Source organism: Spirillospora albida, from assembly GCF_000718255.1.
Classification (GTDB): domain Bacteria; phylum Actinomycetota; class Actinomycetes; order Streptosporangiales; family Streptosporangiaceae; genus Spirillospora; species Spirillospora albida.
The window spans coordinates 167,504-225,174 of sequence record NZ_JOFJ01000006.1 but is presented as its reverse complement, the minus strand read 5'-3'; the positions used below and the strand labels follow the sequence as shown (position 1 = coordinate 225,174).

The 57,671-nt window shown below is 72.5% G+C and carries 50 protein-coding genes (2 of these 50 running past the window's edge); 12 read left to right on the top strand and 38 right to left on the bottom strand.

Annotated elements, in window-relative coordinates; all coding sequences use genetic code 11:
- From IE99_RS0111295 to IE99_RS0111280, 4 genes are all read right to left on the bottom strand, one after another.
- Nucleotides 1–125: the 5' portion of a hypothetical protein gene (locus IE99_RS0111295; RefSeq protein WP_030167911.1), read on the bottom strand. Its footprint begins 64 nt before the window's first position; the window shows 125 of its 189 coding nt (coding positions 1–125); the start codon lies at nucleotides 123–125; its stop codon lies off the left edge, out of view.
- A 120-nt stretch (nucleotides 126–245) separates the two neighbouring features.
- Nucleotides 246–536: a DUF2470 domain-containing protein gene (locus tag IE99_RS0111290; protein WP_030167909.1), complete on the bottom strand. Its 291-nt coding sequence runs from the start codon at nucleotides 534–536 to the stop codon at nucleotides 246–248.
- Nucleotides 533–1,159 carry a TetR/AcrR family transcriptional regulator gene (locus IE99_RS0111285; protein ID WP_037559117.1) on the bottom strand — a complete coding sequence of 209 codons (627 nt, stop codon included), beginning with the start codon at nucleotides 1,157–1,159 and terminating at the stop codon, nucleotides 533–535. Before IE99_RS0111285 ends, IE99_RS0111290 begins: the two co-directional genes overlap by 4 nt.
- A 20-nt stretch (nucleotides 1,160–1,179) precedes the next feature.
- A complete protein-coding gene (locus tag IE99_RS0111280) occupies nucleotides 1,180–2,571 on the bottom strand; it encodes an MFS transporter (protein WP_245623161.1) in 1,392 nt (463 codons plus the stop codon).
- Nucleotides 2,572–2,783: 212 nt separating this feature from the next.
- On the opposite strand from IE99_RS0111280, the gene IE99_RS0111275 reads away from it, so the two are divergent.
- Nucleotides 2,784–4,850: a molybdopterin oxidoreductase family protein gene (locus IE99_RS0111275; RefSeq protein WP_030167904.1), complete on the top strand. Its 2,067-nt coding sequence runs from the start codon at nucleotides 2,784–2,786 to the stop codon at nucleotides 4,848–4,850.
- Between the two features lie 130 nt (nucleotides 4,851–4,980).
- On the opposite strand, the gene IE99_RS0111270 is transcribed toward IE99_RS0111275, so the two are convergent.
- Entirely contained in the window at nucleotides 4,981–6,435 is a 1,455-nt protein-coding gene (locus IE99_RS0111270) for an FAD-dependent oxidoreductase (protein ID WP_084219430.1), read from the bottom strand.
- Complete coding sequence (nirB, locus tag IE99_RS0111265) at nucleotides 6,432–8,945, bottom strand: nitrite reductase large subunit NirB (RefSeq protein ID WP_030167901.1); 2,514 nt, start codon at nucleotides 8,943–8,945, stop codon at nucleotides 6,432–6,434. Before nirB ends, IE99_RS0111270 begins: the two co-directional genes overlap by 4 nt.
- A gap of 231 nt (nucleotides 8,946–9,176) precedes the next feature.
- Between nirB and IE99_RS30205 the strand changes: the two genes are divergently transcribed.
- Both IE99_RS30205 and pgfA read left to right on the top strand, forming a co-directional pair.
- Nucleotides 9,177–9,560 (top strand): STAS domain-containing protein, encoded by a 384-nt coding sequence (locus IE99_RS30205; protein WP_051712384.1) that lies wholly within the window; start codon nucleotides 9,177–9,179, stop codon nucleotides 9,558–9,560.
- A gap of 129 nt (nucleotides 9,561–9,689) precedes the next feature.
- Entirely contained in the window at nucleotides 9,690–10,646 is a 957-nt protein-coding gene (pgfA, locus tag IE99_RS0111255; protein WP_030167899.1) for a cell envelope lipid trafficking protein PgfA, read from the top strand.
- Between the two features lie 18 nt (nucleotides 10,647–10,664).
- On the opposite strand, the gene IE99_RS0111250 is transcribed toward pgfA, so the two are convergent.
- Nucleotides 10,665–11,924: a beta-ketoacyl-[acyl-carrier-protein] synthase family protein gene (locus tag IE99_RS0111250; RefSeq protein ID WP_030167897.1), complete on the bottom strand. Its 1,260-nt coding sequence runs from the start codon at nucleotides 11,922–11,924 to the stop codon at nucleotides 10,665–10,667.
- Nucleotides 11,925–12,073: 149 nt separating this feature from the next.
- Nucleotides 12,074–12,760 (bottom strand): DUF4142 domain-containing protein, encoded by a 687-nt coding sequence (locus IE99_RS0111245; protein ID WP_051712383.1) that lies wholly within the window; start codon nucleotides 12,758–12,760, stop codon nucleotides 12,074–12,076.
- A 172-nt stretch (nucleotides 12,761–12,932) separates the two neighbouring features.
- Here IE99_RS0111245 and IE99_RS0111240 point away from each other — a divergent pair, with 172 nt between their 5' ends.
- Nucleotides 12,933–14,720 carry a thiamine pyrophosphate-requiring protein gene (locus IE99_RS0111240; protein WP_030167892.1) on the top strand — a complete coding sequence of 596 codons (1,788 nt, stop codon included), beginning with the start codon at nucleotides 12,933–12,935 and terminating at the stop codon, nucleotides 14,718–14,720.
- Nucleotides 14,721–14,842: 122 nt separating this feature from the next.
- The gene (locus IE99_RS0111235; protein WP_030167889.1) at nucleotides 14,843–16,015 is read left to right on the top strand and encodes an RNA-guided endonuclease InsQ/TnpB family protein; all 1,173 of its coding nucleotides are present in this window, start codon (nucleotides 14,843–14,845) and stop codon (nucleotides 16,013–16,015) included.
- Between the two features lie 139 nt (nucleotides 16,016–16,154).
- Here IE99_RS0111235 and IE99_RS0111230 read toward each other — a convergent pair whose 3' ends face one another.
- The 9 genes from IE99_RS0111230 to IE99_RS0111190 form a co-directional block, all read right to left on the bottom strand.
- Nucleotides 16,155–16,991 carry an ABC transporter permease gene (locus tag IE99_RS0111230; protein ID WP_030167886.1) on the bottom strand — a complete coding sequence of 279 codons (837 nt, stop codon included), beginning with the start codon at nucleotides 16,989–16,991 and terminating at the stop codon, nucleotides 16,155–16,157.
- Complete coding sequence (locus IE99_RS0111225; protein WP_030167883.1) at nucleotides 16,988–17,926, bottom strand: ABC transporter ATP-binding protein; 939 nt, start codon at nucleotides 17,924–17,926, stop codon at nucleotides 16,988–16,990. The genes IE99_RS0111230 and IE99_RS0111225 overlap by 4 nt, the downstream gene beginning before the upstream one ends.
- Before the next feature lie 90 nt (nucleotides 17,927–18,016).
- Nucleotides 18,017–18,376, bottom strand: a complete 360-nt coding sequence (locus IE99_RS0111220; RefSeq protein WP_030167880.1) for a PH domain-containing protein — start codon at nucleotides 18,374–18,376, stop codon at nucleotides 18,017–18,019.
- A gap of 110 nt (nucleotides 18,377–18,486) precedes the next feature.
- A complete protein-coding gene (locus IE99_RS0111215; protein WP_030167877.1) occupies nucleotides 18,487–21,246 on the bottom strand; it encodes a DEAD/DEAH box helicase in 2,760 nt (919 codons plus the stop codon).
- Between the two features lie 51 nt (nucleotides 21,247–21,297).
- Complete coding sequence (tatC, locus tag IE99_RS0111210; RefSeq protein WP_051712399.1) at nucleotides 21,298–22,170, bottom strand: twin-arginine translocase subunit TatC; 873 nt, start codon at nucleotides 22,168–22,170, stop codon at nucleotides 21,298–21,300.
- 55 nt (nucleotides 22,171–22,225) lie between these two features.
- The gene (gene tatA, locus IE99_RS0111205) at nucleotides 22,226–22,591 is read right to left on the bottom strand and encodes a Sec-independent protein translocase subunit TatA (protein ID WP_030167871.1); all 366 of its coding nucleotides are present in this window, start codon (nucleotides 22,589–22,591) and stop codon (nucleotides 22,226–22,228) included.
- 28 nt (nucleotides 22,592–22,619) lie between these two features.
- Entirely contained in the window at nucleotides 22,620–22,841 is a 222-nt protein-coding gene (locus IE99_RS0111200; RefSeq protein WP_245623160.1) for a hypothetical protein, read from the bottom strand.
- Between the two features lie 34 nt (nucleotides 22,842–22,875).
- Nucleotides 22,876–23,904 (bottom strand): helix-turn-helix transcriptional regulator, encoded by a 1,029-nt coding sequence (locus IE99_RS0111195; RefSeq protein WP_051712382.1) that lies wholly within the window; start codon nucleotides 23,902–23,904, stop codon nucleotides 22,876–22,878.
- The gene (locus IE99_RS0111190) at nucleotides 23,901–24,890 is read right to left on the bottom strand and encodes a helix-turn-helix transcriptional regulator (protein WP_030167863.1); all 990 of its coding nucleotides are present in this window, start codon (nucleotides 24,888–24,890) and stop codon (nucleotides 23,901–23,903) included. Before IE99_RS0111190 ends, IE99_RS0111195 begins: the two co-directional genes overlap by 4 nt.
- A gap of 69 nt (nucleotides 24,891–24,959) precedes the next feature.
- Here IE99_RS0111190 and IE99_RS0111185 point away from each other — a divergent pair, with 69 nt between their 5' ends.
- Entirely contained in the window at nucleotides 24,960–26,039 is a 1,080-nt protein-coding gene (locus IE99_RS0111185; protein WP_030167860.1) for a DUF3866 family protein, read from the top strand.
- Between the two features lies 1 nt (nucleotide 26,040).
- Here the strand turns inward: IE99_RS0111185 and IE99_RS0111180 are convergent, their stop codons facing one another.
- The 12 genes from IE99_RS0111180 to IE99_RS0111125 all read right to left on the bottom strand — a co-directional run bounded on the left by IE99_RS0111180 (nucleotide 26,041) and on the right by IE99_RS0111125 (nucleotide 39,332).
- Complete coding sequence (locus tag IE99_RS0111180) at nucleotides 26,041–26,517, bottom strand: DUF3291 domain-containing protein (protein ID WP_030167858.1); 477 nt, start codon at nucleotides 26,515–26,517, stop codon at nucleotides 26,041–26,043.
- 33 nt (nucleotides 26,518–26,550) lie between these two features.
- Entirely contained in the window at nucleotides 26,551–27,204 is a 654-nt protein-coding gene (locus IE99_RS0111175) for a helix-turn-helix transcriptional regulator (protein ID WP_030167856.1), read from the bottom strand.
- 59 nt (nucleotides 27,205–27,263) lie between these two features.
- Nucleotides 27,264–28,226 carry an FKBP-type peptidyl-prolyl cis-trans isomerase gene (locus IE99_RS0111170; RefSeq protein ID WP_051712381.1) on the bottom strand — a complete coding sequence of 321 codons (963 nt, stop codon included), beginning with the start codon at nucleotides 28,224–28,226 and terminating at the stop codon, nucleotides 27,264–27,266.
- Between the two features lie 70 nt (nucleotides 28,227–28,296).
- Nucleotides 28,297–29,655 (bottom strand): Pup--protein ligase, encoded by a 1,359-nt coding sequence (gene pafA, locus IE99_RS0111165; RefSeq protein ID WP_030167852.1) that lies wholly within the window; start codon nucleotides 29,653–29,655, stop codon nucleotides 28,297–28,299.
- 101 nt (nucleotides 29,656–29,756) lie between these two features.
- Entirely contained in the window at nucleotides 29,757–30,494 is a 738-nt protein-coding gene (prcA, locus tag IE99_RS0111160; protein ID WP_030167850.1) for a proteasome subunit alpha, read from the bottom strand.
- A 21-nt stretch (nucleotides 30,495–30,515) separates the two neighbouring features.
- The gene (gene prcB / locus IE99_RS0111155) at nucleotides 30,516–31,361 is read right to left on the bottom strand and encodes a proteasome subunit beta (RefSeq protein ID WP_030167848.1); all 846 of its coding nucleotides are present in this window, start codon (nucleotides 31,359–31,361) and stop codon (nucleotides 30,516–30,518) included.
- A 421-nt stretch (nucleotides 31,362–31,782) separates the two neighbouring features.
- Nucleotides 31,783–31,992: a ubiquitin-like protein Pup gene (locus IE99_RS0111150; RefSeq protein WP_030167845.1), complete on the bottom strand. Its 210-nt coding sequence runs from the start codon at nucleotides 31,990–31,992 to the stop codon at nucleotides 31,783–31,785.
- A gap of 126 nt (nucleotides 31,993–32,118) precedes the next feature.
- The gene (gene dop / locus IE99_RS0111145) at nucleotides 32,119–33,639 is read right to left on the bottom strand and encodes a depupylase/deamidase Dop (protein WP_030167842.1); all 1,521 of its coding nucleotides are present in this window, start codon (nucleotides 33,637–33,639) and stop codon (nucleotides 32,119–32,121) included.
- Entirely contained in the window at nucleotides 33,636–34,898 is a 1,263-nt protein-coding gene (locus IE99_RS0111140) for an acyltransferase family protein (protein ID WP_051712380.1), read from the bottom strand. The genes dop and IE99_RS0111140 overlap by 4 nt, the downstream gene beginning before the upstream one ends.
- A gap of 187 nt (nucleotides 34,899–35,085) precedes the next feature.
- The gene (gene arc, locus IE99_RS0111135; protein ID WP_030167836.1) at nucleotides 35,086–36,849 is read right to left on the bottom strand and encodes a proteasome ATPase; all 1,764 of its coding nucleotides are present in this window, start codon (nucleotides 36,847–36,849) and stop codon (nucleotides 35,086–35,088) included.
- Nucleotides 36,850–37,158: 309 nt separating this feature from the next.
- The gene (locus IE99_RS0111130) at nucleotides 37,159–38,133 is read right to left on the bottom strand and encodes a tRNA (adenine-N1)-methyltransferase (protein WP_051712379.1); all 975 of its coding nucleotides are present in this window, start codon (nucleotides 38,131–38,133) and stop codon (nucleotides 37,159–37,161) included.
- Nucleotides 38,134–38,165: 32 nt separating this feature from the next.
- Entirely contained in the window at nucleotides 38,166–39,332 is a 1,167-nt protein-coding gene (locus IE99_RS0111125) for a site-2 protease family protein (RefSeq protein WP_084219427.1), read from the bottom strand.
- A 125-nt stretch (nucleotides 39,333–39,457) separates the two neighbouring features.
- Between IE99_RS0111125 and IE99_RS0111120 the strand changes: the two genes are divergently transcribed.
- The 5 genes from IE99_RS0111120 (at nucleotide 39,458) to IE99_RS0111100 (ending at nucleotide 45,968) form a co-directional block, all read left to right on the top strand.
- A complete protein-coding gene (locus IE99_RS0111120) occupies nucleotides 39,458–40,372 on the top strand; it encodes a RecB family exonuclease (protein ID WP_030167825.1) in 915 nt (304 codons plus the stop codon).
- Between the two features lie 96 nt (nucleotides 40,373–40,468).
- Complete coding sequence (locus IE99_RS0111115) at nucleotides 40,469–41,692, top strand: sensor histidine kinase (RefSeq protein WP_030167823.1); 1,224 nt, start codon at nucleotides 40,469–40,471, stop codon at nucleotides 41,690–41,692.
- Between the two features lie 42 nt (nucleotides 41,693–41,734).
- Complete coding sequence (locus tag IE99_RS0111110) at nucleotides 41,735–42,415, top strand: response regulator (RefSeq protein ID WP_030167819.1); 681 nt, start codon at nucleotides 41,735–41,737, stop codon at nucleotides 42,413–42,415.
- Nucleotides 42,416–42,678: 263 nt separating this feature from the next.
- Nucleotides 42,679–43,470, top strand: a complete 792-nt coding sequence (locus IE99_RS0111105) for an ABC transporter ATP-binding protein (protein WP_030167816.1) — start codon at nucleotides 42,679–42,681, stop codon at nucleotides 43,468–43,470.
- Entirely contained in the window at nucleotides 43,467–45,968 is a 2,502-nt protein-coding gene (locus IE99_RS0111100; RefSeq protein ID WP_245623159.1) for an ABC transporter permease, read from the top strand. The genes IE99_RS0111105 and IE99_RS0111100 overlap by 4 nt, the downstream gene beginning before the upstream one ends.
- A gap of 81 nt (nucleotides 45,969–46,049) precedes the next feature.
- Here the strand turns inward: IE99_RS0111100 and IE99_RS31805 are convergent, their stop codons facing one another.
- Nucleotides 46,050–46,187 carry a hypothetical protein gene (locus IE99_RS31805; protein ID WP_157610198.1) on the bottom strand — a complete coding sequence of 46 codons (138 nt, stop codon included), beginning with the start codon at nucleotides 46,185–46,187 and terminating at the stop codon, nucleotides 46,050–46,052.
- A gap of 350 nt (nucleotides 46,188–46,537) precedes the next feature.
- Between IE99_RS31805 and IE99_RS29045 the strand changes: the two genes are divergently transcribed.
- Nucleotides 46,538–47,209, top strand: a complete 672-nt coding sequence (locus tag IE99_RS29045) for a DUF5937 family protein (RefSeq protein WP_211258778.1) — start codon at nucleotides 46,538–46,540, stop codon at nucleotides 47,207–47,209.
- Between the two features lie 51 nt (nucleotides 47,210–47,260).
- Here IE99_RS29045 and IE99_RS0111085 read toward each other — a convergent pair whose 3' ends face one another.
- From IE99_RS0111085 to metH, 8 genes are all read right to left on the bottom strand, one after another.
- The gene (locus IE99_RS0111085; protein ID WP_157610204.1) at nucleotides 47,261–48,355 is read right to left on the bottom strand and encodes an ABC transporter ATP-binding protein; all 1,095 of its coding nucleotides are present in this window, start codon (nucleotides 48,353–48,355) and stop codon (nucleotides 47,261–47,263) included.
- A gap of 92 nt (nucleotides 48,356–48,447) precedes the next feature.
- The gene (locus tag IE99_RS0111080; protein ID WP_245623158.1) at nucleotides 48,448–49,548 is read right to left on the bottom strand and encodes an ABC transporter ATP-binding protein; all 1,101 of its coding nucleotides are present in this window, start codon (nucleotides 49,546–49,548) and stop codon (nucleotides 48,448–48,450) included.
- Nucleotides 49,548–50,546 carry an ABC transporter permease gene (locus tag IE99_RS0111075; protein ID WP_030167804.1) on the bottom strand — a complete coding sequence of 333 codons (999 nt, stop codon included), beginning with the start codon at nucleotides 50,544–50,546 and terminating at the stop codon, nucleotides 49,548–49,550. The genes IE99_RS0111080 and IE99_RS0111075 overlap by 1 nt, the downstream gene beginning before the upstream one ends.
- 92 nt (nucleotides 50,547–50,638) lie before the next feature.
- Nucleotides 50,639–52,396, bottom strand: a complete 1,758-nt coding sequence (locus IE99_RS0111070) for an ABC transporter substrate-binding protein (protein WP_030167801.1) — start codon at nucleotides 52,394–52,396, stop codon at nucleotides 50,639–50,641.
- Nucleotides 52,397–52,430: 34 nt separating this feature from the next.
- Entirely contained in the window at nucleotides 52,431–53,435 is a 1,005-nt protein-coding gene (locus IE99_RS0111065; RefSeq protein ID WP_030167797.1) for an ABC transporter permease, read from the bottom strand.
- A 436-nt stretch (nucleotides 53,436–53,871) separates the two neighbouring features.
- Nucleotides 53,872–54,291, bottom strand: coding sequence for a hypothetical protein (locus tag IE99_RS0111060; RefSeq protein ID WP_030167794.1), 420 nt, complete (start codon nucleotides 54,289–54,291; stop codon nucleotides 53,872–53,874).
- Between the two features lie 189 nt (nucleotides 54,292–54,480).
- A complete protein-coding gene (locus IE99_RS0111055; protein WP_030167791.1) occupies nucleotides 54,481–55,146 on the bottom strand; it encodes an HAD-IA family hydrolase in 666 nt (221 codons plus the stop codon).
- Nucleotides 55,143–57,671, bottom strand: the 3' portion of a protein-coding gene (gene metH / locus IE99_RS0111050; RefSeq protein WP_030167788.1) for a methionine synthase. Its footprint extends 948 nt past the window's final position; only the last 2,529 of its 3,477 coding nucleotides appear in the window; its start codon lies off the right edge, out of view — the gene reads right to left on this strand; it ends in the stop codon at nucleotides 55,143–55,145. The genes IE99_RS0111055 and metH overlap by 4 nt, the downstream gene beginning before the upstream one ends.

Genomic DNA, 57,671 nt, shown 5'->3' with positions numbered 1-57,671 from the left:
TGAAGGGCGAGCAGGAGCAGGCCGAGAACGGTCATGGTGCCGTTGTTGAAGGCGTCCGAGTAGACGTCCGCCAGGTCGAAGAGCAGGGCGATGGCGAAAACGATCGCCGCGACGATCGCGAGCATGTCGGCCTCCGGTCAAGGGAACGGGGGCCGCTTTCGGCCCCCGGGTCACCCCGCAGATGTCCGCACCCCCGCACGTCAAACGGCGGGTCAATTACGGACGTGCCCGGGACCTCAATTCGGTCAAGATCGATTGGCGAGCGCGGCGCGCGATTCGCGCGTCATTCGGACGACTTCGCGGCGGACCTGGTCGCGTTCGGTCGGCCTCTCACCCCACGGAATTCGGATCGCCGTCTCGCCGCCCTTCTCCGTGACGGCGAAATCGATGCCGTCGGCGTCGAGGCCGGTCATGCGGGCGGCGGTGGCGGCGGGGCGGCCGCCGAGCGCGCGGCAGATCGTGAGGCAGTCGGCGGCGTGGTCGTCGTTCATGTGCCGCGCGATCTGCTGGACGACGTCCTCGGTGAAGGCGGTCACGGTTCCTCCGGTTCGGGGCCGCGCAGGGCGCCCAGGATCGTGCCGGTCAGGACGCCGGCGGCGCGGTCGGCGGACAGCCGGCCCTCGTCGGCCTCCTGGGCGGCGGCGTGCATCAGCGTGTAGACGGTCGTGGCGAGCCATGCCGGCGGGGCGTCCGCAGTGAAGACGCCCTCGTCCTGGCCGCGGCGGACGAGGCCCTCGACGCGGGCGAGGACCGCGCCGTGCCGGTCGCGGACGCCGCCCGGCCCGAGGACCTCCAGCGCGACGGACAGCAGCGTCCGGTGCCGGTCCAGCACCCGCCAGGACGAGCGGACGAGGCGCTCGAGCGCCTCGTCCGCCGCGCCGGTGTCGATGTCGACGACGTCCAGGACGTCGTCGGCGGCGTCCAGGGACCGCTGGAACAGCGTCTCGACCAGCGCCTCCCGGGACGGGAAGTGCCCGTAGAGGGTGACCCGGCCCACCCCGGCGGCCTTCGCGATCTCGGTCATGCCCGCCGACGGGTTGCGGGACAGGCGGCGCAGGGCGGCGTCGAGGATGGCCTCGATGTTGCGCTCGGCGTCCGCGCGGCGCCGCGGGGGATCCGGCGCACGGCGCCGTACGGGATCCGGAGTGGGGCTGGGCATGCGTTCAGCGTAGAGGGCCGTCAGTGGGCGAAGACGGGGCCGTCTCCGGGTTCGGGGCGGCCGGCGGGGACGAGCAGCACCGCGAACGCGGCGACGGCCGCCGCCACGCCCGCGAACACGGTGAACGCGTCCTGGAAGCCGTCCACGGACGCGCCGCCGAGGCTCGCGCCGGCGAAGGCGGCGGCGAGCGCGACGCCGAGGGCGCCGCCGATCTCGTGGCCGGTGCTGACGATGCCGGACGCGACGCCGGCCTCGTCGTGCCCGATCCCGCTCATGGCGGTGGTGGTGGCGCACACGAATCCGGCGCCCGTCCCGGCGGCGAGCAGCACGAAGCCGGGCAGGACGTCGGTGAGGACGTGGCCGCCGGCCGGGACGCGCGCGAGCAGCAGCGCGCCCGCGGCGGCGAGGGCGAATCCCGTCGCGGCGACGGGGCGCGGCCCGATCCGTCCCACCAGGCCCGACGCCAGGTGGGCGCCGGCGATGGTGGCGAGGGCGGCGGGCAGGAACGCCAGGCCGGTCCGCACCGCGGAGAGCCCGAGGACGTGCTGCAGGTACAGCGAGCAGAGGAAGAACGCCGACAGCATCATGACCGACGCGGCCACCATGATCAGCCCGCCGGTCGCGATCGTCCGGCGGGCGAGGAAGGGCAGCGGCACGAGCGGGCTCCGGACGCCCCGTTCCACCAGCACGAACGCGATCGCGAGGACGGCGGACGCGGCGAGGGCGCCGAGAGCCGGGGCGCTACCCCAGCCGTCCTCCCCGGCCCGGACGAGGCCGAAAATGAGCGCGCCCGCGGCGAGCGTGCCGGTGAGCGCGCCGGCCGGGTCGAGGGGGCGGCGGACGGGGGGCACGGCGGCGACGGCGGACGGCAGCAGCGCCAGCACGGCGAGGCCGACGGGGACGTTCACGAAGAACACCCATTCCCAGCCGGGACCGCCGGCGAGCAGCCCGCCCAGCAGGACGCCGGCGGCGGCGCCGGTGCCGCCGATCGCGGCCCAGACGCCGAGGGCGCGGTGCCGTTCGGGGCCGTGGAAGGCCGTCGTGATGATCGCGAGGGCGGCCGGGGACAGCAGCGCGGCGCCGGCGCCCTGGACGGCGCGCCCGGCGATCAGGACGGTGCCGTCCGGCGCGAGCCCGCAGGCGAGGGAGGCGGCGCTGAACAGGGCGAGGCCGAGCAGGACGGCGCGGCGGCGGCCGAGGGCGTCGGCGAGCCGCCCGCCGAGCAGCAGCAGTCCGCCGAAGCAGAGGGCGTAGGCGGTGACGACCCAGGTCGCCTCGGTGCCGTCGAGGCCGAGGTCGGCGCCGATGGTGGGCAGCGCGACGTTCACGACGGTGATGTCGACGACGAGCATGAACTGGGCGAGGCACAGCAGGACGAGGGCGCGCCACCGCGCGGCGGGAGGGGAATGCACCGAGATCTCCTAACTCGAACAGACATGTTCAAGTTAGACTAGCCGGAGATCGAGGTGAATTGAACATCACTGTTCGGGTTATCGGTCTGACATCGCCCGTGTGTCGGATGTGAGGGCGACGTTGCGCAGGCGACACAGTGCGCACCCGGCCGCGTAACGGGGCCTGACTAGCGTCCGGACCGACAGGTGACGGTACGGACGGAGGACGGCGGATGGCGGGCAGCACGCCCACGCACTGCCCCTACTGCGCGCTGCAGTGCGGGATGACGCTCACGGGGGACGGGGTGGTCGCGCCGCGCGACGACGTGCCCGCCAACCAGGGCGGTCTGTGCCAGAAGGGCTGGTCGGCGGCGTCACTGCTGACCGTCCCGGACCGGCTGACCACGCCGCTCGTCCGGCGCGCGCCCGGCGGCCCGCAGGAACCCTGCACCTGGGACGAGGCCCTCGACCTGATCACCGCGCGGATCCGCGCGCTCCAGGGCGCGCACGGGCCGGACGCCGTCGCCGTGTTCGGCGGCGGCGGGCTGACGAACGAGAAGGCGTACCAGCTCGGCAAGTTCGCGCGGATCGCCCTGCGCACCTCGCAGATCGACTACAACGGCCGGTTCTGCATGTCGTCGGCCGCGGCCGCGTCGGGCCGCGCGTTCGGGATGGACCGCGGCCTGCCCGGCCCGATCACGGACGTCGCGGAGGCCGACGTGATCCTCATGGCGGGCGGCAACGTCGCCGAGACCATGCCGCCGTTCATGCGGCACATCGCGAGGCAGAAGGAGGCGGGCGGGGCGCTCATCGTCATCGACCCGCGCCGCACGGCGACCGCCCGCCAGGCCGACCTGCACCTGCAGCCGACGCCGGGCACCGACCTGGCGCTCGCCAACGGCCTCCTGCACCTCGCCATGACCGAGGGGTACCTGGACGAGCCGTACATCGCGTCCCGCACGTCCGGGTTCGCGGAGGTCCGCACGGTCGTGAACGGGTACTGGCCGGAGCGGGTCGAGCGCGTCACCGGGGTGCCGGTGGCGCACATGCGCGAGGCCGTCCGGATGCTGGGCACGGCGCGCAGGGCGCTGGTCCTCACCGCGCGGGGCGCCGAGCAGCACGCCCAGGGCGTCGACACCGTGACCGCCTTCATCAACCTGGCGCTCGCGCTGGGCCTGCCCGGCAGGCCCGGCTCCGGGTACGGGTGCATCACCGGGCAGGGCAACGGGCAGGGCGGGCGGGAGCACGGCCAGAAGGCCGACCAGCTCCCCGGCTACCGCCGCATCGACGACCCGGCGGCGCGGACGCATGTCGCGAAGGTTTGGGGCGTCGATCCGGACGCGCTGCCCGGCCCCGGCCGCTCCGCGTACGAGCTCCTCGACGCACTCGGCACCGACGGCGGCCCGAAGGCGATGCTGCTGTTCGGGTCGAACCCGGTGGTGTCGGCACCGAACGCCGCGTCCGTCCAGGACCGCCTGGACGCCCTGGACCTCCTGGTGGTGGCCGACTTCGTGCCGTCGGAGACCGCGCGGCGCGCCGACGTCGTGCTGCCGACCGCGCAGTGGGCCGAGGAGTCCGGGACGATGACGAACCTGGAGGGCCGGGTGCTGCGCCGCCGCCGCGCCGTCCCGCCGCCGGACGGCGTCCGCACCGACCTGGAGATCATCTCCGCGCTCGCGAACCGGCTGGCCGCCCCCGGCGACTGGAGCACCGACCCCCGGGCCGTGTTCGGCGAGCTGCGGGCCGCCAGCGCGGGCGGCGTCGCCGACTACTCCGGGATCACCTACGAGCGGATCGAGGCGGAGGGCGGGGTCTTCTGGCCCTGCCCCGCCGAGGACCACCCGGGCACGCCGCGCCCCTACCTGGACCGCTTCCCGACGCCGGACGGCCGCGCCCGCCTCCTCCCGGTCGAGCAGCGGGGGCCGGCCGAGGACGTGGACGCCGACTACCCGCTCTACCTGACGACCGGGCGCGTCCTCGCGCAGTACCAGTCGGGGGCCCAGACGCGGCGCGTCCGGGAACTGACGGCGGCGGCGCCGGAGCCGTTCGTGGAGATGCACCCCGACCTGGCCGAGCGCGCCGGCATCGAGGACGGGGCGCCGGTGCGGGTGGCCAGCCGCCGCGGAATCGCGGTCGCGAAGGCCCGCCTGACCGACACGATCCGCGCGGACACGGTCTTCATGCCGTTCCACTGGCCGGGCGCCGGCCGCGCGAACACCCTCACCAACGCGGCGCTGGACCCGACGTCCCGCATGCCGGAGTTCAAGGTCTGCGCCGTCAGCGTCGCGCCCGCGGGCTGACCCGCGCCCGCAAGGGGCCCGCCGCGCTCGCGGCGGGCCCCTTCGCCGTCCGCCCCCGCCGTCTCCGCGTCGGGACTCCGCCCATGCGGAAGGCCCGCGGCACGGGGCCGCGGGCCTTTCCGGCGGGTGCTCAGGCGTCCACCGACTCCTGCTCGTCGAGCCAGCCGAGGATGCCCTCCACGGCGGACCGGCAACTTCCGCAGCCGGTGCCCGCCTTCGTGTCGCGGGCGATCGCCTCGGGTGTGCGGGAGCCCTGCTGCCAGCACGCGCGGATGCGGCCCTTGCTGACGTTGTTGCAGTGGCAGACGGTCGCCGCGTCCGGCATGCGGACGGGCGAGGCGGCCTCGGCGGCGCCGGCGAAGCCGGGGAACAGCAGGTCCAGCCGCTCGGACGGCACAGGCGCGGAGCGGTCGTAGAGCTGGCTGAGCGTCCCCGCCGTGGAGGTCTCGCCCAGCAGGATCGCGCCGATCAGGCGCCCGTCGCGGATCACGGCCTTCTTGTAGGTGCCGCGCGCCGCGTCGGTGAACCGGACGACCTCGACGCCGTCGTCGTCGTCGCCGAAGTGGGTCTCGCCCATCGAGGCGAGCTCGATCCCGGCGGCCTTCAGGCGGGTGATCTGGCGGGCGCCGGTGAAGCGGGCCGCCGGGTCGGTGCCGGCGAGCAGGCCGGCGAGGACGCCCGCCTGCTCCCAGGCGGGCGCGACGAGGCCGTACACCTCGTCGCGGTGCTCGGAGCACTCCCCGATGGCGCGGACGGACGGATCGGTGACGGAGCGGAGCTCGTCGTCCACGATCACGGCGCGGCCGATCGCGAGCCCGGCGTCGCGGGCGAGGGACACCTCGGGGCGGACGCCGCAGGACAGGATGACGAGGTCGGCGTCGACGACCTCGGTCCCCCCGTCCGGCGTGGCCAGTTCCACGCCGGTGACGGCGCCGCCGGCCGTGCGCAGGCCCTGGACGTTCGCCTCCAGGCGGGTGCCGATGCCGAGGCGGTCGAGGGTGCGGGCGAGGACCTTCCCGGCGGCCGGGTCGAGCTGGCGCTCCATGAGGTGCCCGGCCAGGTGCAGGACGGTCACGTCCAGGCCGCGGCCGGCGAGCCCGCGGGCCGCCTCGATGCCGAGCAGGCCGCCGCCGACGACGACGGCGTGCCGTGCCCTGTCGGCGAGCCCGGAGATGCGGCGGCAGTCGTCCAGAGTGCGGAAGACCTCCGCGCCCTCGGGCAGCCCGTCGGTGAGGCCGGGCATCGGCGGGATGAACGCGGTGCTGCCGGTCGCGAGGACGAGGGTGCCGTAGGGCGTGGCCGTCCCGTCGGCGGCGTGCACGACGCGGGCCTCGCGGTCGATGCGGGTGACCTCGACGCCGAGCCGGGCGTCGACCCCGTGGGCGGCGTACCAGGCGGCGTCGACGAGATCGATGTGCTCGGCGCGGGTGATCCCGGCGAGGACGTTCGACAGCAGGACGCGGTTGTAGGGACGCTCGGTCTCGGCGCCGAACACCGTGATGGGGACGTCGCGGTCGCGGGCGCGCAGCTCGGTGACGAACCGCGCGCCGGCCATGCCGTTGCCGACGACGACGATGCCGGTCACTTGATCACCTCCAGCGGGAGCGGCTTGATCTGCTCCCGCTCGATCGCGAAGCCGATGCTCGGGTCGGGCTCCTGGGGGGCGTTGACGAACGACACGAACCGGCTGAGCCGGTCGGGGTCGGCGAGGGTGTCGCCCCACTCGTCGGAGTAGGCGGCGACGTGCCGCTCCATGGCGGCGTCGAGTTCGGCGCAGATGCCGAGGCTGTCGTCGACGATGACCTCGCGGAGGTAGTCCAGCCCGCCCTCCAGGGACTCCAGCCAGCTCGCGGTGCGCTGGAGCCGGTCGGCGGTGCGGATGTAGAACATGAGGAACCGGTCGATGTAGCGGATCAGCTCGTCGTCGGTGAGGTCGGTGGCGAACAGGTCGGCGTGCCGGGGCCGCATCCCGCCGTTCCCGGCGAGGTACAGGTTCCAGCCCTTCTCCGTGGCGATGATCCCGAAGTCCTTGCTCTGCGCCTCCGCGCACTCGCGGGCGCAGCCGGACACGGCCGACTTCAGCTTGTGCGGGGCGCGCAGCCCCCGGTACCGCAGCTCCAGCCTGATGGCCATGCCGACCGAGTCCTGGACGCCGAAGCGGCACCAGGTCGACCCGACGCACGACTTCACCGTCCGCAGCGACTTGCCGTAGGCGTGCCCGGACTCGAAGCCGGCGTCGACGAGGCGCTTCCAGATCTCGGGGAGCTGTTCGACGCGGGCGCCGAACAGGTCGATCCGCTGCCCGCCGGTGATCTTGGTGTAGAGCCCGAAGTCGCGGGCGACCTCACCGATCACGATGAGCCGGTCCGGGGTTATCTCGCCGCCGGGGATGCGCGGCACGACGGAGTAGGTGCCGTTCTTCTGCAGGTTGGCGAGGAAGTGGTCGTTGGTGTCCTGCAGGGCCGCCTGCTCGCCCTCGAGGATGTGCCCGTTGCCGAGGCTCGCCAGGATCGACGCGACGACGGGCTTGCAGATGTCGCAGCCGCGTCCGGTCCCGTGCTGCTCGACGAGCTGGGTGAAGCTCGTGATGCCCCGCACCCGGACGATGTCGAACAGCTCGGCGCGGCTGTAGGCGAAGTGCTCGCAGATCGCCTTGCTGACCTCGATCCCGGCCGCGGTCAGCTCCGCGTCCAGGAGCTTCTTCACGAGCGGGACGCAGCTGCCGCAGCTCGTCCCGGCCCGCGTGCAGTCCTTCACGGCGGGCACGTCGGTCAGGGAGTGATCGGCGATCGAGCAGCGGATCGACTCGGCCGAGACGTTGTTGCAGGAGCAGATGACGGTCGCGCCGGGGAGGTCTCCCCCGGCGGCCTCGGTGCCACCGAACAGCATCTGCTCGGGCGGTCCCGGCAGGGAGCCGCCGACGTAGGCGCGCAGCGTCCCGTACGACTCGGCGTCGCCGACGAGCACGCCGCCGAGCAGCGTCTTCGCGTCATCGCTGACCAGCAGCCTCTTGTAGATCCCCGCGACGGGGTCGGTGTAGGTGACGCCGAGCGCGCCCTGCTCCGGGCCGGCGAACGGGTCGCCGAAGCTGGCGACGTCCACGCCCATGAGCTTCAGCTTGGTCGACAGGTCGGCGCCCTCGAACACGGCGGTGCTCGACCCTCCGGCGGCCTCGGCGAGCAGCCGGTCCGCGACGACCTCCGCCATCGAGAAGCACGGCCCCACCAGGCCGTACACGGCGCCGCCGATGAGGGCGCACTCGCCGATCGCCCAGATCGCGGGGTCGGCGGTGCGGCACGCCTCGTCCACGACGATGCCGCCGCGCTCCCCGACCGGCAGCCCGCAGTCGCGGGCCAGCTCGTCGCGGGGGCGGATGCCGGCGGAGAACACGACCACCTCGGCGCCGATGTCCGTGCCGTCCGCCATGACGACCCGGGCGACCGCTCCGTCCTCCCCCGCCTCCAGGCGGCTCATGGGGGTGCCGGCGTGGACGGCCATGCCGAGGTCCTCGATGTGGCGGCGCAGCATCGCGCCGCCGCCCTCGTCCAGCTGCCGGGGCATCAGCCAGGGCGCGACCTCGACGACACCGCTGCGCAGCCCGAGGCCCTGCAGCGCGCGGGCCGCCTCCAGGCCGAGCAGTCCGCCGCCGACGACGGCGCCGGTCTCCCGGCCGTCCGCGTAGTCGCGGATCGCGTCGAGGTCGTCGATCGTCCGGTAGACGAACACGCCGGGCAGATCGCGGCCCTCGACCGGCGGGACGAACGGCGCCGAGCCGGTCGCGAGGACGAGGGCGTCGTACCGGACGACCCGCCCGGACGACGTCGTGACGGTCCGGGCGGCGCGGTCGATCGCCGCCGCGCGCTCGCCGTTGTGCACGGTCACCTCGGGGCCGTGCGGGGGGTAGGCGAGGTCGGCGCCCTCCAGGTACGTCGTCAGCGCGACCCGGTCGTAGGCGGTTCGGGTCTCCTCCCCGATGACGGTGACCGTCCACGCGCCGGCGGTGTCGCGGGCGCGCAGCGCCTCGACCAGGCGGTGCGCGGCGGGGCCGTGGCCGATCACGACCAGAGACTTGTCCGGCTTGTTACCTGCTCCCATGGCCCCGATCCTCGGCGAGGCACGTTTCCCGGCGGCGTCCCGCGTGTCACCCGGCCGTTAACGAGATCGTCCGGATGTGACCGGTCCGTTAACGGGCCCTCACGGCTGCGGTGGGCGCGATGCGGGCCGGACGGGACGGGACCTTCGTCCCTACAGGGCCGCCGCGGGTTCCCGCACGATGGTGCGAAGCACCGGAGCGTACCCGGACGAGCGGAAGGAGACGACCGGGCGATGAACGACCTCGCGGCCGTCCCGCGGCAGGAGTCCGCCTCGATCAGCGCGGCGGTGGAGCCGCTCATGGCGGGGATCACGCTGGTCACTCTGCGGGGGGAGCTCGACCTCGCCACCTGCGGCGCCCTCGACGACCTCCTCGCCGGGCTGGCGGGCCCCGGCACCCCCTACCTCGCGATCGACGCGGCCGAGGTCGCGTTCTGCGACTCGCAGGGGCTGCGGACGCTCCTCGCCGCGGACGAGCGGGCCCGGTCGTTCGGCGGGCGGCTCTGCTTCGTCCATCCGTCCGCTCCGCTCCGGCGGGTGCTGCTCGCGGGCGGGCTCGCCGAGCGGCTGCTGCCGCCGGCGCCGCCGGACGGCGTCGACCTGCCGTGCCGGCTGTGACGACGTAGGTCACAACGCCGGCGCCTCGCACTTGGGCGGCTGCACAGTCTTCCCAGGGGCTGTGCACCCGCCCATTCCCTTTTGCCCCGATATGGCATAGAAGGGTCCCCACCCCACAGGAGGCAGGCATTGCGTAAGTTCATCGGTCACGCCCTCACCGGCGCAGGAGCGTTCCTGCTCGTCGGAGGCGCCCTGGTCCGGTTCCAGGTGGCCCCGGCGCTGGTCGGCGCACCGGTCGACACCCACCAGGTCACGCGGTTCCACACGGGCGACGGAACCTTGTTCGACGCCAAGAACATGCGGGCCAGGACCGGCGTTGAGATCGTCGCGACCAACACCACGCGTGGTGACGTCAAGGCCTCCGGCGACGGCCGCGTCGTGTGGGACTCGGTCACGATCATCGAGGACCTCGCGACCAAGAACGTCGTCGACTTCCAGAAGCTCCGGGCCGCGTTCGACCGCCGGACCGGCGAGCTCACCAACTGCTGCAAGGCCGCGGTGCAGGACGACCCGGCCGTCAAGCAGTCCGGGCTGGCCCAGTACTGGCCGATCGGCCTCGAGAAGAAGGAGTACCAGGTCTTCGACATCTCGACGCGGCGCGCCTGGCCGGCGAAATTCGACGGCAAGGAGCGCGTCAACGGGGTGCTGACCCACCGGTACCAGCTGCACGTCCCGGCGACGAAGGTGGCCGGGAAGTTCCCCGACCTGCCGCCGGAGCTCCTCGGGCAGCCCAAGGGCGGCGCCTCGGTGCCGGTCGACCGCTACGTCCAGCTCGACAACACCTACTGGGTGGACCCCCGTACCGGTGTGTCGATCGACCAGCGCCGCCGGGCGCTGTCGACCCTGCAGCCCCGCTCGGGCGGGCCGGGCCGGCTCGTCGTGGCGCAGTTCGACCTGCGGATGACGCCCGAGTCCCGCGCGGCGCTCACCAAGAAGGCCGAGGACGGCGCCAAGAAGGTCCGCGTGGTGGAGGACGTCGTGCCGCTCGCCGCCACCGGCGTCGGCCTCATCACGCTCAGCCTGGGCGTGGCCATCACCACCAGCGGGCGCGGGCGGCGCCGCGCCTCCGGGACCCCCGCCCGCTGACCCGCGGCGGGCCGGTGCTCAGGCGGGCACCAGCACCAGCGCCGCGTCGTGGCCGCCGAAGCCGAACGAGTTCGACAGGACGGGCGCCGCCGGGATCCTCCGGACGGTGCCGTGGACGACGTCGATGCGGGCGGTGTCCTCGTCGGGCCCGGTGAAGTTCGCGGTGGGCGGCGCGAGGCCCTCGGCGGCGCCGAGCAGCGCCACCATGGCCTCGAGCGCGCCGCCCGCCCCGAGGATGTGCCCGGTCACACCCTTGGTGGCGCTGACCGGCGGGCGCACCGCGCCGAAGCACCGCTCGATCGCGAGGGCCTCGGCGCGGTCGCTGGACGGCGTGCCGGTCGCGTGCGCGTTGACGTGGCCGATCTCGTCAGGGGCCACGTCCGCGTCGCGGAGGGCGGCCGCCATGCAGCGGGCGGCGACGGTGCCGTCCGCGCGGGGCAGCAGCACGTCGGCCGCGTCGGTGGCGGCGGCGTACCCGGCCACCTCGCCGTACCCGACCGCGCCGCGCGCCGCGGCGCGGTCGGCGCGCTCCAGGACCAGGAACGCGGCCGCCTCGCCGATGACGAACCCGTCCCTGGCCGCGTCGAACGGGCGGCTCGCGTCGTGCGGCGCGTCGGCGCGGCGGGCGAGCGTCCCGATCCTGGCCATCGCCGCGATCGTGAACGGCGTGAGGACGGCGTCGACGCCGCCCGCGACGGCCGTGTCGACGCGGCCCGCGCGGATCGCGAGGGCCGCCTCGCCGATCGCGGTGGCGCCGGACGCGCACGCGGTCGAGAACGTCAGGCAGGGCCCCTCGTACCCGTGCCGGATGGAGATCCGCGCGGCCGTCGCGTTCGGCATGATCATCGGGACGGTGGGGACGGGCACCCGGTGCAGCGTCCCGGCGTGCTCGTGGCCGCCGAGCGCGACGACGGAGGCGAGGTTCGCGGCGGCCGTCCCGACGTAGACTCCGCGCCGGCCGGGATCGCCGCCTGGGCCGTCCGCGCCGAAGGCGTCGGCGAGGGCGTCGTCGGCGGCGGCGACGCCGAGCCGCGTCATCCGGTCGAGGCGGCGCCGCTCGGGACGGCTGAAGTAGCGCTCCTCCTCGAACGGCTGCGCCGGGCAGCCGTAGGACACCGCGGTCCCCGCCTCCAGCAGCTCGGGCACGTGGACGGCCTGGGACTTGCCCGCGAGGACGGCCGCGAGGACGTCGCGGGGCGTCCCGCCGGCCGGGCTCTTCACCCCGAATCCGGTGACGACGACCCGGGGCGTTCCATCGGCACGGCGTGCAGGGCTCATCCGTCACCTCGCGGCAGTGGGGGAAGGGGGGCAAGGTCTCGGAAGCTAGCGCGGAGCCGTCCGCCCGCACTTGCCCGTCCCCGCACATTCGGGAGGCGGCTTTTTGTCACACCCATGACACCGCGCCCGCCCGACCTGCGGCGCCGCGGTCAGCTCCCGGCGGGTGGCGCCGACGGCATCGGCATCCCGGGCGGGTGGGGGGCGGGCGCGCCGGACGCGTCCGGCATGGGCGGCAGCGCCTCCCCGCCGACGAGGCCGGTGCCCTCCAGCAGCCGCATGTGGGTGGCGACGAACGTCTCGCACTGCTGCGCGAACGTCCGCACCAGCGTGTTGCGGGTGCTGCCCCGAACGGCGGCGACCGCCGGGTAGATCCGGCCGTGCGCGAGGCGGAGCCGCAGGACGGCGGTCCGGTCGTAGTCGAGGCCCCTCTTGCCGGAGATCTCGGTGATCCAGCCCTGCTGCTCGGCGGTCGGCTCGTTCGGCAGCTCGACCCGCAGCCGCGCCGCGATCCGCCGGTCCAGGGCGTCCAGCCGCTCGTGCTGGCGGGCGATCTCCGCGAGGTTGCGGCGGGTCGCGGGCCGCACGGCGCGCCGCGCGGCCTCCCGGCCGACCGGGATCTCCCAGAGGCCCGCGAGCCGCACCTTCACGATGAGGTCGCGGTCGGCGGGGCCGACCGGCCCCCACGGGGAGTCGACGACCTGCGCCGTGTCGGCGGCGGGCCGCGCGCCGGGCACCTCTCCGATGTCGCCTTCGCGCACCATCGGGTCGCACGCGGCGGCGGCGATGGCCGCCCCGAGGACGGCGGCGGCGACGGGGGGCGCTCGGAACGGGCGCATGGGCGCTCCTCTCACTGCGGGGATCCGTACAGCGGTACGGACCGCGCCGCCGCCCGGTTCGCCCAGGGTCGTCCGGCGGTGATCCCGAGGGTCCGGGGTTTCGATCCCGTGCCCCGGGAAGCGCACCCCTTGACGGGCGGAGGCCGCCCGGGAACCGATGAGGGAGTGCCACATGGCGAAGCTGGTCGCCGACCACATCCTCGAACGGCTCCGCGACTGGGGCGTCGAGCAGGTGTTCGGATATCCGGGCGACGGGATCAACGGGCTGCTCGCGGCGTTCGGCCGGGCGGACGACCGGCCCCGCTTCATCCAGTCCCGGCACGAGGAGATGTCGGCCTTCCAGGCCGTGGGCTACGCCAAGTTCAGCGGCCTGCCCGGCGTCTGCATGGCGACGAGCGGGCCCGGTGCCGTCCACCTGCTGAACGGCCTGTACGACGCCAAGCTGGACCACGTCCCCGTCGTCGCGATCGTCGGGCAGACGGCCCGCACCGCGATGGGCGGCCACTACCAGCAGGAGATCGACCTGCTGTCCCTGTTCAAGGACGTGGCCAGCGAGTACGTCCACATGGCGACCGTCCCCGAGCAGTTCCCCAACCTGATCGACCGCGCCCTGCGGATCGCGCAGGCCGAGCGCTGCCCGACCGCCGTCATCGTGCCGGCCGACCTGCAGGAGCTGCCGTACTCGCCCCCCGGGCACGCGTTCAAGCACGTCCCGTCGTCGGTGCCGGGGTACGCGCCGCCCGTCACGATCGCGCCGGAGGACCAGATCGCCCGCGCCGCCGAGGTGATCAACGCCGGGTCCAGGGTCGCGATGCTGATCGGGCAGGGCGCCCGGTCCGCCGCCGCCGAGGTCCGCGAGGTCGCCGACATCACCGGGGCCGGGATCGCGAAGGCGCTGCTCGGCAAGGACGTCCTGCCCGACGACCTGCCGTACGTGACCGGGGCGATCGGGCTGCTCGGCACCCGGCCGTCCTACGAGCTGATGCGCGACTGCGACACGCTGCTGATCGTCGGGTCGAACTTCCCGTACACGCAGTTCCTGCCGGAGTTCGGGTCGGCGCGGGCCGTCCAGATCGACATCGACGGGCGCCTCGTCGGCATGCGCTACCCGACCGAGGTCAACCTTGTCGGGGACGCCGCGAGCACGCTGCGCTCCCTCATCCCCCGCCTCCGCCGCAAGGACGACCGGTCGTGGCGGGAGACCATCGAGGGCAACGTGGCCGAGTGGTGGGACACCGTCGAGCGGCAGGCCCGCGTGGAGGCCGACCCGATCAACCCGATGCTGCTGTTCTGGGAGCTGTCGTCCCGGCTGCCCGAGGACGCCATCGTCACGGCCGACTCCGGGTCCGCCGCGAACTGGTACGCCCGGGACCTGCGGTTCCGCGACGGCATGCGCGGCTCGCTGTCGGGCACGCTCGCCACGATGGGCCCGGCCGTCCCGTACGCGATCGGCGCGAAGTTCGCCCACCCGTCCCGTCCAGTGATCGCCCTGGTCGGGGACGGCGCCATGCAGATGAACGGGATGGCGGAGCTGCTCACCATCGCCCGCTACCGGGAGCGGTGGAGCGACCAGCGCCTCGTCATCGCGGTGCTGCACAACAACGACCTCAACCAGGTCACCTGGGAGCTGCGCGCGATGGGCGGCGCGCCCAAGTTCGAGGAGTCGCAGACGCTCCCCGACATCGACTACGCCGCGGTCGCGCGGGCCGCCGGCCTGGAGGGCGTCGTCGTCGACGAGCCCGGCCAGATCGGGCCCGCGTGGGACCGGGTGCTGGCCGCGGACCGCCCCGTCCTGCTGGACGTGCACTGCGACCCCGACATCCCGCCGATCCCGCCGCACACGCGGTTCGAGCAGCTCAAGGACGTCGCCGAGGCCATCATCAAGGGCGATCCCGACGCCTACGGAGTCGTGCGGAAGGGCCTGAAGACCAAGGCCCAGGAACTGTTCAGCCGCTCCTAACGAGAGCAGACCAGTTCTTCAGGGCCCGGGAGGAATCGCTTCCGTCGTGCCCGGCGCGCAGCGCCGCATGGATCGGCCGATCCCCCAGCGTGGTGACGGAGGGCAATGCTACGGTCACGAATGTGAAGATCGTCGTCCAGGTGAAGCTGGTGCCGACGCCCGAGCAGGCGGCGGCACTCGAGGCGACCCTGGACGCGGTCAACGTGGCCGCCAACCGGGTCTCGGGTGCGGCGTTCGCCGAGTTCGGGCTCAAGGCGCGGGAGATTCCGCTGCGCCGCCTGGTGTGCAGCGACCTGAAGGCCGCCGGGCTGGGTGCGCAGGCCGCCCAGCATGTGATCAAACGGGTGGTGAACGCCTACGCCACCCTGCGCGGGAACATCCGCAACGGCCGTCTCGGCGGCCCGGACTCCAAGCGGCGCCGCAAGGCCGAGTCCAAACCGATCACCTTCCGGACCGATGCGGCCCACACCTTCGACGACCGCAACCTGTCGTGGCAGTTGGACGCGGGCACGGTCAGTATCTGGACGGTGGCGGGCCGGATGAAGGGCCTGCGGTTCGCGTGCTCCCCCGTCCAGGCCAAGACCCTGAACGACCACCGGCACGGCGAGTCGGACCTGGTGCGGCGGGACGGAAAGTGGCTCCTGATCGCCACCTGCGACATCCCCGACCCGGAGGTTTTCGAGCCGGTCGACTGGATTGGCGTCGACCGCGGCATTGTGAATCTGGCCACCACTTCCGATGGTGATAACCATCAGGGCCGCCGCTTGGAGCGGTACCGGCGGTGGCAGGCCCGCAAACGCGCCGAACTGCAGGCCAAGAAGACCCGGTCGGCGGTGAGGTTGTTGGAAAAGCGGGCGCGGCGGGAGTCCCGGCACGCCACCCACATGAATCACAAAGTGTCCAAGCAGGTCGTCGCCGTCGCGGCACGCACCGGACGCGGGATCGCACTCGAAGACCTGAGTGGGATCCGCGACCGGGTCACGGTTTCTCGCGACCAGCGGGCGCGCCTGTCGTCCTGGCCGTTCCATCAGCTGGGTGAGTTCATCGCCTACAAGGCACGCTTCGCCGGGGTGCCGTTCCTGGAGGTGGATGCGGCCTACACCTCCCAGCGCTGCCCGCGCTGCGGCCACACCGACCGCGGCAACCGCCGCAGCCGGGATCACTTCATGTGTCGCCGGTGCGGTCTCGCTGGGCCCGCCGACGTCGTCGCCGGGGTCAACGTCCGCGACCGCGCACGCTCGGCGTGGGCCTTCGTCAACATGCCCGACCCCGCCCCGGCCCAGCACTACCGCTAGCCGGAGCGGGTGGATGCGACCCGTCACCGCCCCACCGTCGAGGGCAGTCGGGAGCGTAAGCAGAGCCCTGTCGGACCGAGCCTGCAATCTCGGCCCCTCGGAGCCGAGTAGTTGACCCGCTCCTGAGCCCCGGCGGCGGTCAGGCGTCGCGGCGCTTCAGCAGCAACCCGGCGAGGACCAGCAGGGCGAACGTCCAGAGCGCGAAGACGCCGTAGCCCTGCCACGGGCCGAGCAGGGCGTCCTCGCCCTGGTGCGTCGTGGCGATCATGACGCCGGCCTCCGACGGCAGGTAGTCGTGCACGTAGTCGCCGATCGTGCCGGGCAGCAGGTTGGTGAGCGGCGCGAGCACCAGGACGAACCCGATCACGCCCGTGATGCCGCCCGCCGGGTGCCGGACGATCGCGCCGATCGCCAGCGAGAACAGGCCGAGCATCGCCAGGTACAGGCCGCCGCCGAACACCGCGCGCAGCACGCCGTCGTCGCCGAGCGACACCGGGACCTTCCCGCCGACGATCGCCTCGCCGAGGAAGAACGACCCGAACGACACCGCGACGCCGACGACCAGGACCACCAGCGCGAACACGATCGCCTTCGCCGCCAGCATGGGCAGCCGGCGCGGCACCGCGAGCAGGCTCGCCCGGATCATCCCGGTCGAGTACTCCGACGCCATCACGAGGACGCCGAGGACGCAGATCGCCAGCTGGCCGAGGAACATGCCGCTGCCGAGGATGAAACCGACCGGGTCGGCCTGTACCGAGACGCGGTCGGCGTCGGTCATGTCGTCCCACGTCGCCATCGTCAGCGACGTGAACAGCGCGGTGAAGCCCAGGGAGACCAGGACGAGCAGGAGGAGCGACCACAGGGTGGAGCGCACCGAGCGCAGCTTCGTCCACTCGGCGACCAGCAGCCGCCCGAACCCGGGACGGCGGCCCGGGACCGTGGCGGGAGTGGGGGCGGTGTCCGCGGCGCCGGTCATGTGCGGTCCTCCGTCTCGATGCCCGCGGCGTCCGTGCCGGCGCCGTACTCGACGCTCTCGCGGGTCAGTTCCATGAACGCCGCCTCCAGCGAACCGCGGGTCGGCGTCAGCTCGTGCAGGACGATCCCCCCGGCGGCGGCCAGCTCCCCGATCCGGGGCGCCTCCACGTCCGTCACGGTGAGCAGCCCGTCGGCGCCGGGCTCCACCTTCCCGCCCTCGGCGGCGAGGACCTCGGTGAGGCGCGCGGCGTCGGGGCTGCGCACCACGACCGCCTTCTTGGTGCTGCGCTCGATGAACTCCTCGGTCGAGCAGTCCGCGATGAGGCGGCCCCGGCCGATGACGATGAGGTGGTCGGCGGTCACCGCCATCTCGTTCATCAGATGGCTCGACACGAACACCGTCCGGCCCTGCGCGGCGAGCCGCTGCATCAGCGTCCGGATCCAGATGATGCCCTCGGGGTCGAGGCCGTTGACCGGCTCGTCCAGGATCAGGACGCGGGGGTCGCCGAGCAGCGCCGCCGCGATCCCGAGCCGCTGCCCCATGCCGAGCGAGAACCCGCCCGCGCGCCGGCGCGCCACGTCGGTGAGCCCGACCAGCTCGACGACCTCGTCGACCCGCTTGCGGCCGATCCCCTGCGTCTGCGCCAGGCACAGCAGATGGTTGTAGGCGCTGCGGCCGGTGTGGACGGCGCGCGCCTCCAGCAGCGCGCCCACCTCGCGCAGCGGCTGCTCCAGGTCCGAGTAGCGCCGCCCGTTGATCCGCGCGTGACCCTGGTGGGGCCGGTCCAGGCCCAGCAGCAGCCGCATGGTGGTGGACTTGCCCGCGCCGTTCGGGCCGAGGAAGCCCGTCACCCGGCCCGGCGGGACGGTGAAGGTCAGATCGTCCACGGCGGTCTTGGCGCCGTACCGTTTGGTGAGGTGCTCCGCCTCGATCATGCGCACGTCCCGGGCGTCGACGAATGTGATCGTCTTTACCCTAACGCGCCCCGCGACGGGGCGGCACCGCCCCGGGGACGCGTCGGGGCGTCAGGCGGCCGAGCCGTCGGCGGCGGCGACGTCCTTGTGGAACCGCTTGTGGATGTAGAGCTTCTCGCCGAGCGCGTCGGTGCTCCACCACAGCCCCTTGGGCTGCCCGATCCGGGTCGAGCGCGGCAGCTCCCGCAGCACCTCCTTGACGGGGGTCATCGTCATGCGGCCCGACCGGCACACCAGGATGCGCTGGTTTGTCACCACGACCACGCGGTAGGAGTTCGCGAAGACGAGGATCAGGTAGGAGACCAGGATCCAGTACGGGTTGACGGACTGGGCGCAGAACGCCGCCTCGATCTTCTCGCCGGGCCGCAGATGGGGGGCGGCGTTGGCGTGCAGCTTGTCGCGGAGGGCCACGGGTGACACCTTTCTCGGGATCCGGAGCGTCCCGATTGTGGCAGAAAAGCCCACTCTTCGGGAGGCTCTTTCCGCTGATCAGCGGCCGGATCCGGCCCGCCGAGCCCCGCTCAGGCCACCGACGAGTACGCCACGACCCCCCGCCGCATCGCGTCCATCGCCCGCCGGGCCGTCTTGCGCAGGTGGCTGTTCTCCGGCGCCGCGTCCACGATCTGCCCGAGCAGGTCGAGGAGCTGCTTGACGGCCCGGACGAAGTCGCCCGCGGTGAGGTCGCTCGCCATCAGCACCTCGTCCAGGTCGTCGCCCTTCGCCCAGCGGTACGCCGTCCACGCGAAGCCGAGGTCGGGCTCCCGCAGGAACGACACCCGGTTGTCGTGCTCGACCGCCTCCAGCTGCCCCCACAGCCGCACCATCGCGGCCAGCGCGTCCTGCACCGCCCCGGACGGGGTGCGGGGCGGTGCCGCGTCGTCCGGCTGCCGCGACTCGTACACCAGGGCGGACACGCAGGCGGCGAGCTCGGCGTGGTCGAGCCGCTCCCACAGGCCCTCGCGCAGGCTCTCGGCGGTGAGCAGGTCGAGCTCGTTGTAGATGCGGCCGAGCCGGCGGCCCGCGTCGGTGACCGTGTCGCCCTCCAGGTAGCCGAGCTGCTGGAGGACGGCGCAGACCCGGTCGAAGGTGCGGGCGATCACCTGGGAGCGGCCCTCCACCCGGCGGCGCAGCTGCTCGGTCTCGCGCTCCAGCCGGAAGTACCGCTCGGCCCAGCGGGCGTGGTCCTCGCGCTCGGCGCAGCCGTGCACCGGGTGCCGCCGCAGGTCGGTCCGCAGGCTCGTGATCTCGGCGTCGTCGGCGGCGGCCGCGTCGCCCCGGCCGCGCCTGCGCTCCCGGACGTCCTCCGGGAACTTGTTCCGCAGCGTGGACGCGAGGTCGCGGCGGTCCTGCGGGTTGCGGGGGCTGAACGACTTCGGGATGCGGATCCGCTCGACCGGCTCCACCGCGCGCGGGAAGTCCTGGATCGACAGCCGCTGAACGGACCGGTTCACCGTCAGGACGAGCGGCGCCGGGCCGTCCGAGCGCCGCCCGAGACCCGGGTCGAGGACGACCGCGAGGCCCGACCGGCGGCCCTGCGGCACCAGGATCACGTCACCGGGCCGCAGGTGCTCCAGCGCCCGCGCGGCCTCCGCGCGGCGCGCCGAGGACCGCTCGCGCGACAGCTCCGCCTCCCGGTCCGACAGCCGCCGCCGCAGCGCCGCGTACTCCATGAAGTCGCCGAGATGGCACTCGGCGGCCTTCGCGTACCCGGCGAGGGCCTCCTCGTTCTTGCGGACCTGCCGGGCCAGCCCGACGACGGCCCGGTCGGCCTGGAACTGCGCGAACGACTCCTCCAGCAGCGTCCGGGCGCGCTCGACGCCGACCGCGCCGACGAGGTTGACCGCCATGTTGTAGGACGGCCGGAAGCTGGAGTTCAGCGGGTACGTGCGGGTGCCCGCGAGCCCGGCGACGGACGCGGGCTCGACGCTCGGGCCCCACACCACGACGGCGTGCCCCTCCACGTCGATGCCGCGGCGGCCCGCCCGTCCGGTGAGCTGCGTGTACTCGCCGGGGGTGAGGTCGACGTGGGCCTCGCCGTTCCACTTGTCGAGCTTCTCGATCACGACGGTGCGGGCCGGCATGTTGATGCCGAGCGCGAGCGTCTCGGTCGCGAACACCGCCTTGATCAGCCCGCGGGTGAACAGCTCCTCGACGATCTCCTTGAACGTCGGGAGCATCCCGGCGTGGTGGGCGGCCACGCCGCGCTCCAGGGCCGCGAGGAAGTCGTCGTAGCCGAGGATCCGCAAATCCTCGCGGGGGATGTCGGCGGTCCGCAGCTCGGTGTGCGCGCGGATCTCCTCGGCCTCCTCCCTGGAGGTGAGCCGGATCCCGGCGTTCAGGCACTGCAGGACGGCGGCGTCGCAGCCGGCCCGGCTGAAGATGAACGTGATCGCGGGCAGCAGCCCGGCGCGGTCGAGGCGGTCGATCACGTCGGGGCGGTGCGGCGGCCGGAACCGCTGCGGGCGCGCCTGGCGGCGGTGCCCCGTCCGGCGGCCCTGGTTGACCTTGTTGCGCCGGACCTCCTCGACCGCCATCCGGGTCAGCTGCGGGTTCAGCCGCGCCTGCCGGTCCTTGCCCTTGCCCGTGTCGACGAACAGGTCGTACAGGCGGGTGCCGACGAGCATGTGCTGGAACAGCGGGACGGGGCGGTGCTCGTCCACGATCACCGCCGTGTCGCCGCGGACCTCGTGCAGCCACTCGCCGAACTCCTCGGCGTTGCTGACGGTCGCCGACAGCGCCACGATCCGGACCGAGTCCGGGACGTGGATGATCACCTCTTCCCAGACGGCGCCGCGGAACCGGTCGGCGAGGTAGTGCACCTCGTCCATCACGACGAACGCGAGCCCCGCGAGCGTCTGCGACCCCGCGTAGAGCATGTTCCGCAGGACCTCGGTCGTCATCACGACGATCGGGGCTTCGCCGTTGACGCTGTTGTCGCCGGTGAGCAGCCCGACCTTCCCCGGCCCGTAGCGGCGGACGAGGTCGGCGTACTTCTGGTTCGACAGCGCCTTGATCGGCGTCGTGTAGAAGCACTTGGTGCCGCTGGTCAGCGCGAGGTGGACGGCGAACTCCCCCACCACGGTCTTGCCGGATCCGGTCGGCGCCGCGACCAGCACGCCGCTGCCGTCCTCCAGCGCCTTGCACGCCTCGAGCTGGAACGCGTCGAGCTCGAAGTCGTACAGGGTCTTGAAGTCGAGCAGGGCGGGGCCGTGCCCGGCGTTGCGCCTCCGGTTCTCGGCGTACCGCTGCGCGGGCGACGGCCCGTCGTCGGGGGTGGTCATGCCGTCGAGCCTACGGTTCCGACCGCTCCGATTCCGAATTCGGGCCGCCTTTTACCGGGTTCTGTCGCCCTTTTCGAGCTCGGCGTCGATCGCCTCGAGGTCCAGCGGGGACGCCTCGTCGTCCGCCAGGCCCGCGTACGGGTCGGGCCGCAGCGCCCGGCGCCGGTCGTTGAGGAACGCCAGGAACGCGGCGACCTCGAACAACAGGACGGTCGGCATGGCGAGCGCCATCATCGTGAACGGGTCGGGGCTCGGGGTCGCGACCGCCGCGAACACGAAGATCCCGAAGATCACCATCCGCTGGCTCTTGCGGATCCGCTGCGAGCTCAGCACCCCGGCCAGGTTCAGGACGGTCACGAACAGCGGCAGTTCGAACGTCAGACCGAACACCAGCAGCATCGTCAGCACGTAGCCGAGGTAGCTGTCCACCGTGATCAGGGGTTTCACGTCGTCGGCGACGAACCCCAGGAAGAGCGCGAGGCCCTTGTCGACGGTCAGGTAGGCGAGCGCGGTACCGACGAAGAACAGCGGGATCGCGGCGCCGAGGAACACATACGTCCAGCGGCGCTCCCGGCGGTACAGGCCGGGAGCGACGAACGCCCACAGCTGGTACAGCCAGACCGGCGCGGAGATGACCGCCCCGATGATGAAGGAGATCTTCAGCTGCAGGAAGAACGACGAGAAGATCCCGTTCACGAACAGGGAGCACTCGTCCTTGTCCACGACGTTCGACTGCGGCAGCGAGCAGTAGGGCTGCTTGAGGAAGTCCCACGCCGGGTCGAACATGAGCCAGCCGGCCACCGTGCCCGCGAGCAGGGCGAGGATCGACTTGATCAGCCGGTTGCGCAGCTCGCGGAGGTGGTCCATGAGGGGCATGCGCCCCTCGTCGTTCTTCGCGGCTTCCTTCGCGGAGGTCCGCTTCATCGTGGTCACCGTCTCACCGGCGTGCCGGTCCGTTCCGCTCGGAGGAGGGGGAGGCTCAGTGGTTCTTGCGGGTGTAGTCCGACACCGGCACGCCCTGGATCGCCTCGCCCGAGGGGAGCGCGCCCTGCTGCCGGCCGGGCTCCTGCGCCGCGGCCTCGCGCTCCAGGCGGGCGGCCTCCTCGCGCAGCTGCGCGGCGCGGTCGCGGGCGGCGTCGGCCCCCGGGGCGGGCGCGGCGGCGGGAGCGGCGGGAGCGGCCGGCTTGTCCGCGTCATCGTCGTCGTGCAGGCCCTTGGTCTCGGCCTTGAGGATGCGCGCCGACTTGCCCAGCGAGCGGGCGAGCTGCGGGAGCTTGGCGGACCCGAAGATCAGCAGAACGACGAGCAGGAGAATGAGCGCCTCGGTGGCCCCAATGTTCGGCATGGTCTGATCCTCTTCAGCAGGGTGTACCTCAGGACGATCGTACGCCGTCCTCCGGGGGTTGTGGCGTGGGAGCATCCTGCAGCCGGGAGAGTTCATCGCGCAACGCCGCCCGTTTCGGTTCCAGCCGCCGCCTGGTGCGCTCCAGTTCACGTCCGAACCGCCGGACGCCCAGCCACACCTTGAACGAGCAGTAGGCGAGCACGGCCAGCCCGACGAAGCCCAGCGTCACCGAAACGGGAATCCACGCCACGCCCGTCACCGTATCCGACCCGGCGCGGGGACGCTCACGCCAGGCCGTATCGCGCAAGGGCCCTGGCGGCGTCGTCGCGGACGGCCCCCGCCAGCTCGGCGGGCTCCACGATGCGGCCCTGGTCCCCGAGGCGCAGGGCGAGGCCCCGCACCCAGCGGGTGTCGGGGGTGCGCAGGACGACCCGCAGGCGGCCCTCGCCGAGCTCGTCGACGCTCTCGCAGGGGTAGTGGTCGGCGACCCAGCGGCCCCGGGGCGTGAGTTCGAGGGTGACCCGCACGTCCGCGTCCGAGGGCCGGAACAGCCCCGCGTCGACGTCGATCGGCTCGGCGTCGGCGGGGACCTGCGCGGGCACGTCCAGGACGGCCAGGTCGGTGATCCGGTCGAGCTTGAACAGCCGGACCGCCTCGGCGCGGCGGCACCAGCCCTCCAGGTAGGTCGTGCCGTCCACGACCAGCAGCCGCATGGGGTCGACGTCCCGCTCGGTGTTCTCGTCGCGCGCGGGCACGTAGTAGGACAGGTGGACGCGGCGCCCGGCGGCGATGGCCTCGCGGAGCAGGGCGCCCGCGCCGGGTCCGCCCGCCCGGCCGGCCCCGGCCCAGGCGTCCACCTCCACGGCGACCTGGCTGCTCGGCGCGGCGGCGGCGCCGGCGGCCCCCTCCAGCTTCGCGATCACCCGGCTGAGCGCGTCCCGGTCGCCGTCCAGGCCCGGGATGTCGGCGAGCATCCGCAGCGCCACCAGCAGCGCGCTGGCCTCGTCGACCTTCAGCCGCAGCGGCCGGGCGATCGACTCGGCCTCCGCCACGGTGATCTCGCCGCCCTCGTAGGACAGGTCGATCGGGCAGTACGGGTCGGGGGCCCGCAGCTCCACGCACCACAGCAGGTTGAGGTCGTCGATCAGCTGCTTCTCGGAGATCCCGAACGCGGCCGCGGCCTCGCCCAGCATGACCGAGTCGCGGTTCACCACGTAGGGGACGAGCGCGAGCAGGCGGGCGAGCCTGTCGGTCGAGGTCCCGGACGCGCCGCGCCCGGTCCCGCGCCCGCCGCCGGCGGTCTTCGCGGTCATCGGCCCGCCCCTTCCCCGTCGCCGTTCCCCGCGAGGACGGACTTGAGCTGGTGGATCACGGCCTCCCGCAGGTCGGGCGGGTCGAGCACGACGAGGTCGTCGGCGAACCGGGCCAGGTATGGGGCGAACCAGTCGACGTCGCGGAAGGTCAGGACGGCCTCGTCCCAGCCCTCCTCCCGCGCCGGCCTGACGTCCCTGGCCCAGCGGCGCGGCCCCTGGGCGGCCCCGGAGCGCAGCAGCACGGTCGCCGGGCGCCGCTCGGTCACCGGTTCGCTCCGGTCGAACGCGAGGCGCCGCACGTCGACGCCCTCGGGGACGGTGACGGTGCCGGGCGGGCCGTCCGGGACCACCTCGCCGACGATGCGGCTGAGCCGGAACACCCGCTCCTCGTCGCGGTCGCGGTCGTGGCCGGCGACGTACCAGCGGCCGCGGCGGCTGACGACGCCCCACGGCTCCAGGTGGCGGCGCGCGGCGGACGTCCGTCCGATGCCCTGGTAGGAGAACGCGACCGGGCGGCGGTCGCGGACCGCCTCCCACAGCGCGGTGAACGCCGGCTCGCCGGCGTCGACGCGGGGCTCGATGCCGACGGCGGTGCCGGAGTCGGTCTCGACCCCGGCCGCGCGCAGCTTCAGCAGGGCGCCGGAGGCGGCCTCCGCCATGCTGGCCCGCTGCCACACCCGGGCGGCGAGGCCGAGCACGGCCGCCTCGTCGGGGGTGAGGTGGACGTCGGGGAGCTCGTAGTCCTGCGGCGGGATGCGGTAGCCGATCTCGTCGCCGCCGCCCCCGTCCAGGTCGCTGCCGACCTCCAGGGGGATGCCGAGCTCGCGCAGCTCCTCCTTGTCGCGCTCGAACATGCGCTTGAAGGCCTCGCCGGCGTCGGGGTAGCCGGGAACCGCCCGGCGGATCTGCTCGGCGGTCAGGTAGCGTCTGGTGGCGAGCAGGCACACCACCAGGTTGAGCAGCCGCTCGGTCTTGCGCCGCGACACGTCGCCATCACCTCTCAGCTCCCGGGGCGTCCCCCCGTACCGTCGCTCAGGACGCTACCGTTTCCCGGTGTGATCCGATGGCGCAAAGGCACAGTGATCGGCATTCGTCGCGAATGGCCCGGGGCGGTCGAACTGGACGTCGAGATCGAGGGGGACGGGGCTCGCCGGGCCCTGGCGTATCCCGCCCTCGTCGGGCGGCCCGAGCCGGGCGATTCCGTCCTGCTCAACACTACGGCCTTGGCGATGGGGCTCGGGACGGGCGGCTACGCGATGGTCGTCGCGGTCCCCGACCGGCTCCCGCCCGACCCGTCCGGCCCCGGGCACCTGGTGAAGGCCCGCTACACGCCGCTGCAGGCCACCGTGCTGGGCGCCGACGAGCAGGACTCGCCGCACCACGCGATCCTGCGCGACGCCGACTCCCTCGGCGGCGCGCCCGTCGTGGTCGCCGACCTGCACTCGGCCCTGCCGCCGATCCTCGCGGGCCTGCTGGCGGCGCGGCCCGGCACCCGCGCGGTCTACGTGATGCCGGACGGGGGCGCGCTCCCCGCCTGGTTCTCGATGTCGATCGCGCGGCTGAAGGAGGCCGGCGCTCTGGCCGCGACGGTCACCGTCGGCCAGGCGTTCGGCGGCGATCTGGAGGCGGTCACCGTCCACACCGGGCTGCTGGCGGCCCGGCTCGTCCTCGGCGCCGACGTGATCATCGTGGCGCAGGGCCCCGGCAATCTGGGCACCGGCACCAGGTGGGGGTTCTCGGGAGTGTCCGCCGGCGAGGCGATCAACGCGGCGGCGGTCCTCGGCGGCCGCCCGGTCGGGTCGCTGCGCGTCAGCGAGGGCGACGCCCGCGAGCGCCACATCGGCGTCTCGCACCACTCCCTCACCGCCTACGGGCGGGTGGCCCTCGCCCGCGCCGTGATCCCCGTCCCGGAGCTTGGCGGCGAGTTCGGCCAGCGGGTCGCGGCCGACGCCGCCGCCCTGGGCGACCGGCACGAGCTGGTCCCCGTGGCGGTGGACGGCCTCCACGACGCCCTGAGCAGGGCGGAGAAGGACTGGGGCGTCCGGATGTCGACGATGGGCCGCCGCCTGGAGGAGGACCTCCCCTACTTCCTGGCGGCCGCCGCGGCGGGCCGCCACACCGCGGCGCTGCCGTAGGTCAGGAGACGACCGCCTCGGCGTCCTCCGCCTCCCGGGCGGTGAAGGCCGAGGCGAACGTGAACGCGCGCGGGGACGGCCCGTGCCCGCGCAGGTGGGCCAGCCGCTCCATGGCCTCCTCCACGGTCGGCGTGTACCCGGCCGGGATCCACCACAGGACGAGGTGCGCCTCGGCGTGCCTGCGGAACCACTCGCGGCGCCGCCGCATGGTGTCGAGGTGGGGGGTGCGGTAGACGAAGTCCCAGAGCGTCTCCGCGGACTCCCAGACCGAGTAGTTGATGATCACGTCGTGGCCGGCGGGGCGCAGGCCGGTGGCGTCCGGCTCGCCCTCCTCGGTCAGCCGCCAGACGAAGCCGGGCGCGGCGTCGGCCAGCGCGTTGACCGGGTCGAGCAGCGCGACGAAGTCGGCGAGGGCGGGCGAGTCCAGCGGGGCGGTCAGGGTGGCGAGGTTGAACTGGGCGAGGTGGTGTCCCGTCATGGGACCCACCCCATCATGTCCGCCACTTCTATGTCAATTCTGATTGTTTTTAGAAGGCTCGGCCACGACGCAGCACCACCCCGGCCGGGGGTCCATGCGCGCGCGGACCCCGTCCGAGCCCTCCAGGAGGCCCTCCAGGAGCGCCAGGTTCATGCCGCAGATGAGCGGCGGGAAGTCCTCCGCCACGGCGTGGAACGGGCAGTTGCGCATGCGCACGGCGCCGTCCTCCCGGACCGGCCCGTAGCCGCGCGCAGCCAGCAGCTCCGCCACGGCGTCGATGTCCCCGCACGACCCGGCGGGCCCCCGCAGGGCGCGGCCGCGGCGGCGCGCGGCGTCCTGGAGCTCCCGGTCCAGGCCCGCCGCCTCGGCCGCCTCCGCCAGCAGCCCGGCGGCCGTCCGGTAGTCGCGCGCGGGCAGCGACACGGCGCGCTCGCCGGGCGCGGGGCGGTACACCTTCGCCGGACGCCCCGCGCCCGGCCCCGACCGGCCCGTCAGGCGGCGGCTGCCGGCCTCCAGCAGCCCCGCCTCGGCCAGCTTGTCGAGATGGAACGCGGCCAGGGTGCGCTGCACCCCGGCCGCCTCCGCCGCCTCGTTGCGCCCCACCTCGCGCCCCTGGGCCGCCACGTACTCGTAAAGGCGGCGCCGGACGGGGTCCTGCAGCAGCGCGATCGCGTCGATGTCCTCCACCCGGCCATTCTAAGAACAACCGGCGTACGCGTTAGTGGGCGCCGCGTCGGGGCGCCGTGTCAGTGGGCGCCGAGGATGTCGACGACGAAGACGAGGGTGTCGGTCCCCTTGATCCCCGCCTTGGGCAGGCCCTTCGCGCCGTAGCCGAGGGACGGCGGCACGACCAGCAGCACCCGGCTGCCGACCTTCTGCCCCACGAGGCCCTGGTCCCAGCCCTTCATGACCTGGCCCGTCCCGATCGTGATCCCGTACGGGTGGCCCGCCTGCCAGGACGAGTTGAACGCCTTCCCGTCGCGCCAGTAGTAGCCGGCGTACTGGAGCGCGAGGAGCTGCCCCTTGCCGACGGCGGCGCCCTTGCCCTGGACGAGCGTCCGCACCTGCAGCCGCTTCGGCGGCGCCGCCTTCGGCACCGTCACGGCCGGCGTCCGCCCGGCCGCCGCGTCGGCCACCTTGGGCAGGGCCGGGTCGTTCAGCGGCGCCTGGCGCGTCCCGTCCGGCCCCGCCGTCTTCGGGTAGACCGCGCGGACGTCCAGCACGTACACGAGCGTGTCACCGGCGCCCACCTGGTGCTTGCTGTCGCCCGACGACCCGTACCCCTCCTTCGGGGGGATGCGCGCCACGACCCGGGACCCGGCCCGCGAGCCGTCCAGGGCCTTCGCCAGGCCGGGCACGACCGAACTCGTCGGGAACGCGCCGGGCTTGCCCTCCGCGTAGCTGGACGCGATGAGCTTGCGGCCCCCGTCGTTCCACCGGTACCCGACGTAGTCCGCCACGACGAGGTCGCCCTTGCGCGCCTCCGGCCCCTTCTCGCCCTTCACCACGGTCTCCACGGCGAAGGAGTCGTCCGGGCCGCCCTTGGGGAACGTCACCTCGGGACGCGTCCCGAAGTCGCCCTTCACCGTCACGCCGGGATCGCCGCCACCCGAGCAGGCGGCGAGCGTCAGCGGCGCGGCCAGCACGGCGGCCGCGGTGAGGGCGGCGAGACGACCCTGTCCAAGACGCGGTCCAACACGACGGTGCATGCGAGTCCTTCGGGGGGTGGTGAGCGCTGTGCGCGCTCACCCTACCGGCCCGTACGGTCGCTTGCGGCGGTCACATCCCGGCGATGAGCTTGTCGACCCGCTCGTCCACCGAACGGAACGGGTCCTTGCACAGGACCGTCCGCTGCGCCTGGTCGTTCAGCTTCAGATGCACCCAGTCGACGGTGAAGTCGCGGCGCTTCTCCTGCGCCTTGCGGATGAACTCGCCGCGCAGCCGCGCCCGCGTCGTCTGCGGCGGGACGGACTTCGCCTCGAAGATGTCCAGGTCGCGGGAGACCCGCTCCACCGAGCCGCGCTTCTCCAGCAGGTAGTACAGGCCCCGGTCGCGGTGGACGTCGTGGTAGGCGAGGTCGAGCTGCGCCACCCGCGGCGACGACAGCGGCAGGTCGTACTTGCGCCGGTACCGCTCGATCAGCTTGTACTTCGTCACCCAGTCGATCTCGCGCGCGACGAGGTCGAGGTCGCCGGTCTCGACCGCGCGCAGCGTCCGCTCCCACAGGTCCAGGACGCGCTTGGCCGTCGCGTCGCCGCCGCGCGCGTCCACGAAGTCGCGGGCCTTGCTGTAGTACTCCCGCTGGATCTCCAGGGAGCTCGCCTCGCGGCCGTTGGCGAGCCGCACCTTGCGGCGGCCCGTCATGTCGTGGCTGACCTCGCGGATCGCCCGGATCGGGTTCTCCAGCGTGAGGTCGCGCATCACCACGCCCGCCTCGATCATCCGCAGCACCAGGTCGGTCGCTCCGACCTTCAGCAGCATCGTCGTCTCGCTCATGTTCGAGTCGCCGACGATGACGTGCAGCCGCCGGAACCGCTCGGCGTCGGCGTGCGGCTCGTCCCGCGTGTTGATGATCGGGCGGGACCGGGTCGTCGCCGACGACACGCCCTCCCAGATGTGCTCCGCGCGCTGCGAGACGCAGTACACCGCGCCGCGGGGCGTCTGCAGCACCTTGCCGGCGCCGCAGATGATCTGCCGCGTGACGAGGTACGGGATGAGGACGTCGGCGAGCCGGCCGAACTCGCCGTGCCGCCCGACGAGGTAGTTCTCGTGGCAGCCGTAGGAGTTGCCCGCGGAGTCGGTGTTGTTCTTGAACAGGTAGATGTCGCCGGCGATGCCCTCCTCGCGCAGGCGCCGCTCGGCGTCGACGAGCAGGCCCTCCAGGATCCGCTCGCCCGCCTTGTCATGGGTCACCAGGTCGACGACGCTGTCGCACTCGGGCGTGGCGTACTCGGGGTGGCTGCCCACGTCCAAGTAGAGGCGCGCGCCGTTGCGCAGGAACACGTTGCTACTCCGGCCCCAGGACACCACCCTGCGGAACAGATAGCGGGCCACCTCATCGGGTGACAGCCGCCGCTGGCCGCGGAAGGTGCAGGTGACGCCGTACTCGTTCTCAAGCCCGAAGATGCGCCTGTCCACACCCCGACCCTATGCGGCCGGGACGCTTCTTGGCAGTCTCTGATGCGACCGATGTGAAAGGGGCCCGCCGCGAATGCGACGGACCCCCGCACGGCGGGCGCTCAGTCGTCCTCGGCGCCGCCCTCGGAGGCCTCGCCGGCGGCGGGCGCCGCGCCCGTCCCCTCGGCGAGAAGCTCCTCGATGCGGCGCGCCGTGAGGCGCCTGAAGAGCCGGTGCTCGCGGTTGCGGTCCAGCACCGCGACCTCGAGCGACTTCGCCTCCAGATGGCGGTCGGAGTCCTGCGCCTCCAGCGCCCGGACGGCGGTGCGGAGCGCGTCCACGAGCGAGGAGCCCTCGCGGTAGCCGTCCTTGAGGGACTGCGCGACCGCGTCGGCCTGCCCGCCCATCGCCACGTAGCCGTGCTCGTCGGCGACGGAGCCGTCGAACGTCAGCCGGTAGATCTGGTCGGTCCCGGCGTCCTCCCCGACCTCGGCGACGACGAGCTCCACCTCGTAGGGCTTGTTCGTCTCGGTGAAGATGGTGCCGAGCGACTGCGCGTAGACGTTCGCCAGGCCGCGCGCCGTCACGTCCCGCCGGTCGTACTGGTAGCCGTTGATGTCGGCGTACCGGACGCCGCCGAGCCGCAGGTTCTCGAACTCGTTGTACTTGCCGACCGCCGCGAAGGCGATCCGGTCGTAGATCTCACTGATCTTGTGGAGGGCCCGGGACGGGTTGTCCGCCACGAACAGGATGCCGTCGTCGTACTGGAGGACGACGACGCTGCGGCCGCGCGAGATGCCCTTGCGCGCGTAGTCCGCCTTGTCCTTCATCTGCTGTTCGGGCGACACGTAGAACGGCATGGACACCGGTCTGGATCCCTTCTATCGCAGCGGGGCGGTCGGCCCGCCCGGCGAGTCGTGACGTCCCTCGACGACGGCCCGCGCGACCGCGCCGACCTCCTCCTCGCCGAGCCTGCGGTACCCGTCCGACGTCACCGTCGCGACCACCGGGTAGATCCCGCGGGTCAGGTCGGGGCCGCCGGTCGCCGAGTCGTCGTCGGCGGCGTCGTACAGCGCCTGGACGCAGACGACCGCCGCGTCCTCGGCCGACAGGTCCGCCCGGTACAGCTTCTTCAGCGCGCCGCGCGCGAACACCGACCCGGAGCCGATCGAGTGGAACTCGCGCTCCTCGTACCGGCCGCCCGCCGGGTCGTAGGAGAAGATCCGGCCGCCGTCGCGCTCCTCGTCGTAGCCGGCGAACAGCGGAACGACCGCGAGGCCCTGCATGGCGAGGCCGAGGTTCTGCCGGACCATCGTGGCGAGCCGGTTGGCCTTGCCCTCCACCGACAGCGTGCGGCCCTCGCGCTTCTCGTAGTGCTCGAGTTCGACCTGGAAAAGCCGCACCATCTCGATGCCGATGCCGGCCGTCCCGGCGATCGCGATCGCCGAGAACTCGTCGGCCCGGAACACCTTCTCGATGTCGCGCTGCGCGATCACGTTGCCCGCGGTCGCCCGCCGGTCCCCCGCCATCACCACCCCGCCGGGGAAGCTCACCGCGACGATCGTCGTCCCGTGCGGGATGTCGTCCCCCGCCGTGCCGGGCGGCAGCGGCCGCCGGCCCGGCAGCAGGTCGGGAGAGTAGGTTCCCAGGAATTCCGTGAACGAGGACGTGTCCGGGCTCGTGAACAGGCCCGGCAGACGTCCGGTGTGCGAATCGTGGGACGCCACGCGACTCCTTCCTCCACCATGGCGCCGGCTCCGTCGGGAACTGGCCGGCGCGAACCCTATGACCCTACTGTTCAACGGCGGTCCGCCGCATGCCGCGCGTTACCCGGACCGATCCGCCCACGGCGAACCGGACGTCGCTCCCATGAGCGCATATATACGGGGCTCCCATGAGCGCACATACAGGGCTCCCATGAGCGCACATACAGCGCTCCCATGAGCGCATGAACGGGGCCCGTGAGCGCACGGGCGGGGTCCCATGGGCGCACACGGGGTGCCCATCGGCGCGCGGACGGGGGGTGGGCCCGGGAGACGGCGACGGGCACGGCCCGCAGGCCGTGCCCGTGCACGCGGTTTCCGGCACCCCCGTGAGAGGGCGGTGGTCAGCTCGGCGGTGCGCCCGGGGGGCTCGCCCGCCCGAGGACTACTGCCCGCCCTTCTGAACGTAGGACCGGACGAACTCCTCGGCGTTCTCCTCCAGGACCTCGTCGATCTCGTCCAGGATCGCGTCGACGTCGTCGGTGAGCTTCTCCTGGCGTTCCTGCACGTCCTCGGTGGTCGCGGCCTCGGTCTCCTCGACCTCGTCCGTGCGGCGCGTGGTCTGCTTCTGACCGCCGGTGTCCTTCGTGGCCATCCCGTACCTCCACTCTGCCGGGTACCCCCAACCCTATCCCCGATCATCGGCGGGCACCGGGGGGCCTGCTGGGGTTATCGCCGGTGCGCTCCCCGCTGAAACGGGCGAACCGGACAGGAAAGCGGGTCAGCCGGGGGTGCCGGTGAGGGTCTCGACCAGGTCGGCCGCCGTCCGGCAGCGGTCCAGGAGCGCGCCCACGTGCTGCCGGGTGCCGCGCAGCGGCTCCAGCGTCGGGACGCGCTGCAGCGACTCCCGGCCCGGCACGTCGAAGATCACCGAGTCCCAGGAGGCGGCGGCGACCGCGTCGGCGTACTGGCGCAGGCAGCGGCCCCGGAAGTAGGCGCGCGTGTCCTCCGGCGGATCCTCGACGGCGGCCTCGACCTCCGCCTCGGACACCACCCGCTCCATCCGGCCGCGCGCGACGAGCCGGTTGTAGAGGCCCTTGTCGGGGCGGATGTCGGTGTACTGGAGGTCGACGAGCTGGAGGCGCGGATGCGACCAGTCGAGCCCGTCGCGGCTGCGGTAGCCCTCCAGCAGCTCCAGCTTGGCGACCCAGTCGAGCTCCCGCGAGAGCTGCATGGGGTCGTCGCCGAGGCGGTGCAGGACCGACTCCCAGCGGTCCAGGACGTCCCTGGTGGTCTCGTCGACGTCGGCGCCGTAGCGGTCCTCGACGTACTTGCGGGACTGCTCCAGGTACTCCATCTGCAGCTGTACGGCCGTCATCTTGCGGCCGTCCCGCAGCGTGAGCAGGTGCTTGCAGGACGGGTCGTGCGACACCGCGCGCAGCGCCGCGACCGGCATGTCGACCGCGAGGTCGCCCGTCAGGAACCCGTCCTCGATCATGGCCAGGACCAGCGAGGTCGTGCCGAGCTTGAGGTAGGTCGACACCTCCGCCATGTTGGCGTCGCCGATGATCACGTGCAGCCGGCGGTACTTCTCCGGGTCGGCGTGCGGCTCGTCCCGGGTGTTGATGATCGGCCGCTTCAGCGTCGTCTCGAGCCCGACCTCGACCTCGAAGAAGTCGGCGCGCTGGCTGATCTGGAAGCCGTCGCCGCGGCCGTCCACGCCGATGCCGACCCGGCCCGCGCCGCACACGACCTGCCGGGACACGAAGAACGGGGTGAGGTGCCGGACGATGTCGGCGAACGGCGTCTCCCGCCGCATCAGGTAGTTCTCGTGGCAGCCGTAGGAGGCGCCCTTGTTGTCGGTGTTGTTCTTGTAGAGCTGGATGGGGTGCGTGCCCGGCACCAGCGCCGCGCGGGCGGCCGCGTCGGCCATCACCCGCTCGCCCGCCTTGTCCCAGATGACGGCGTCGCGGGGCGTGGTGCACTCCGGCGCGGAGTACTCGGGATGCGCGTGGTCGACGTACAGGCGGGCGCCGTTGGTGAGGATCACGTTGGCGAGGCCGAGGTCCTCGTCGGTCAGCTGGGTGGGGTCGGCGACCTCGCGGGCGAGGTCGAACCCGCGCGCGTCCCGCAGCGGGTTCTCCTCCTCGAAGTCCCACCGGGCCCTGCGCGCCCGCGCCGCCGACGCCGCCAGGTACGCGTTGACGACCTGGGAGGAGGTCACCATCGCGTTCGCCCCTGGCTGCCCGGGTACGGAGATGCCGTACTCGGTCTCGATGCCCATCACCCGCCGAACACTCATATCGTCGAGCCTATCGGGGGCGACGGGGTGGAGCCATGGGGCTCCGCGACGTGGTGCGGGACGGCCTGCCCGGACGGCGCCCCCGCCCGCGTGTCGTGCGCCTGGGGCGTCCCCGCGCCCGGATCGTCGGCCGGCCCGTCCGCATCGCGTCCGCGGCGGCCGCGGGCCCGGCCCGGCTCGGCGGCCTGGAGCCGCTCGAACGAGTCGCGCAGGCGCGGCTTCAGCCACTTCGCGAGCGGCTCCTCGACGAACCGGTTGATCAGGTAGGCGAGCGCCAGCACCGCTGCGATGATCATGAGCGTGCCGGCCCAGTACGGGACGCGGTCCTGCAGGAGCTCGCCGAACTGCGGGCCGAGCTCGTAGTGGATCAGGTAGAGCGGGTAGGTGAGCGCGCCGAGCGTCGCGAGGCCCTTCCAGCGCAGCCAGCCGAGCCTGCCGGTCGCGACCAGCGCCATCACCACGTAGCAGAGGGTCACGATGACCGCCACCGCGGGCCAGGCGTCGGACGGGGCGACCGCGTACGGCTTCTCCACCGCGGTCGGCAGCGCGTGCCGCAGCGACGTCGCCCAGGAGAACGCGGCGAACAGCCAGAGCAGCAGCGACGGGCCGAACCGGTGGATCAGGAAGAACGCCATGCCCCCGATGAAGTACGGGGCGAACTCCGGCATCAGGACGGTCCGCAGAAGGGCGCTGCCGGACTCGTCCGCGAAGATCGCGAGCACGGTCCAGCTCGCCATGAAGGTGATGCAGCGCCGGTAGGTCACCCCGGTCAGCACCAGGATCGAGATCAGCGCGTAGAAGTGCATCTCGGCCCAGAGCGTCCAGAACACGCCGCTGACGTTCCGGACGCCCATGCCCTGCTGGAACATCGTCAGGTTCGGGATGATCCGGTCGGGCCGGCCGCGGCCCTCCCCGGTGAGGAGGTAGATCGCGCCGATCATCAGGACCGCGACCCAGTACGCCGGGTACAGCCGGACGATCCGCGACACCGTGAACTCCGCCATCGTGCGTCCCCAGACGCTCATGAGGATGACGAAGCCGCTGATGAGGAAGAACAGCTCGACGCCGAGATACCCGAACTGCGTCAGCTTCGACAGGGGCGAGAACACCTCGCGGGCCTTCTCGCCGTCCCAGGGGCCGCCGCGGGTCCCGGTGTAGTGGTACAGGACGACCGCGAGGGCCGCCAGGAAGCGCAGGAGGTCGACTTCCCTCAGCCGGACCCGGGGGGCCGGGGGGAGTCCTGTGGGTTGAGGACGCATTTGGCGACGAGCCTAGGGGACGGAATGGACCGTTTCGTGCTTTCGGCGCAACTGTTGATGCATTCGTCGCCGAGCCGCGATCTTGGTCGGCCGGCGGCGCGGGCGGCGGCCGGAACCGGCCGAAAGCCGCGAGCGCGGCGGCCTCCCCCCGGGGGAGGCCGCCGCGCCCTCGCACGCGGTCGTCCGGCTACAGGTACTGGCCGGTGTTGGCGACGGTGTCGATGGAGCGTCCGGCCTCGGCGCCCTTCGTCCCGGAGACGAGCGTGCGGATGTAGACGATCCGCTCGCCCTTCTTGCCGGAGATCCGGGCCCAGTCGTCCGGGTTGGTGGTGTTGGGCAGATCCTCGTTCTCGCTGAACTCGTCGACGCAGGCCGCCAGCAGGTGCGCGACCCGCATGCCCTTCTGGCCCGTGTCGAGGAACTGCTTGATCGCCATCTTCTTCGCCCGGTCGACGATGTTCTGGATCATCGCGCCGGAGTTGAAGTCCTTGAAGTACAGGACCTCCTTGTCACCGTTGGCGTAGGTGACCTCCAGGAACCGGTTCTCCTCGGTCTCGGTGTACATCCGCTCGACGGTCCGCTGGATCATCGCGTCGACGGTGGCGTCCTCGGAGCCGCCGTGCTCCTTGAGGTCGTCGGGGTGCAGCGGCAGGCCGCTCAGGATGTACTTCGAGAAGATGTCCTTGGCGGCCTCGGCGTCCGGCCGCTCGATCTTGATCTTCACGTCCAGCCGGCCGGGCCGCAGGATCGCGGGGTCGATCATGTCCTCGCGGTTGGAGGCGCCGATGACGATGACGTTCTCCAGCCCCTCGACGCCGTCGATCTCGCTGAGCAGCTGGGGGACGATGGTGTTCTCCACGTCGGAGGAGACCCCGGACCCGCGGGTGCGGAAGATGGAGTCCATCTCGTCGAAGAACACGATGACCGGGGTGCCGGCCGACGCCTTCTCCCGGGCCCGCTGGAAGACCAGGCGGATGTGCCGCTCGGTCTCGCCCACGTACTTGTTGAGCAGCTCGGGGCCCTTGATGTTGAGGAAGAAGCTCTTGCCCTCCTGGCCCGTCTTCTCCGCGACCTGCTTGGCCAGGGAGTTGGCGACGGCCTTGGCGATGAGCGTCTTACCGCAGCCGGGGGGGCCGTAGAGCAGGACGCCCTTGGGGGGGCGGAGCTGGTGCTCGCGGAACAGGTCCGCGTGCAGGTACGGCAGCTCGACGGCGTCCCGGATCATCTCGATCTGGGAGCCGAGCCCGCCGATCTCGTCGTAGGAGATGTCGGGGACCTCCTCCAGGACGAGCTCCTCGACCTCCGCCTTGTGGATCTTCTCGTAGGCGTAGCCGGAGCGGGGCTCCAGCATCAGCGAGTCACCGGCCCGCAGGGGGACCTCGAGCAGCGGATCGGCGAGCTTGATGATGCGCTCCTCGTCGGCGTGCGCGATCACCAGGGCCCGCCGGCCGTCCTCGAGGATCTCCTTGAGCATGACGACCTCGCCCTGCTCCTCGAAGTCCATCGCCTCGACGACGTTGAGCGCCTCGTTGAGCATGACCTCCTGGCCGCGCCGAAGCTCCTCGGCGTCCACGGCCGGGCTGACGTTCACCCGCAGCTTCCTGCCGCCGGTGAAGATGTCGACCGTCCCGTCGTCGCGGGCTTCGAGGAACACCCCGTAGCCCGACGGCGGCTGGGCCAGCCTGTCGACCTCCTCCTTGAGCGCCACGATCTGTTCGCGAGCCTCTTTGAGGGTCGCTACGAGTCGCTCGTTCTGCCCCGTCACGGCGGCCAGGTTGGCCTGCGCCTCATGGAGCCGTTCCTCTAGAACACGTACTTGGCGCGGGGATTCCGCGAGCTTGCGGCGCAGCACGGAGATCTCCTCCTCCAGGAAGGAGATCTGCGTTTGGAGGTCCCTGACCTCCTTTTCGTGCTGCGCCCGTCGCGCCCCAGCATCATCACGAGCGGCCACGCCCCGTCACCTCCTCACGAAGAGAGCCGACGACCTACTGAGACCCTACCTATCTGGAGCGCTTCCGTAACCTGCCCATTCGGTTCTCGTGTCGTGGGGGCGCCGTCCGGGGCGCCGCCGGCATCGGTCGCCGGGACGCCCGGGAGCCCCCGCGCGGGGCGCCCGCGGGCCGAGAATCCGCAGCCAGAGGGTGTCCTCGGGGCGCACCCGGCCGCCCCGATCGTGACGGGAACGGTCCACCGGCCCCCGGGTCCGGAAAAGTGGATTCGGTGCCGCGCGGCGGGACGGCCGGCGGCACCGGAATGTGATCTACGCCTCCGCGCCGTCACCGGGCGTGGCGGACGCACCCTCCCCGGGCGCGTTCTCCGGCGCCTCGGGGGCCGCCCCCGGGGCCGAGGCGGGGTGCGCGCCCTTGGCGGGACGGCGGCGCCGCGCCGGCGGCGTGACGCCCTCGGCCAGCCGCCGCGCGGTCACCAGGAAGCCGGTGTGCCCCACCATCCGGTGGTCGGGCCGGACGGCGAGGCCGTCCACGTGCCAGGACCGCAGCATCGTCTCGAACGCGTACGGCTCCGCGAACGCGCCATGGGCGCGCAGGTCCTCCACGACGCGGGACATCTGCGTGGTGGTGGCGATGTAGGCGCACACCATCCCGCCCGGGATGAGGGCCTTGGCCACGGCGTCCAGGCACTCCCAGGGCGCGAGCATGTCCAGGACGACCCGGTCGACCTCGTCCTCGGCGAGGGACTCCTCCAGGGAGCCGACGGTGAGCCGCCACGCCGGGTGGGGGCCGCCGAAGAACCTCTCCACGTTCGCGCGGGCGATCTCGGCGAAGTCGGGCCGCCGCTCGTAGGACGACAGCAGGCCCCGCTCCCCCACCGCGCGCAGCAGGAAGCAGCTCAGCGCGCCGGACCCGGCGCCCGCCTCGACGACCCGCGCGCCGGGGAAGATGTCGGCCATCGCGACGATCTGCGCGGCGTCCTTGGGGTACACGACGGCGGCGCCGCGCGGCATCCGGACCGCGAAGTCGGCGAGCAGCGGCCGGAAGGCGAGGTACTCGACGCCGCCGGACGAGCGGAACACCGAGCCCTCCGGGCTGCCGATGATCTCGTCGTGCGGGACCGAGCCCTTGTGCGAGTGGTACAGCTTCCCGGGCTGCAGCGTGATCGTGTTGATCCGGCCCTTGGGGTCGGTGAGCTGAACCTGGTCACCGGGCCGGAACGGGCCGTGCGGGATGCGGCCGGTCGAGCGGGCGGGTGCGGCGTCGGCGGCAAGGGGTTCGCTCATGACGGTCAAGGCTAGCGGCGCCCCGGAGCCGTTCAGACGCCCGCGAAGGCGCGGTCGACGTCCGCGACGGCGAGGACCCCGAAGACCCGGCCGTCCGGCTCGACGAGGAGGTACTCGGACGCGGGGCTGCGGCGCAGGGCGTCCAGGAGCGCCTCGCCCGCCAGGTCGGCGGGCAGGGTGAGGTCGGTGTCGAGGCCGCGGGACACGTCCCCGGCCGTCAGCCACGGCCGGCGGTGCTCGGGCGTCGCCGTGACGGACTTCTCGCTGACCAGCCCGCGCGGGCGGCCGTCGTGGTCGACGATGACGAGGGCGCCCGAGCGGTCCTCGTGGGCCCGCCGGATCGCCTCGGCGAGCGGCACGTCGGCGGTCACGAGGGTGGCGCGGCGGGCGAGCCGCCGGGCGTCCAGCAGCGGAACGCGGTCGCGGAACCGCTCGGCCCGGAGGGCCTGGGTGGCGCCGACCCAGATGAAGGACGCGACGAGCGCCGACCACAGCAGCCCGAGCCAGCCGACGCCCGCGCCGTCGGTGGTGGGCAGGGCGGCGAGGTAGGCCCCGGCGAGCAGGCAGGCGACCGCGACGCCGCGGCCGACCCAGCCCGCGAAGATCGCCCCGCTGCGGCTGCGGCCGGTCGCCTTCCACACCGCCGCGCGGACCAGCCGGCCGCCGTCCAGCGGCAGCCCCGGCAGCAGGTTGAACACGCCGACCAGGAGGTTCGCCAGGGTCAGCGCCTCGACCAGCAGCAGCGGCACGGGCGGCAGCGGCACCACGGCGTGCACGAGCAGGCCGGCCCCGGCGAGGACGAGGTTGGTCAGCGGCCCCGCGAACGCGATGAGGAACTCCCGGCCGGGGGTCGGGGCCTCCTCCTCGATGGCGGTCTCGCCGCCGAGGACGTGCAGGGTGACCGAGCGCACCGGCAGCCCGAACGCGCGGGCGGTCACGGCGTGGCTGAGCTCGTGCACGAACACCGACCCGTACAGCAGGACGGCGTAGGCGAAGGCGACCGCGTAGCTCCCCGGGCTCGCGACGACCTCCCGGGCCTGCCCCTCGAACATGAAGGTGATGAGCACGGCCACCAGGAACCAGCTGGGCGAGACGTAGACGGGGACGCCGAACGGCCGTCCCATCAGCAGGCCGGGGCGGGCCCGCTCCGGACCGGGCTCCGGCGTCCTGCCCTCGGTCGGGGGCGCGCTTTGTGTCACGCCCCCGATGCTACGGCCCCGCGCGGGCGTCCCGGGCCGCCGCCGTTCCCGATCCGCCGCCCGCGTCCCGCGCCGGTCTCAGCCGCCGCCGGATTCCGTCGGTGCGCTGCCCTACGCTGCTGGGCATGACGACGACCGAGACGAGCGCCGGGAGCACTTCCGAGACGACCCCGTCCGGCGGCGCGGCCGTCCCGGTGACCGGTTCGCTGTCGCCCTCGCGGGCGGGCGACTTCATGACCTGCCCGCTGCTGTACCGGTTCCGGGTGATCGACAAGCTGCCGGAGCGGCCGAGCCCGGCCGCCGCGCGCGGCACGCTCGTCCACGCCGTCCTGGAGCGGCTGTACGACCTGCCCACGGCGGGCCGCACCCCGGACGCGGCGCGCGCCATGCTCGACCCGGAGTGGGAGCGGCTGCTGGCGGCCGAGCCGGAGCTGGCGGAGCTGTTCGCCGGGGACGCCGAGCGCGACCGCTGGATGGAGCAGGCCGCCGCGATGGTCGAGCGGTACTTCACCCTGGAGGACCCGCGCCGCCTCGAGCCCGCCGAGCGGGAGCTGTTCGTCGAGACCGTCCTCGACTCGGGGCTGAAGCTGCGCGGCTACATCGACCGGGTCGACGTCGCGCCGAGCGGCGACGTCCGCATCGTCGACTACAAGACGGGCACCGCGCCGCGCGCCGACTTCGAGGCGCGCGCGCTGTTCCAGATGAGGTTCTACGCGCTGGTGCTGTGGCGGCTGCGCGGCCGCGTCCCGCGCCTGCTGCAGCTCATGTACCTCGGCAACGGCGAGGTGCTGCGCTACGAGCCGGACGAGGCCGACCTGCGCGCCACCGAGCGGAAGGTGGAGGCGCTGTGGGCGGCGATCCGCCGCGCGATGGACACCGGGGAGTGGGTGCCGCGGACGAGCCGGCTGTGCGACTGGTGCGACCACCAGGCGCTGTGCCCGAAGTTCGGGGGCACTCCGCCGCCGCTGCCCGCGGCGCCGGTCGACCGCCCCTCGCCCGCCGATCTGGAGTCCGCCGCCCGGTCCCGGGAGGACTTCTGACCCATCGCCCGGGGCCTTCGCGTCCTCCTTCGGGAGGACCCCGGATCCTCGTCCGGGAGGGGTCTTCACCTGGCGAGACCTCCTAGTGTGAAGAGCGTGTCACCCCGCATCCGAGGTCTCCGCATCTGCCGCGCCTGGCTGAAGGCCCGCCCGCAGGCGGCCGACGCACTGCTCGGCGCCGGCCTGCTGCTGCTGGGTCTGCCGCAGCTGTACCTGCAGGACCTGCCGCAGGAGGCGGGCTTCGACCGGTTCCAGCAGCCGGACCTGCTCCAGGGGCTGATCGTGGTCGCGGTGGCCATGTCGCTGACCTGGCGGCGGCGGCATCCGCTGTCGGTGCTGCTGGCCGTCATGGGCGGCGGCCTGACCATGACGCTGCTGGAGTACCCGCCGTCCCTGCCGGACATCGTGGCGTACCTCATCGCGGTCTACAGCCTGGCGGCGCACCGGGGCCTCGCGCGCAGCGCGCCCGGCGGGATCGCCGCGTTCGCGTACTTCTATACGACGCTGGCGCTGCTGCCGCTCGACGTCGGCGTCGAAGAGCTGATCACCGACGGCGCGCTGATCATCGGGGTGTGGGTGCTCGGCCGGAACCTGCGGCTGCGGCGCGCCTACTTCACCGAGCTGGAGGACCGGGCCGCCCGGCTCGAGCGGGCCCGCGGCACGGACGCGCGGGCCGCGCGGATCGAGGAGCGGTCCCGGATCGCGCGCGAGCTGCACGACGTCGTCGCCCACCACGTCAGCGTGATGACGGTGCAGGCGGGCGCGGCCCGCCGGATCATCGACCGCGATCCGGGCAGCGCCCGCGAGGCGATGTCGACGATCGAGGAGGTCGGCCGGACGGCGCTGAGCGAGATGCGGCGGATCGTCGGGGTCCTGCGGACCGACCGGGACGCCGACGCGTCGGGGCCGGAGCTGGCCCCGCAGCCGGGACTCGGCGACCTCGGCGAGCTGCTGGACCATGTCCGGGAGACGGGCCTGTCGGTGCAGCTGTGGATCGAGGGCGAGGCGCGCACCCCCTCCCCCGGCGTGGACGTGGCGGCGTTCCGGCTGATCCAGGAGGCGCTGACCAACAGCCTGAAGCACGCCGGCCCGTCGGCGCGCGCCTGGGTCCGGCTGTACTACACCGACCACGACCTGACCGTGGAGATCGAGGACGACGGGCGCGGCACCACCACGATCATGGCCGACAACGGCGACAAGCCCGGCCACGGCCTCGTCGGCATGTACGAGCGCGTGGCCCTGTACGGAGGCGAGCTGCGCATCGGCCCCCGCGTCGGCGGCGGTTTCGGCGTGCGCGCGCGGTTCCCGCTGGAGGCATAGAGTGGCGATCACCAGACCGGTACGAAACGGGGAGCGGCGACGATGACCACGGTGCGGGTACTGCTCGTCGACGATCAGCCGCTGCTGCGGACCGGGTTCCGGCTCATCCTCGAGGCGGAGCACGACATCGCCGTGGTGGGCGAGGCCGGCGACGGCGCGAGGGCGGTGGAGATGACCCGGTCGCTCCTGCCGGACGTCGTCCTGATGGACATCCGGATGCCGGGTGTGGACGGCATCGAGGCGACCCGGCGGATCGTCCGGGAGGAGGCCGCCTCGCACGACCCGAGGGTGCTGATCCTCACCACGTTCGACCTGGACGAGTACGTGATCGAGGCGGTCCGGGCGGGGGCCAGCGGGTTCCTGCTGAAGGACTCGCCGCCCGAGGACCTCGTCACGGCGATCCGGATCGTGGCGGCGGGCGACGCGATCGTGGCGCCGAGCGTGACCCGGCGGCTGCTGGACAAGTTCGCCACCCGGCTGCCCGCCGTCCGGGACGCGGCGCCGCCGCCCGGCCTGGACACGCTGACCGAGCGGGAGCGGGAGGTGCTGTCGCACGTCGCGCGGGGCCTGTCGAACGCCGAGATCGCGGCGGAGCTGGTGGTCAGCGAGACGACCGTGAAGACGCATGTGGGGAACGTCCTGGCGAAGCTCGGGCTGCGCGACCGGGTGCAGGCCGTGGTGTACGCCTACGAGACCGGGATGAGCCGTCCCGGCCAGGGCTGATCCGTCTCTCCCGTCCGGGGCCGTCCCTCAGGGGCGGCCCCCGACTTTTGATCGGGGTTCCCTAGTCCCCTGGGACGACAGGGGGGAACCCCGCTCCGCCCTCGGGCGGACGGCGAAGTCCATTCTCGGGACGCATCCCCTGGAAGCGTCCACGCCCTAATCTTCTAGACGTGCGGGCCGACGGGGGTTGTTCCCGGCGCCGCCACCGACTTCCGTATCGCTCAGCCGATTTCAGGCGCCGACCAGAAACCAGGGGATCCATCGTGACGAACACCGCCCCACCGCCCGCCACCGCGCACCCCGCGCCCGAGGCGGGGGCCTACGCCGCACGGGCGCACGAGATCAGCAAGGTGTACGGGCACGGCGACGCCCGGGTCATCGCCCTGGACTCCGTCACCGTGGGGATCCCGCGCGGCCGCTTCACCGCGATCATGGGTCCGTCCGGCTCCGGCAAGTCGACGCTGATGCACTGCATGGCGGGCCTGGACTCGGTCGACTCCGGTGAGGTGCTCGTCGGCGAGACCGAGCTGACCCGGCTGAAGGACAAGCAGCTCACCCGGCTGCGCCGCGACAAGATCGGCTTCATCTTCCAGGCGTTCAACCTCGTGCCGACGCTGACGGCGCTGGAGAACATCACGCTGCCGATGGACATCGCCGGCCGCAAGCCCGACAAGGCGTGGCTGGACAAGGTGATCGACACGGTCGGGCTGCGGCCGCGGCTGAAGCACCGCCCGTCCGAGCTGTCCGGCGGCCAGCAGCAGCGCGTGGCCTGCGCACGCGCGCTGGCCTCCCGCCCCGAGATCATCTTCGCGGACGAGCCGACCGGCAACCTCGACTCCCGCTCGGGCGCCGAGGTCCTCGGCTTCCTGCGCGACTCGGTCCGGGAGATGGGCCAGACGATCGTCATGGTGACCCACGACCCGTCCGCCGCCGCGTACGCCGACCAGGTCGTGTTCCTGACCGACGGGCGGATCGTCGACACGATGGCGAACCCGACCGCCGAGCGCGTCCTCGAGCGCATGAAGGGCTTCGAGCCGGAGGTCTCGGCGCGATGATGGGCAAGGTCACGCTCCGCAACCTCGCGGCGCACAAGATCAGACTGGTGCTGACCGCGATCGCGGTCATCCTCGGCGTCGCGTTCGTCGCCGGCACCCTGGTCTTCACCGACACGATGAACAAGCAGTTCGACGACCTGTTCAGCCGGATCGGCAAGGGCATCGCCGTCGACGTCCGGGCGAAGAAGGTCACCGACGCCCCCGAGGACGGGTCGGCGGCGGTGCCGGTGCCCGCGTCGGTCCTGGAACGGCTCAAGACGGTCGAGGGCGTGAAGAACCCGCGCGGCAACGTCACGGGGTACGCCGCGGTCGTCGGCGCCGACGGCAAGATCGTCGGGCAGGGCCAGCAGGGCCCGCCGCAGCTCGGCGTGAACTGGGTGAACGGCGGCTCGTTCGAGCTGGCGTCCGGACGCGCGCCGCAGGGCCCCGCCGAGGTCGCGATCGACGCCGACTCGGCGAAGAAGGGCAAGCTCGCGGTCGGGCGGACCGTCCAGGTCGTGACGGCCGGGCCGCCGCAGCGCATGACGATCACCGGGCTGATCGACACCGGCAACCTGATGGGCGCCACCGTCACCGCGTTCGACACCCCGACCGCGCAGCGGCTGCTGCTCAAGCCCGGCTTCTTCACCGACATCGAGATGGGCACCACCGGCCCGTCCGAGACGGAGCTGCGCGACCGGGTCGCCAAGGTGCTGCCGGCCGGGTACGAGGCCATCACGGGCACGGAGCTGCGCGAGCAGAACAAGAGCGACGTCGCCTCGTTCCTCGGCTTCTTCCGGACGCTGCTGCTCGTGTTCGCCCTCATCTCGATCTTCGTCGGGGCGTTCATCATCTTCAACACGTTCTCGATGCTGGTCGCCCAGCGGACCCGCGAGCTGGCGCTGCTGCGCGCCATCGGCGCGGCGCGCCGGCAGGTGACCCGCGCGGTGATCGGCGAGGCGGTCGCGGTCGGCGTGGTCGGCTCCACCTTCGGCCTGGCCGCGGGCGTCGGCCTGGCGTCGGTGCTCCAGGCGTTCTTCAGCACGGGGTCCGACAGCGGCCTGACGATCACCGCCACCCCGGTCATCGCCTCCTACGCCGTCGGCATCCTCGTCACGGTCGTGTCGGCCTACTTCCCGGCCCGCCGCGCAGCGAAGATCCCGCCGGTCGCGGCGATGCGCGACGACATCGCGCTGCCCCAGCGGTCGCTGCGGATCCGGATCGCGCTCGGCTCCCTGATCACCCTCATCGGCTCCGGCCTGATCGGGGTCGGCCTCACCGGAACCGGCGACGCCAACCCCGCGATCCCGACCGGGATCGGCGCGCTGCTGGTGTTCATCGGCGTCGCGATGCTGGCCCCGGTGATCAGCGTCCCGGTGGTGAAGGTGCTCGGCCTGCCGGCCGCGAAGCTGATGGGCGCGCCCGGCCGGCTCGCCCGGCAGAACGCGCTGCGCAACCCGCGCCGCACCGCCGCCACCGCCGCCGCGCTGATGATCGGCCTCGCGCTGATCACCACCGTGAGCGTGCTCGGCTCCACCATGCGCGCGTCACTGGACAAGCAGGTCGACGACCAGTTCGGCATCGACTACGCGGTGGAGGCGACCGGCGGCGCCATCGGCGCCGACGTCCTGCAGAAGATCAAGCGGACCCCGGGCGTCGAGACGGCGTCGCAGCTGTACGAGGGCGATGCCCGGATCAAGGGCAAGGAGGCCTGGTACGTGGCCGGTGACGCCGGCGCCGCCGCCAAGGGCGCCCGCCTGAAGATGGTCGCCGGCAGCGCCGCCCTCGGCCCCGCCGGGATCATGGTGGACGAGGGCACCGCGAAGAAGAACGGCTGGACGATCGGATCGAGCGTCCCCGTCCAGTTCGCCGACGGCCGGACGGAACAGCTCAGGCTCGCCGGCATCTACGCCAAGAACGAACTGCTCGGCCCCCGGTTCGTCGCGCAGCAGGCGCACCTGCGGCACACCGTGCGGCCGACCGCCGATCTGATCATCATCGACGCGGCGACGACGGGCCCGGCGACACGCACGGCGCTGGAGGAGACCCTGAGAGCCCACCCGAACCTCAAGGTCACCGACCAGTCGTCGCTGAAGGAGGACCTCCGCAAGGAGGTCGACGGGTTCGTCACCTTCCTGACGATCCTGCTGGCGATGTCCGTCATCATCGCCGCCGTCGGCGTCATCAACACCCTGGCGCTGTCGGTGATCGAGCGGACCCGGGAGATCGGGCTGCTGCGCGCCATCGGCATCAGCCGCCGCCAGCTGCGGCGCATGATCCGGATGGAGTCGATCGTCATCGCGCTGTTCGGCGCCGGGCTCGGCCTCGCGATCGGGATGGCGTTCGGGACGGCGCTCCAGAACGCCCTGGCGGACAAGGGGCTGGCCGTCCTGTCGTTCCCGGTCGCGCAGCTCGCCGCCTACGTGGCGGTCGGCGGGGTGATCGGCGTCCTGGCGGCGCTGTGGCCCGCGTGGCGGGCCGGCCGGATGGACGTCCTGAAGGCCATCTCCACCGAATAGCGGCCACCGCCGAACAGCGGCACCCGCGACCGGACGCCCCGCACGGGCCACAGACACCTCCGTGCGGGGCGTTCCGCCGTCTCAGCGCCGGGCGCGCACGTACAGCGCCGTCATGAGGATCGCGCCGCCCGCGCACGCCACCGCCGCTCCCACCGGCGCGGCCTCGGCCAGGCCGCCCACCAGGACCGGCCCGAGGGGCGAGCGGCTCGCGGCGGCCACTGTTACGTCCCTGGACGTAAGGTCGTGGAATGGTCCGGTTCGAGGTGACGGCGGCGGATCTGCTGCGGAGCCGGTTCGGGTTGTCGCCGCTGTTCGAGCTGGACGGGCCGCTGCGGCACCTGACGGGGCTCGCCGGGCGGCCGCCGCCCGGGCGTGGGGGCCCGGGTCGAAGCCCGGTTCCGGCGGTTGCGGGAGGAGACGGAGCTGGACGCCGTGCTCGCCCTGCAGTCCGCCCGGCGGGGCGCCGGGTTCGCGGCGCCGCCGCCCGGCGGGCTCGCGCAGACCATCGAGGACGACCTGGCGGCCGTCCGGTCGACACCCGCAGCGGTGGCGCGCCGGGAGATCGCCGCGTGCCTGCGGCCGGACGCCGGGGAGCGGGCCCGCGCGGTGCTCGGCCGCCCCGATGCCGTGCGGGTGTCGCGGACGCTCTGGCGGAGGCGTGGCGGGAGCCGCTGGCACCCGACTGGCCGCGGCTGCGCGCGATCTGCGAGCGGGACGTGCTGCACCGCGCCGGGCGGCTCGGCGCGGGAGGCTGGGAGGCGGCGCTGCGCGACCTGCATCCCCGCGTCCGCTGGCGGGACGACGGCATCGACGTCCTGCGGCCGGACGGGGGCCCGCCCCGGGAGACGGCCGTGCCCGGCGGGCGGGGGCTGCCGCTCGTGCCGTCGGTGTTCATGTGGCCGGGGGTGGCCGCTCACGGCGAGGAGCCGTGGCCGTGCGCCCTCATCTACCCCGCCCGGGGCGTCGCCGCCCTGTGGGAGGCGGCCCCGGCGGGACCGCCGGCGGCGCTCGCCGACCTGCTCGGCGCCACCCGGGCCCGGATCCTGCAGGCCCTGGAGGACCCGGCAGGGACGACGCAGCTCGCCCGCTCCCTGGGGATCGCCCCGGGCGCCGTCGGCGACCATCTCGCGGTACTGCGCCGGGCCGGGCTGCTGGACAGGGCCCGGTCCGGGCGCACCGTGCTGTACCGCCGTACGCCGCTGGGCGACGCGCTCGCCCGGAGCGCGGACGGCGCCCCCTGAGACGATGAAGACCCGGCCCCCGCGGGGACCGGGTCTTCATCGCTGGATCGCTCAGACGCCGGGGGGCGGTGTGCCCGCGGGCCCGGAGGGCGGCTCGCCGGGAGCCGGGGCCGCGCCGGGGGCCACGGCGGCGCGGGAGACCTCGTCGGTCGCGCTGACCGTCGTGTTCTCCGGGAAGTGGCAGGCGGCCTGGTGGCCGGGGCTCAGCTCGATCAGCGGCGGCTCGACCTGCTTGCAGATCTCCTGCGCCTTCCAGCACCGGGTGTGGAAGCGGCAGGCCGGCGGCGGGTCGAGCGGGCTCGGCACGTCGCCCTGCAGCCGGATCCGCGTACGGGCGCCCCGGTCCTTCGGGTCGGGGATCGGGACCGCCGACAGCAGCGCGTTCGTGTACGGGTGCATGGGCCGCTCGTACAGGTCGCTGCGGTCCGCCAGCTCGACGATCTTGCCGAGGTACATGACCGCGACCCGGTCGGCGATGTGCCGGACGACCGACAGGTCGTGCGCGATCACCACGTAGGTGAGGTCGAGCTCGTCCTGGAGGTCCTCCATCAGGTTCACGACCTGCGCCTGGACGGAGACGTCCAGCGCCGACACCGGCTCGTCCGCGACGATCAGCTTCGGCCTCAGCGCGAGCGTGCGGGCGATCCCGATGCGCTGCCGCTGGCCGCCGGAGAACTCGTGCGGGTAGCGGTTGTAGTGCTCGGGGTTCAGGCCGACGAGCTCCAGGAGGTCCTGGACGGCCTTCTTCACGCCCTGCTCGGTCTTGATGTTCTGCAGCCGGAACGGCGCCCCGACGATCGCGCCGACCGTCTTGCGCGGGTTCAGCGACGAGTACGGGTCCTGGAAGATCATCTGGAGGTCGCGGCGGAGTGGCCGGAGCCGCCCCTGGGACATCTTCGTGATGTCCCGCCCCTCGAAGACGATCCTGCCGAAGCTCGGGTCCAGCAGCCGCATGATCATGCGTCCGGTGGTGGACTTGCCGCAGCCGGACTCGCCGACGACGCCGAGCGTCTCGCCCTTGTGGACGGAGAACGACACGCCGTCGACGGCCTTGACCGCCGCGACCTGCCGGCGCAGCAGCCCCGCGGTGACGGGGAAGTGCTTGCCGAGGTTGTCCACCTGCAGCAGCGGCTCGCCCTCCCGGATGGGCCGGGCGTCCGCGCGCGCGGCCGCGGAGACGGTGGTCTCCCCCGCCGTGGCCTTGGAAATGTTCACAGTCTCGTTCCCACCCGTGCTCGTCACAGCTTCGGCCGGATCTCGGATTCCCAGATCTCCCGCCGCTGCTGCAGAGAGAGATGGCAGGCCGCCTTGTGGCCCGGCTCGACCTCGACCAGCTCCGGCCGCTCGGTCTCGCTCCTGCCCCCGTTCAACTCACCGTACGCGCAGCGCGGATGGAACGCGCAGCCCGACGGCACGTTGATCAGGCTGGGCGGGGTGCCCTTGATCGGCATGAGCCGCTCGCTGCGCTCCCGGTCCAGCCGGGGCATCGAGCCGAGCAGGCCCCAGGTGTAGGGGTGCAGCGGGCGGTGGAAGGCGTCGTCGACCGAGGCGTACTCGGCGCACCGGCCCGCGTACATCACGAGGATGTCGTCGGACAGCTCGGCGACCACGCCCAGGTCGTGGGTGATCATGATGACCGCGGAGTTGAACTCCTGCTGCAGGTCGCGGATCAGGTCCAGGATCTGCGCCTGGACGGTCACGTCCAGCGCGGTCGTCGGCTCGTCCGCGATCAGCAGCTCGGGGTCGCAGGACAGCGCCATCGCGATCATCGCGCGCTGCCGCATGCCGCCGGAGAACTGGTGTGGGTAGTCGTCCACCCGCTTGTCCGGCTTGGGGATGCCGACGCGGCCGAGCATGTCGATCGCGTGCTTGCGCGCGACCCGCTTGGACACGTCGTTGTGCACCCGGTAGGCCTCCACGATCTGGTGGCCGACCGTGTAGAAGGGGTGCATCGCCGACAGCGGGTCCTGGAAGATCATCGCCATCTTCCGGCCGCGCAGCGCGCGGACGTCCCCGGGGGACGCGTGCACGAGCTCCTGGCCGTCCAGCCAGATCTCGCCGGACACCGTGGCGTTGCGCCGGTTGTGCAGGCCGAGGATGCCGAGACTGGTCACGCTCTTGCCGGAGCCCGACTCGCCCACGATGCCGAGGGTCTTGCCGCGCTCGAGCCGGAACGAGAGCCCGTCGACGGACCTGACCAGGCCGTCGTCGGTCGGGAAGTGGATCCTGAGGTCGCGGACCTCGAGGAACGCGCTCGGGGGGGTGCGGCCGGCGACGTGCGCGCCGACGTCGTCGACCAGCCCCGCGGCGTGCTTGCCGCCGGTGTTCCTGCGCGCCATCAGCTGTGCCTCACCCTCGGGTCGACCACGCCGTACAGGATGTCCACGACCAGGTTGGCCAGCACGATGAACAGCGCGGCCGTCAACGTCGCGCCGAGCACGACGGGCAGGTCGCTCTGGTAGACGCCGTCCAGGGCGAGCTGGCCGAGGCCGGGGATGGAGAACGTCTTCTCGGTGATGATCGCGCCACCGAGCAGCAGCCCGACGTCCAGGCCGAAGACCGTCATGATCGGGGTCAGCGTGGCCCGCAGGCCGTGCTTGAAGACCACCGTGCGCTCCGGCAGGCCCTTCGCGCGGGCCGTCCGGATGAAGTCCTCGTTCATCGTCTCCAGCATGCCCGCCCGGGTGAGCCGCGCGTACAGCGCGGCGTAGAGGAACGCCAGGCAGATCCACGGCAGGATCAGGTTGAACGGGTTGTCACCGATGTCCGAGTAGTTGACCGAGGGGAGCAACTGCCATTTGTGGACGACGAACGCGAGCGAGAGCAGGCCGGTGAAGAAGACCGGCAGGGACACGCCGGCCAGCGCGACGGCCATCGCGGCGCGGTCGATGATCGTGCCTCTGCGCAGTGCGGACAGGACGCCGATGGACACACCGGCGATCACCCACAGCACCGCGGCACCGAGCGCGATCATGAAAGTGATGGGGGCGCGGTCGACGATCTGCTCCGTCACCGACTGGTTCGTGCGGAACGAATAGCCCATGCAGGGGGCCGGGCAGTCGATCTTGTCGGTGCCGGTGTCGTAGGTGTCCCCCACGACGATCCCCTTGATGAACTTCCCGTACTGCACCGGCACCGGGTCGTCGAACCCGAACCGATCCTTGATCGCGGCGAGGGTGACCGCGTCCGGCTGCTTGCCGGCGAAGCGCCCCGCGATGTCGTCGCTGGAGACGCCCGCGGCGCGCGGGACAAGGAAGAAGATGGCGTACGTCACCGCGCTGATGATGAGGAGCAACCCCACCGCGCCAAGCAGGCGGCGAACAATGAATGCGACCACAGTGTCCGGCCCGGGCGGCCGCCGGGGGGTTCCCCCGGCGGCCGCCCTATGCCTTCACCTGCCTTCTCTCAGGTAGCTCGGATCCGGCCGTGTCAGCCCTTGACGCCGAGGTTGACGTAGTCGTACATGCCGTAGCCCGCGTGGAAGTAGACGTTCGTCAGGTTCGCCGGGCGGAAGAGCAGCGACTTGGCGTACACGTTCGGCAGGATCGCGGCCTGCTCACGGATCTTGTGGTCGATCTCGTTGTAGGTCTTCGCGCGCGCGGCCGGGTCCTGGACCGACACGACGTCGTTCCACATCTTGTTGACCGCCGGGTCGTTCAGCTCTTCGGGGTTGGCGTTGCCGGTGTCGACGATCGCCTTGCCGTCAGAGATGGGCTGCAGGTAGCCGTAGCCGGTGTTCCAGTCGGGCGCCCAGCCGTAGGTGCCGAGGCCGACGTTGTTCTTGGCGACGAACTTCGGCGAGCCGAACTGCTCGTTGGTGTAGGTGCCCGACGGGAAGCCCTGGAGCTCCAGCTTGATGCCGACCTTGTCGAGGGACTGCTTGAGCGCCTCGGCGGTCGCCTTCTCCTTCGGGCGGTCGCTGCGGAACACCATGGTGGTGGAGAAGCCGTTCGGCTTCCCGCACTTGGCCAGCGCGGCCTTGGCCTGCGTCGGGTCGCCGGTGAAGTTCGGGTCCGCCTTCGTGTAGAGGTCGGTGCCCTTCTCTCGGCCCGCGACGTTCGGCGGCTGGATCGAGGTCGAGACCTCGCCGCCGACCTCGCCGCCGTAGGCGCGGTACATCGCGGAGCGGTCCGCGGCGTACACGATGGCCTTGCGGCACTCGAGGTTCGGGATGGTCTTGACGTTGATCGGGATGTACCAGTGGAAGCCGGCCAGCGGGTTGTCCGCGTTCGCCTTCAGCTTCGGGTTGGTGAGGATCCGCTGGCGGGCGGCCGCCTGCACACCCGAACCGGGCAGGTCGACGTGAACGTCGCCCTTCTCGAGGCGGTTGTCGATCTCATCGGCCTTCAGGCCGGACTGGACCTCGATGCGGTCGGGCAGCGCCTTGCGGTTCGGGTCGGTGGCCGGGTCCCAGTTGGGGTTGCGGACCCAGACGCCGCCCTTCTTCGCCTGGTAGTCGCCCTCGAGCTTGTACGGGCCGCTGGAGACCGGGTGCATGCCGTAGCGGGCACCGGTGTCCTTGGCCGCGGGGACCGGGGCGGTCTGGCCGGAGAAGCCGACGACGTAGTCGAACTCGCTGAAGGGGGCCTTCAGCTTGAACACGACGGTGTAGTCGTCGGGGGTCTCGACGCCCTTGAAGTTGTCGAGGTTCTTGTCCTTGAACGGACCCTTGTAGCCCTCGGCGTCCAGCAGCTGCGTGAAGTAGGACGGGCCGTTGTGCAGGACGCTGCGGTCGAACGTGCGCGCGACCGCGTACTTGATGTCCTGCGCCTTGATCTCGGTGCCGTCCTCGTACTTCATGCCCCGCTTGAGCTTGTACGTCCACGTCTTGCTGCCGTCGGACGGGACGCCCAGGCCCTCGGCCAGGTCAGGCGACATCGCGGTGCCCGCGTCGCCCGGCTTGGAGGTGTAGGTCAGCAGGTTGCGGGAGTACAGCCGCGCGAAGTTGAGCGCGTAGGCGTAGTACATGTCGGCCGGGTCGAGCGAGTCGAAGTCGTCCGGCTGCGCCATCTTGAGCGTGCCACCCTTCTGGGTGGACGCGTTCACGATGCCGGTCGATCCGGCGTCGAACTTGGCGTCGCCGCTGCCGCCGCCGTTGTCGTCGTCACCGCCGCCGCAGGCGGACAGCCCGAGGCTCAGGGCGACGAGCCCAGCCGCCGTGCTGGCCACCACCTTGGGAGATTTCATTGATTCCCTTTCGTAATACCGGACGTTGCCGGGGTCATCGGGCCCGTGGGTCCAGAGCGTCGCGGAGTCCGTCGCCGAACAGGTTGAAGGCCAGAACGGTGACGAAGATCGCGAGCCCGGGGACGATAACGAAGTGAGGGGCGACCGAGTACAGCTCGGTGGCCTGGGACAGCATCCCGCCCCACGAGGGGTCGGGCGGGTTGATGCCCACGCCGAGGAACGACAGCGCGGCCTCGAACAGGATGTTGGTCGGGATCAGGAGCGTGGCGTACACCAGCACCGGCGCGACCAGGTTCGGCAGGATCTCCTTGAACAGGATGGTGGAGTTCCGGGCGCCCATGCTGCGCGCCGCGTCGACGAACTCGCGCTCGCGCAGCGACATCGTCTGGCCGCGGATGATCCGGCCGATGTAGGGCCAGTTGAAGAACCCGATGATGAACACCAGGATCGCGATCCGCAGGTTGTTGCCGGTCAGCCCGAACAGGTCGCGCGGGATCACGCCGACGAGCGAGATCGCGAAGAGCACCAGCGGGAAGGCGAGGAACACGTCCATGGTGCGGGCGATCAGCGTGTCCACCCAGCCGCCGAAGTAGCCGGCGGTGATGCCCATGACCGTGCCGATCACGACCGACACCATCGTGGCGAGGACGCCGATGAGCAGCGACACCCGCGCGCCGTACAGGACGCGGCTGAACAGGTCGCGGCCGTTGATCGGCTCGAGGCCGAAGATGTGCTCGGCGCTGATGCCGCCGAGGGGCTCCAGCGGACCGCCGAGCGTGGGGTCGATCAGGTTCTGGTGGAAGTCGTTCGGCGGACTGCCCAGCCAGCCGGCGACGAGGCCGGTGACGCCGGGGAGCGACAGGAAGATCAGGAGCAGCACGAACGCGCCGCCGCTGAGGGCCACCTTGTCGCGCTTGAGCCGGAGCCACGCGATCTGGCCGAGGGAACGACCCTGGATCGCCTTGCGTTCCATGCCCGCAAGGACGGCGTCCGGCTGGGCCTCCGCCTCAGAACCGGACACCTCGATCGGTGCGGTCACGCTCGATACCTCCTACGTCCGGCCACTGGTCAAGTCATGCCGCCGCGGGCGCACACGACAGGCCATGGCGGAGATCATCCCCTGGCCGCATGCCCGTTACGCCGCGTTTTGCTGAAGGCAACGTAGTCCTTCGGGCATGACTGTCCATCGGTGAAGCCGTCTCCGCCAGTACCCGTATCTGACTTGTGATCTCGTCGTCATCTGCGGCACACGTGCACACCAAACAGAACCGAGAAATCGCGCAAATCGTACGTTCGGTACGGGGGTGCTCGCACCGCTCCACCCCCGGCGACCCGGAAAGCTTTACCGGAACGAGTCCGATCCGATACCGATCATCCCGGCGAAGACGAGGGAGGCCGGAGAAACAGCCGGACGGGCCGCTCCCCCGTGGTCGGGGAAGCGGCCCGGACGCCGGCGGGAGCCCGCCGGCGAGAGGTCACTGGATGCCGCGGTTCTTCAGGATCTGCTCGATCTCGGCGAGATCGGGATCGACCGCCCCCGCCGGTTCGACGGCGCCCTTCGGCTTCGCCGCGCGCCCCGCGGCCTTGCGCCCGGCCCCGCCGCCGGCGGCCGGCGCCCCGCCCGCCTTCGCACGGCGGCTCAGCATGGCGCCCGACGTCAGGTACAGCACGACGGCGAGCCCCGCGACCGCGACGCCCGCCCACCGCGTCGGGCTGAAGGCCAGGTCGACGAGGAACTCCGTCACCCCGGTCAGCGCCGCCGCGAGCGGGACGAGCGACAGCGCCGCGCCCCGCAGTCCCGGCGCGGCGCCGCGGCGCCGGGCCACGCCCCAGCTGATCACCAGCCCCGCCAGGGTGACCCCGAGGCTGATCGCGAAGATGGCTGCGTCGCTCATGCCGGCCCTCACTCCGTCCATGCCGCCCGAAAAGTGCTGCCGCTTCCATCGTCACACGCCGGGGCGCCCCCGCCGCTCCTCCCGGGGAAGGGTTCGCGCGCGTCCCGCCTCCTCCTCCGGCGTGACACCGGGGCGCCGGTCAGATCAACGTCCGGCAACGTTTGGACGTCAAAATGACCTGCGGGGGCGTCAGGCCGCCAGGTCGGCGAGGCGCGCGACGCTCACCTCGCGCAGCGACCCGACCACGGTGCGTCCCGGCGCGTCCGGGATCGGGAGGACGCCGGGGACCGCGACGGTGGCGCAGCCGGCCGCCTCCCCCGCCGCGACGCCGTTCGGGGAGTCCTCCAGGACGACGCAGCGGCGCGGGTCGGCGCCGAGGCGGGCGGCGGCCGTGAGGTACGGCTCCGGATCGGGCTTGGTGCGGGTCACCTCGTCACCGGCGAGGGTGAACGCGAAGTGCTCGCGGCCGATCGCGTCCAGCACCGGCTCGAGCAGCCGCCGGTGGCTGGACGACACCAGCGCGGCCGGCACTCCCGCGTCCCGCACCCCCGCGAGCAGCTCCTTCGCGCCCGGCATCAGCGGGACGCAGGTGCTGAGCCGGTCGAACATGCCGTCCACCAGGCGCCGGCCGACCTCCTCCGGCGCCACCGGCGCCCCGGTGAGCGCCAGCATGTACGCGGCGGCGACCGCCAGCGAGCCGCCGACCAGCCTCTCCTGGTGCTCGGGGCCCCAGTCGCCGCCGAGCCACGCCATGACCTCGGCCTCGACCTCCAGCCAGATCCGCTCGGAGTCGATGAGCAGCCCGTCCATGTCGAACAGCACGGCCTGCAGGCCGCCCCGCGCCGTGCCGCTCACGTGTTGAAGTACTTCGCCTCGGGGTGGTGGACGACCAGCGCGTCCGCGGACTGCTCGGGGGCGAGCTGGAGCTCCTCCGACAGGGTGACCCCGATCCGGTCGGGCCGCAGCAGCCCGACCAGCTTCACGCGGTCCTCCAGGTCGGGGCAGGCCGCGTACCCGAAGGAGTAGCGGGCGCCCCGGTAGCCGAGCTTGAAGAAGTCCTCGACTTTCTCGGAGTCCTCGGCGCCGAAGCCGAGCTCCGAGCGGATCCGGGTGTGCCAGTACTCCATGAGCGCCTCGGTCAGCTGGACGGACAGCCCGTGCAGCTCCAGATAGTCGCGGTAGGCGTTCTTCGCGAACAGCTCCCCCGTCGCCTCGGCGATCTTCGAGCCCATCGTGACCAGCTGCATCGCGATCACGTCGGTCTCGCCGGACTCACGGGGCCGGAAGAAGTCGGCCAGGCACAGGTGCCGGTCGCGGCGCTGGCGCGGGAACGTGAACCGCATCCGGTCGGAGCCGTCGTCGTTGAGGATGACCAGGTCGTCGCCCTCGCTCACCGCCGGGAAGTACCCGTACACGACGCCCGCCTCGATGAGGCCCTCGGTCTTGATGCGGTCCAGCCACATCCGCAGCCGCGGCCGTCCCTCGGTCTCGACGAGCTCCTCGTAGGACGGGCCGTCCTTGCCGCGGGTCGGCTTGAGGCCCCACTGGCCGAGGAACGTCGCGCGCTCGTCCAGGAACGAGGCGTAGTCGTTGAGGGGGATGCCCTTGACGACGCGGTCGCCGAAGAACGGCGGCGCGGGGATCTTGTTGTCGACGGCGACGTCGGACCGGGCGGGCATGTCCTCCGGCGCCGTGACCTCCAGGGTCGCGCCGCGCTTGACCCTCCGCTCGCGCAGCGGGGGCAGCGTCGCGCCCTCGACGCCGCGCTTGACGGCCATGAAGGCGTCCATGAGCCGCAGGCCCTCGAACGCGTCCCGGGCGTAGCGGACCTCGCCGTCGAACAGGCCGGCGAGGTCCTGCTCGACGTAGGCGCGGGTGAGGGCGGCGCCGCCGAGCAGCACCGGCCACTCCCCCGCCAGGCCCCGGGCGTTCAGCTCCTCGAGGTTCTCCTTCATGACCACGGTCGACTTGACCAGCAGGCCGGACATGCCGATCACGTCGGCGCGCTCCTCGCGGGCGGTCTCCAGGATCGCCGACATCGGCTGCTTGATGCCGATGTTCACGACCTCGTAGCCGTTGTTCGACAGGATGATGTCGACGAGGTTCTTGCCGATGTCGTGGACGTCGCCCTTGACGGTGGCGAGCACGATCCTGCCCTTGCCGTCGGCGTCGGTCTTCTCCATGTGCGGCTCGAGGTAGGCGACGGCGGTCTTCATGACCTCGGCCGACTGCAGGACGAACGGCAGCTGCATCTCGCCGGAGCCGAACAGCTCGCCGACCGTCTTCATGCCGTCCAGCAGGACGTCGTTGACGATCTCCAGGGCGGGCCGCTGGGAGAGCGCCTCGTCGAGGTCGGCGTTCAGGCCGTCCAGCTCCCCGTCGATGATGCGCCGCTTCAGCCGCTCCCACAGCGGCAGGGCCTGCAGCTCGGCGGCCCGGCCGGCCTTCATCGCGGCGGTGTCGACGCCCTCGAACGCCTCCATGAAGGCGTGCAGCGGGTCGTAGCCGTCGGCCCGCCGGTCGTACACCAGGTCGAGGGCGATCTTGCGCTGCTCGTCGGGGATCCGGGCCATCGGCAGGATCTTGGACGCGTGCACGATCGCGGAGTCGAGCCCGGCGTCCACACACTCGTGCATGAACACCGAGTTCAGCACGACGCGGGCGGCGGGGTTCAGGCCGAACGACACGTTGGACAGGCCGAGGGTCGTCTGCACGCCGGGGTGGCGGCGCTTCAGCTCGCGGATGCCCTCGATCGTCTCGACGGCGTCGCGGCGGGACTCCTCCTGGCCGGTGCCGATCGTGAACGTGAGGCAGTCGATGATGATGTCCTCGACGCGCATGCCCCAGTTGCCGGTCAGCTCGTCGATCATCCGGCAGGCGATCTCGACCTTGCGCTCGGCGGTGCGGGCCTGGCCCTCCTCGTCGATGCACATCACGACGACCGCGGCGCCGTGCTCGCGCACGATCGGCATCAGCCTGCGCAGCTTGGAGCCGGGACCGTCGCCGTCCTCGAAGCTGACCGAGTTGACGACCGCGCGCCCGCCGAGCATCTCCAGCCCGGCCTCGATCACGGGGATTTCGGTGGAGTCCAGAACGATCGGCAGCGTCGCGGCCGTCGCCAGCCGGAACGCCAGCTCCTTCATGTCGACGGCGCCGTCCCGGCCGACGTAGTCGACGCACAGGTCGAGCATGTGGGCGCCGTCACGGGCCTGGTCGCGGGCGATCCGGACGCAGTCGTCCCAGCGGCCCTCCAGCATCGCCTCGCGGAACGCCTTGGAGCCGTTGGCGTTGCTGCGCTCACCGATCGCGAGGTAGGAGGTGTCCTGCCGGAACGGGACGTGCTGGTACAGCGACGCCGCGCCCGCCTCCGGGCGGGGGCG

Excerpts from the sequence above, each read along its gene's own strand:
- IE99_RS0111285 (WP_037559117.1), bottom strand. The coding sequence starts at position 1,159 with ATGCCCAGCCCCACTCCGGATCCCGTACGGCGCCGTGCGCCGGATCCC.
- tatC (WP_051712399.1), bottom strand. The coding sequence starts at position 22,170 with ATGAAGCGGACCTCCGCGAAGGAAGCCGCGAAGAACGACGAGGGGCGC.
- IE99_RS0111240 (WP_030167892.1), top strand. The coding sequence starts at position 12,933 with ATGGCGAAGCTGGTCGCCGACCACATCCTCGAACGGCTCCGCGACTGG.
- IE99_RS0111195 (WP_051712382.1), bottom strand. The coding sequence starts at position 23,904 with ATGACCGCGAAGACCGCCGGCGGCGGGCGCGGGACCGGGCGCGGCGCG.
- IE99_RS0111275 (WP_030167904.1), top strand. The coding sequence starts at position 2,784 with ATGGCGGGCAGCACGCCCACGCACTGCCCCTACTGCGCGCTGCAGTGC.
- IE99_RS0111215 (WP_030167877.1), bottom strand. The coding sequence starts at position 21,246 with ATGACCACCCCCGACGACGGGCCGTCGCCCGCGCAGCGGTACGCCGAG.
- nirB (WP_030167901.1), bottom strand. The coding sequence starts at position 8,945 with ATGGGAGCAGGTAACAAGCCGGACAAGTCTCTGGTCGTGATCGGCCAC.
- IE99_RS0111170 (WP_051712381.1), bottom strand. The coding sequence starts at position 28,226 with ATGCACCGTCGTGTTGGACCGCGTCTTGGACAGGGTCGTCTCGCCGCC.
- IE99_RS30205 (WP_051712384.1), top strand. The coding sequence starts at position 9,177 with ATGAACGACCTCGCGGCCGTCCCGCGGCAGGAGTCCGCCTCGATCAGC.
- IE99_RS0111180 (WP_030167858.1), bottom strand. The coding sequence starts at position 26,517 with ATGACGGGACACCACCTCGCCCAGTTCAACCTCGCCACCCTGACCGCC.
- IE99_RS0111150 (WP_030167845.1), bottom strand. The coding sequence starts at position 31,992 with ATGGCCACGAAGGACACCGGCGGTCAGAAGCAGACCACGCGCCGCACG.
- IE99_RS0111245 (WP_051712383.1), bottom strand. The coding sequence starts at position 12,760 with ATGCGCCCGTTCCGAGCGCCCCCCGTCGCCGCCGCCGTCCTCGGGGCG.
- tatA (WP_030167871.1), bottom strand. The coding sequence starts at position 22,591 with ATGCCGAACATTGGGGCCACCGAGGCGCTCATTCTCCTGCTCGTCGTT.
- IE99_RS0111100 (WP_245623159.1), top strand. The coding sequence starts at position 43,467 with ATGATGGGCAAGGTCACGCTCCGCAACCTCGCGGCGCACAAGATCAGA.
- IE99_RS0111080 (WP_245623158.1), bottom strand. The coding sequence starts at position 49,548 with ATGGCGCGCAGGAACACCGGCGGCAAGCACGCCGCGGGGCTGGTCGAC.
- IE99_RS0111225 (WP_030167883.1), bottom strand. The coding sequence starts at position 17,926 with ATGATCGAGGCGGAGCACCTCACCAAACGGTACGGCGCCAAGACCGCC.
- IE99_RS0111250 (WP_030167897.1), bottom strand. The coding sequence starts at position 11,924 with ATGAGCCCTGCACGCCGTGCCGATGGAACGCCCCGGGTCGTCGTCACC.
- IE99_RS0111140 (WP_051712380.1), bottom strand. The coding sequence starts at position 34,898 with ATGCGTCCTCAACCCACAGGACTCCCCCCGGCCCCCCGGGTCCGGCTG.
- IE99_RS0111230 (WP_030167886.1), bottom strand. The coding sequence starts at position 16,991 with ATGACCGGCGCCGCGGACACCGCCCCCACTCCCGCCACGGTCCCGGGC.
- prcA (WP_030167850.1), bottom strand. The coding sequence starts at position 30,494 with ATGCCGTTCTACGTGTCGCCCGAACAGCAGATGAAGGACAAGGCGGAC.
- dop (WP_030167842.1), bottom strand. The coding sequence starts at position 33,639 with ATGAGTGTTCGGCGGGTGATGGGCATCGAGACCGAGTACGGCATCTCC.
- IE99_RS0111110 (WP_030167819.1), top strand. The coding sequence starts at position 41,735 with ATGACCACGGTGCGGGTACTGCTCGTCGACGATCAGCCGCTGCTGCGG.
- IE99_RS0111060 (WP_030167794.1), bottom strand. The coding sequence starts at position 54,291 with ATGAGCGACGCAGCCATCTTCGCGATCAGCCTCGGGGTCACCCTGGCG.
- IE99_RS0111070 (WP_030167801.1), bottom strand. The coding sequence starts at position 52,396 with ATGAAATCTCCCAAGGTGGTGGCCAGCACGGCGGCTGGGCTCGTCGCC.
- IE99_RS0111130 (WP_051712379.1), bottom strand. The coding sequence starts at position 38,133 with ATGAGCGAACCCCTTGCCGCCGACGCCGCACCCGCCCGCTCGACCGGC.
- IE99_RS0111120 (WP_030167825.1), top strand. The coding sequence starts at position 39,458 with ATGACGACGACCGAGACGAGCGCCGGGAGCACTTCCGAGACGACCCCG.